Genomic DNA, 57,671 nt, shown 5'->3' on the forward strand with positions numbered 1-57,671 from the left:
CTCGCGGAAGTGAGCGACTATCAGGATCTGCCGATCTGGCGGCGCCTTGTGGTGGACACGGCGGCGGCACTGCTGGCCGAGGTGGGCGGGGCGCTGGTCGTCCCCATGACTCTGCTGCGGCAGGAGTACCGCGACGAGATCTTCGGCGGCCTCGCGGCGCGCCGCATCCCGGTCACGCATGTGCTGCTGGCAACAGACGAAACGATACTGCGTGGCCGGATAGCCGCCCGTGAGGATGTCGAGGAGGGGGCGGAGACGAACGTACGCGGCCGGCAGTGGTGTTACGAGCACATCGAACCCTACCGGGCGGCCCTCGGCTGGCTCATGGCGGACGCCCACGTCATCGACAACACCGCCCTCACCGCACGGGAGACGGCGGCCCTGCTCGCGACGGCCGTCCGGTCCGGCGCGGCCCGCGTCAGCGACATCGTCCAGACACCCGAGCCGACCTCCGAGACGCTCGCCGCCGGCGTGCTGCTCTTCGACGAGGAGGACCGGGTGCTGCTGGTCGATCCCACGTACAAGCCCGGCTGGGAGTTCCCGGGCGGGGTGGTGGAGGCCGGGGAAGCACCGGCCCGCGCGGGGATCCGCGAGGTCGCGGAGGAGATCGGCATAGAACTCAGCCAGGTCCCGCGGCTGCTGGTAGTGGACTGGGAAGTGCCGCACCCGCCCGGATACGGCGGCCTGCGCCTGCTCTTCGACGGCGGACGGCTGCCCGCGCGGCTGGTGGAGCAGCTGCTGCTGCCGGGCCAGGAGCTACGGGGCTGGCGCTTCGTCGCCGAGGAGGAGGCCGCGGGGCTGCTGCCGCCCGTACGGTACGAGCGGCTGCGCTGGGCCCTGCGCGCGCGGGAGCGCGGGACGGTCCTCAACCTGGAGGACGGCGTCCCGGTCGGCTGACCAGGACGCGACGGACGGGGCGGGGCGCGACCGCGGAGGTCCCGCGGCCCGCGCCCGAGGTGTCCTGTACGGCGTCCGAGGTGCCGTGTACCGGGTCCGAGGCGCCGTGGATCGCGCCGGGCGCGTCGGTGGGACCGCGGCCGGGCGCCTCAGTCCCGCCCGGCGCCCGCGTAGTTGACCAGGAAGTGGGCCTCGGCCACCGCCAGCCGCCGAAGCTCGTCGGGCGAGACGCTCTCGTTCACGGCGTGGATCCGGGCCTCCGGCTCGCTGAGCCCGATCAGCAGGATCTCCGCCCGCGGGTACAGCGAGGCCAGGGTGTTGCACAGCGGGATGGAACCGCCCTGGCCGGCGACCTGCATCTCCTGTCCGGGGTAGGCCACGCTCATGGCGTCCGCCATCGCGGCGTACGCCGGGCCCGTGGTGTCCGCCCGGAACGGCTGTCCCTCGCCGACCTGTTCGACCCGCACCCGCGCGCCCCACGGCGTGTGCCGCTCGATGTGCGCCGTCAGCAGTTCGGTCGCCGCGCCCGCGTCCTGGCCCGGCGGTACGCGCAGACTGATCAGGGCCCGCGCGCTCGCCTGGACGGACGGGGTGGCACCCACCACCGGCGGGGCGTCGATGCCGAGGACGGTGACGGCGGGCCGGGCCCAGATCCGGTCGGCGACCGAGCCGTGGCCGATGAGGCCGACCCCGTCGAGGACCTCGGCGTCCCGGCGGAAGTCGTCCTCCGCGTAGTCGAGGCCGTCCCACCCGGCGTCCGCGGCCAGTCCGTCCACCGTGGTGGACCCGTCCGCCGCGCGCAGCGAGTCGAGCACCCGGATGAGCGCGGCGAGCGCGTCGGGGGCCGCCCCGCCGAACTGGCCGGAGTGCAGGTTGCCCGCCAGCGTGTCCACCTCGACGCGCACCATGGTCATGCCGCGCAGGGTGGCCGTGACCGTCGGCAGGCCGGTCCGGAAGTTGCCCGCGTCCCCGACGACGACCGCGTCGGCGGCCAGCAGGTCCGGACGCGCCTCCGCGTACCGTTCCAGTCCGCCGGTGCCCTGCTCCTCCGAGCCCTCGGCGATGATTTTGACGCTCACCGGCACGCCGCCGTTCGCCTTGAGGGCGCGCAGGGCGAGCAGGTGCATCACGAGGCCGCCCTTGCAGTCGGCGGCCCCGCGCCCGTACCAGCGGCCGTCCCGCTCGGTCAGTTCGAACGGAGGCGTCAGCCAGGCGCTCTCGTCCAGCGGCGGCTGCACGTCGTAGTGCGCGTAGAGGAGCACCGTCGGCGCGCCCTCGGGGCCCGGAAGCAGACCGTAGACGGACTGGGTGCCGTCCGGGGTGTCGAGGAGCGCGACGTCCTGGAACCCCTCGGCGCGCAGCGCGTCGGCCACCCAGGCCGCGGCGGCCTCGCACTCGCTGCGGGGGAACACCGCGGGATCCGCCACCGACCGGAACGCGACCAGTTCCGTCAGCTCCGCGCGGGCGCGGGGCATCAGGGACGCCACGGTCTCGGCGATCGGATTCGCGGTCATGGGCACGCTCCTCGTGGGTATGACGTCATGTCGGTCAGGCGTACGTCGAAGGCATGGTCGATCCTCCCACAGTGGGTTCGCCGGTCCCGCGCCGTAGGATGCCGTTCGACAGCAGGGGCCACCGTCGGGATCAGGAGCAGAAGCACATCGTGAGCAGCGAGAACGCAGACGCCACAAGCGGGCACGACGAGTCGGTGTGGGATGTCGTCGTGGTCGGGGCGGGACCGGCGGGAGCCTCCGCGGCATACGCGGCGGCGGTCACGGGGCGAAAGGTACTGCTGCTGGAGAAAGCCGAGTTGCCCCGGTACAAGACCTGTGGGGGCGGGATCATCGGCCCCTCGCGCGACGCGCTGCCTCCGGGCTTCGAGCTGCCGTTCAGGGACCGGGTGCACGCGGTGACGTTCTCCATGAACGGCAGGCTGGCCCGGACGCGCAGGTCCAAGCGCATGCTCTTCGGGCTCGTCAACCGCCCGGAGTTCGACGCGAGTCTCGTGGAGCACGCGCGGAAGGCGGGCGCCGTGCTCCGTACGGGCGTGACCGTCTCGCGCGTGGAACAGCACGGCCCGGCCGTGCCCGACCGCCGTACGGTCGCCGTCCTCCTCGCGGACGGCGGGACGGTCCTCGCCCGGGCCGTCGTCGGCGCGGACGGCAGCGCGAGCCGCATAGGCGCGCACGTCGGCGTGAAGACGGACCAGGTCGACCTGGGGCTGGAGGCGGAGATCCCGGTGCCGCCGACGGTGGCGGAGGACTGGGCGGGCCGGGTGCTCATAGACTGGGGTCCGCTGCCCGGGAGTTACGGCTGGGTGTTCCCGAAGGGGGACACACTCACCGTCGGGGTGATCTCGGCACGCGGCGAGGGCGCGGCGACGAAGCGGTATCTGGAGGACTTCATCGCGCGGCTCGGGCTCGCCGGATTCGAACCGGCGGTCTCGTCGGGGCATCTGACGCGCTGCCGCAGTGACGACTCGCCGCTGTCCCGCGGCCGGGTGCTGGTCTGCGGCGACGCGGCGGGGCTGCTGGAGCCGTGGACGCGGGAGGGAATCTCCTTCGCCCTGCGGTCCGGGCGGCTCGCGGGGGAGTGGGCCGTACGGATCGCGGAGTCGCACGACGCCGTGGACGCCCGCCGCCAGGCGCTGAACTACGCCTTCGCCATCAAGGCCGGCCTCGGCGTGGAGATGGGCGTCGGCCGCCGGATGCTCGCGATCTTCGAGCGCCGGCCCGGCGTCATACACGCGGCGATCACGGGCCTGCGGCCCGCGTGGAACGCGTTCGCGGACATCACGCGCGGCTCGACCTCGCTGGCCGGCCTGGTCCGCACCCACCCGCTGGCCCGGCGCGCTCTGGACCTCCTGGACCGCAAACAGGCGGGGCGGACCGACGCCGACGGCGCCTCGGACACGGACCCGGACGCGGCACCCCGCGAACCGGGCGTGCGGGAGGACGGCGTGCCGTCCTGACGACGGCCTGCCCGGACCCCGCGGGCGGGTCAAGACGCGGCTCGACGCCCGGGCCCGCCTGTCAGGAGCCCGGCGGCCGGGAGGACCGGCCCCGGGGCACGGGGCCGGTCGGGTGACACGGGCCGGGCCCCGGTCCGGGGGCGCCGGCGCGGGCGGTGCCGGTCCGGCGGGCCTCCGCCGGGCCGTCGTCCGTCCGTGCCCCGGCGCGCTCGCCGTCCCCCGCGCCTACGAGCCGGAGCCGGTACGACCGGGCCGTTCCGACCGGCCCGACGGCCGCGGAAAGCGCCACAGCACCCGAACGACGCGCACCACGAAGGCGACACCTGCCGCGACCGCCGCCACGCGCGTTGCGAGGTCCGGCAGACCGAGGTACCAGGCCGTCACGGCACCCAGCGCGAACACCGCGCCCGCCAGGACGAGTCCTGTGACCAGGGCGAAGACGATCTCGACGGTGACCGCGTCCCGTGTAGCGGCGCTCCGGGTGCTCTGTGGGCGTAAGTCCATGACGGGAGTCTGCCGCGCGGCCCGCACCCCGGGCAAGGAAAGCCCCGGGCAAGGCGCCCGGTCGGGGAAAGCCCCCGGTGGAAGCCGCACGGCGTTCGTCGGTCCCGTTCGGAGAATTCTGACAGCTGGGTGAGGTGGAGCGCGCTCCAGTCGGCCATCGCCCCCTCGCCGTAGGCCGTGCACAGGGCGATCATCGTCACGACGGCGCCCCCGGCGGACCATGGGAGACTCGCCCCCATGAACGGCAGGGAAACCACCACTCGGACGAGGCTGGAGAGGGGCCGTGGCGCGCTGGGCCCGGCACTTGAACTGGTGCACACGGGCCGGGCGCCCACCCGTGCCGTGCTGACGGCGGAGCTCGGGGTCACCCGCGCCACCGCCGGTGCCGTCGCCGCCGAGTTGGAGGCCCTCGGCCTGATCCGGGTCGACCACCGGCCGGCCTCGGCGGCCGGATCCCAGGGCAGGCCCTCGCACCGGCTCTCGGTGGACGACTCCGGGCCGGTCGCGCTGGCCGCCCAGGTCCACGCGGACGGCTTCCGGGCCGCCCTCGTCGGGCTCGGCGGCCGGATCGTCGCCACCGCGCACGGGAGCGGCACGGCCTCCGCCGACCCCGCGCAAGTCCTCGGCGAGGTCGTGGAGACCGGCGCGGGCCTGCTGCGGGAGACCGGGCGGCGCTGTGTCGGCGCCGGCCTCGCCGTCCCCTCGGCGGTCGCCGAACCGGAGGGCACCGCCCTCAACCCGCTCCATGTGGCCTGGCCGGTCGGCGCTCCCGTGCGGGAGGTCTTCGCCCGGCTGGTGCGGGACGCGGGCATCGACGGCCCCGCGTTCACCGCGAACGACGTCAATCTCGCCGCTCTCGCCGAGCACCGGCACGGCGCCGGCCAGGGCGCCCGGCAGCTGCTCTGCGTCGCCACCGGACACCGGGGCGTGGGCGGCGCGCTCGTCCTCGACGGCCGTCTGCACACCGGGAGTTCCGGCCTCGCCCTCGAAGTGGGCCACCTCACCGTCAACCCCGAGGGCAGGCCCTGCCACTGCGGCAGCAAGGGCTGCCTCGACGTCGAGGCCGACCCGTACGCCTTTCTGACCGCGGCGGGCCGCGCCCCGGGACCCGAGGTCTCGCTGCTCCAGCAGGCGCGCGATCTGCTGCGCACCGAACGCTCCGAGGCGGGCGTGCGCAGGGCCACCGAGGAACTGATCGACCGGCTCGGCCTGGGGCTCGCCGGTCTGGTCAACATCCTCAACCCCGACCGCATCATCCTCGGCGGTCTCCACCGGGAACTGCTCGACGCCGATCCGGAGCGGCTGCACGCCGTCGTCGCCGAGCGGAGTCTGTGGGGGCGCAGCGGCAGCGTGCCCGTCCTGCCCTGCACGCTCGATCACAACAGTCTGGTGGGCGCGGCCGAACTCGCCTGGCAGCCGGTCCTGGACGACCCCCTGGGCGCGCTGGCTCCCCTGTGACCACCGCGTGGGCCGGGGGCGGGTTCTCAGACGACCACGGCCGCGCGCACCGCGGGGTGTGCGTGCTCCCCCGCGAGCGCGCCGGAAGCCGCCCCCGGAAAGGGTCCGTCGGTCGTCGCGCCGTAGACCGTGCGCGACGCCAGGGACAGGGCGCCCGGTGGCGCCGGAAGAGTGAACCAAATACTCTTGCCCGTCTCGCCCCGGGCACGTATGCCCCAGCTCTCGCTCACCGCCGCGATCAGCGCGAGGCCCCGGCCGCAGGTGTCGAACAGACGGGCGTCCTTGATGGCGGGGACCCGGGGGTCGCGGTCGCTGACGGAGACCATGAGCCGTTCGAGCAGGAGCTCGATGTCGACCGTGCACGTCTTGTCCGGCTGTGCGTGCCGGTGGACATTGGTGAGCAACTCGGTGACACCGAGTGCCGCTGGGTCGATCAAGGCGTCGAGACGCCAGTAGCGCAACTGCGCGGAGATGATTCTGCGAACCTGGCCGATCCGCGACGGCAGGGCCTGGAGCTCCACCGTGCAGTGCCTGCTGTGCTGGCTGATCACGGCTGCGACTCCCCGGATGAGGTGGGAAGAAGACTTGAGAGGAGGACCCGGCGGCGGACGTGTCCGCCGAATCCCCGCCCGAACGAGGACCGGGCCCGGGCCCGACGGACCGGTCGTAGCGTCACGGTCGATACACCCTGAGTGAGACGGAACCAGCGTGACCCAGCCGCACGGGCGCCGCAACTCGCGCCTGCCGCCGCGGGCCACCACGGCCGTCCCGGCCCGGCACCGGCCGGCCGCGTCACCTGCGGTGTGCCGCCCGGTGCGCGCCGTCCGGTCAGGTGTGCCGTCCGGTCAGGTGTGCCGTGCCCGGCTCACCGTCTCCATGAAACGTCCGGCCAGCGTCGCCGCGTCGGACAGTCGCCCCTTCTCGCTCATCGTCAGCCGGTAACGCCTCCCGTTGACGGTGGCGACCGTGCTGCCGCGCCCCGCGAACCACGGTTTCGCGGCTCGGACGGCCCGCAGCGGAGCGCTGTCGATGACCCTCCCGTAGCTGGTCAGCAGGGCCAGCCTGCCGTCCTGGATCAGTACCTGGCCCGCTTTGGTCAGCGAGCGTGGCCACCGCTCTATCCGAACACCGCGCGCGCTGAACTCCGGTTCCGCCATGGCTGTTCCGCCCCCTGTCGTCCAGGCCCCTGATGGCAGTGTGCACAAGTATCCGCCCCCGCACCAGAGTGCCCTCACGGCGGGGGCGGGAAGGCATCCCTATGGAAACCCAAAGCAGTCGTTTGCGCAGGTGGTACGGATAGCGTGGCCTGTGGCCGACGGTAGTGGCGTGGCGACGACAAGGGTGATGACACGACGCTTCGTCGACCGGGCACGGCTGAGGTGTTGACGAGGGAGGGTGGGTGTGACGGGTATGACACGACCGGAGAGACACGAAGGGTCCGCGCACAACAGGGAATCCGTACACGGCGAACACAACGGCTCCGCACCGGACGGAGTCCCACGGGCGGGATCCGTGGCGGAGACCGTCGACGTCGACCGCAGCGACCCCGCGTACCGCGCCTGGCTCAAGGAAGCCGTCCGCAAGGTGCAGGCCGACGCCAACCGCTCGGCGGACACCCACATGCTGCTCTTCCCCCTGCCCGAGGAGTGGGGCATCGACCTGTACCTCAAGGACGAGTCGACACATCCCACCGGCAGCCTCAAACACCGGCTCGCGCGCTCGCTCTTCCTCTACGGCCTGTGCAACGGCTGGATCCGGCCCGGCAAGCCGGTCATCGAGGCGTCCAGTGGATCCACCGCCGTCTCCGAGGCGTACTTCGCGCAGCTGATCGGGGTACCGTTCATCGCGGTCATGCCCCGGAGCACCAGCGCCGAGAAGTGCCGGCTGATCCAGTTCCACGGCGCCCGATGTCACTTCGTGGACGACGCCCGACAGCTGTACGAGGAATCGGCGCGGCTCGCGGAGCGGACCGGCGGTCACTACATGGACCAGTTCACCTACGCCGAGCGCGCCACCGACTGGCGGGGGAACAACAACATCGCCGAGTCCATCTACCAGCAGCTGCGTCTGGAGCGCTATCCGGAACCCGCGTGGATCGTCGCCACCGCCGGTACGGGAGGCACCTCCGCGACCATCGCGCGCTACGTCCATTACATGCAGTACGACACCCGGGTCTGTGTCCCGGACCCGGAGAACTCCTGTTTCTTCGACGGCTGGACCCGGCACGACCCACTGGCCCACAGCGAGCGCGGGTCCCGGATCGAGGGAATCGGCCGTCCCAGGATGGAGCCCAGCTTCGTCCCCGGCGCCATCGACCGGATGATGAAGGTGCCCGACGCGGCGAGCGTCGCCGCCGTACGCGCCCTGGAGCGGGCCATCGGCCGCAAGGCGGGCGGGTCCACCGGAACGGGCCTGTGGAGCGCCCTGCGCATCGTGGCGGAGATGGTCGCGGCCGGCCGTACCGGCAGTGTGGTCACACTGATCTGCGACCCGGGCGACCGCTATCTCGACAAGTACTACTCGGACGAGTGGCTCGCCTCCCAGGGGCTGGACATCGCTCCGTACACGGCGACGCTGGAGCGGTTCCTGACGCGCGGTGTCTGGCCCGACTGACCGGGCGGACGGTGTCCGTCGCCGACCGCGCGCAACGTGCCGCCTCCGGCGAGGCGCGCCGTCGGTGTCACCGTGCACACATGTCGCCCGGGAGGGGCGTCAGTCGCGCAGCAGCCCGTCCACCGCCCGGCCGAACACGAGCCGTCCCGCCCGCGCCGTCAGTGTGTCGAGCGCCCCGGGCAACGGGCGGACCCGTAGTTCCTCCTCCCAGCGCACCCGGGTGACGCCGTGTTCCTCGTCGCGCCGTACGCGGATCTCGGCCCAGCCGAGCACGGTCCGGCCGCGCTTCTCCAGCCGGCAGCGGCCGGGGGTGCCCGGGGCCGGCGGGTGCCAGTGGACGACCTCCATCGGGTCGTCGACCGCGACCGGGCCGAGCCCGCTGCGGGCGACGAGGAACGTGCCCACGCGCGTGGGGCCCGGGGGCGTGACGGAGATACGCGTCAGCGGCACCCGGTCTCCCTGGGCCCGCCAGTCGGTGAGCCGCCGCCACGCCTCGGCGGCGGACAACCGGGTGGTGCGGTCGATACGGAACACGGTCACCCCGCGATCGTAGGCCGGGCCTCCGCCCCTTCGCCCACCGGGCACGGGACGGTCCGCCGGATACGGTCCGGCACCCGCGCCCCGGCCGGCGGACCCGCCCCGGCACACTGTGCCGCGCACCGTCCGCCGCCCCGGCCCGCCGCTCAGTCCCGCTCGGCCGACGGGTCACCCGGCTCGCCCGCCACCACCAGGCGCGGCAGGTGTTCCGCGATCACCTCGCGGTCCTCCCGGGCCAGTCCCGCGTCCGTCACCAGCGTGTCGACCTGGTCCAGCCTCGCGAAGGAACTCAGCCCCACCGTCCCCCACTTGGTGTGATCGGCCACCACCACCAGGCGGCGGGCGGACGACACGAACCCGCGGTTGGTCTCCGCCTCCGCGAGGTTCGGGGTGGACAGACCCGCCTCGACCGAGATGCCGTGCACCCCGAGGAAGACCACGTCGAAGTGGAGCGACCGGATCGCCTGGTCGGCCACCGGCCCCACCAGTGAGTCCGAAGGGGTGCGCACCCCGCCCGTCAGCACCACCATCGCGGCGCCCGGATGCCGGGCCCCCGCGCCGCCGCTCTGCTGCGCCAGGTGGAACACGTCGGCGACGCGCGTCGAGTTCGTCACCACCGTCAGATCCGGTACGTCCAGCAGATGGTGTGCCAACGCGTAGGTCGTCGTGCCGCCGGACAGCGCGATGGCGCTGCCCGGCACGGCCATCGCCGCCGCCGCCCGCGCGATGTCCTCCTTGGCGCTCAGCTCCAGCCCCGACTTCGCCTCGAACCCGGGTTCGTGCGTGCTCGCCTCGGCCACCGGCACCGCGCCGCCGTGCACCTTCTCGATGACGCCCTGCCGGGCCAGCGCGTCCAGGTCCCTGCGCACCGTCATGTCGGAGACGTTGAGCTTGCGCGTCAGGTCGTTGACCCGGGCCCCGCCGTGCCGGCGCACCTCGTCGAGGATCAGGGAGCGGCGCTGCTCCGCGAGCAGGTTGTGGTTGTCGCTCACCGCCGCCCCCGTCCCACCGTGTTGTCGTCCACCCGTTGTCCACCCGTCGTCCGTGCCCGGCCCGTACGGCGCGCGTGACGCCGCGCCGTACGGCCACCCGGCAACCCCGTGCACCGTGCCCGTACCGTCGCACGCCCGCCGCCGCCCGTCGTGCCCGGCGGGCGGCGGATGTCCGATCGTCACGGGTTCCCCATCCTCCCACGGGCTTTGATCACATGCCGCGGGGTTGGCGGACCCGGCCGACGGGGAGATGGTGTCTGGGACAGCGGCGCGGCCCTCCCGCGCCGGCGGATCCGGCCAGCGTGAGAGCGAGTCACCGACGTGCCCCCTGAGACCCAGCGGCCGCGCAGCGGCGGAGCCGCACTCGAACTGCTCGTGCACGGCGTCGGCGGCGCCACCCCGCAGGAGATGCTCGACGATCCGCGGACGGTACGGGTCACCGGCGACAGGACGGCCGCGGTGTACCGGCGGGCCGACGACGCCGACGCGGAGCGCCACCCCGAGCGGTACGGCGAGCGGCCGATCCCCGAGGCGTACTGCTGGTCCAATCTGACCTCCGGCAACGGCTCACGCGCCCTGTGGCTGCTCCTGCTGCCCTTCATGGTGGTCAACCTCGCCCACTGGATGCGGCCCGCCACCACGGGCCTCGGCAGGTCCCAGCGGCTGTACGGCGTACTGGTCCGGCTGGTGGCGCTGACCCTGACCGTGACTCTGACCGCCGCGGCCTGCGAGGTGGCGCTGGACCTGACGGCGTGGCAGTGCGCTGGTTCGCCGCGCTGTGTCGAGGGCCGGTCCTGGCTCGGTTTCCTCGCCCCGGAGGGGCACGGCTGGTGGTCGCAGCCCGGGCGGCGCCTCGCGCTCGCCGCGGTGGTGCCCGTCGCGCTGGTGACCCTGCTGTGGTACCTGTCCAACCGCACCTGGAGCGCGTACGAGGCCCAGCGCCCGCTCACGGACGACACCCCGGGAACCGGCACGAACGCCGGCACGAACGCCGGGACGGACACGGCGGGGAACGCCGGTGCGAACGCCGTCACCGCCACCGGCGCGGGAGACGACGACAGCGGTCCCGGCGAGGACGCGGAGGGAGCCGACGGGGCCAGGCACCGGGAGCCGGGACCCGGGACCACCGGGGCCGGACGCCGTGTCACCGTCCGTCCCGCGCTCGGCCGTCCCGGCTTCTGGTACGGACGCCGGCTGGTCGCCAGGCTGCGTGCCGCGCACACCGCCGCCGGCTTCCTCACCGTCGCCGGGGCCCTCACCGCCGCGGCAGTCGACCACGACCGGCGTCTCGGGGGCGCCACGGCGCAGTCCGCGGGCGGGCTGCTCCAGGCGGCGATCGCGGTCTGCGCGGGCGTGGTGGTCTGGGTGGTGTGCAGCAGGGGGCGCAGCGAGCGCAGACGCGACGCCGGTCTCGACCGGGTCCTGGTCACCTGGCTGCCGGCCGGCTCGCTCGTCCTGTTCGGCCTGGCCGCGTGCTACGCCGCCTGGTCCCGCCCCGGCTGGGTCTCCGCCGGCGCGCTGCCCGGCAATCTGACCTTCCGGTGGATAACGCTGGCCCAGCTCGCCCTGGTCGTCTCGCTCGCCGTCACCGCCCACGCGCTGCACCGCCGCTCCCGGCACCCGAGGGTGGCGATGCGCGGCCTCGGCGGGCCCGCCGTCGCGATGCTCGCCTGCGGCTTGGGCGGGGTGATGACCGGCGGGGTCGCCCAGCGCGTCGCCGACTGGCTCGACAAGGACGCCACGCCCGGTACGGGCGACGGCGCGATCGTGGGCCCGCCGGTGCTGCTGAGCTGGCAGGCGGCCGTGATCCCGGTACTCCTGGTGCTGCTGCTCGTTCCGGTCGTGCTGCTCCTCGCGCGGACCCGGCGGGTCACCCGTCTGCTGGCCCCGGTGGTCGAGGCGGAGTACCGGCCCGTCGAACCCGGCGAGGGGGCGAGCGCCCCCGGGGGCCCGAGGGGCCGGCGCGCGGCGTCCGACGGCCTGCGGACCCGGCAGATCGCCGGTGCCAGGGCCAGGGCGGGACTCACCGACTTCGCCCCCCGCCTCGTCGCCGTGCTCTCCGGGACCGCCCTGCTGCTCGGCGCCGCCGCCGTCCTCGGTTCCTGGGCGAGCGGGGAGGTGCCGGGAGAGGCCGCGGACAGCACCGACTCCTCCCTCGTGCAGTCCGTCGCAGACACCGCCCAGGCGCTGGGCTCCTGGCTGGTCGGCCTCGGTTTCATACTGTTCGTCACCTGGGGCCGCCGCGCCTACCGGGACGCTTCGGCCCGCCGCACCATCGGCATTCTCTGGGACGTCGGTACGTTCTGGCCGCGTGCGGCCCACCCTTTCGCGCCCCCGTGTTACGCCGAACGAGCCGTCCCCGACCTCACCTGGCGGATCGCCTCCTGGACCCGCCGCACCGGCGGTCGGCTCGTTCTCTCCGGCCACTCCCAGGGCAGCGTGCTGGCCGCCGCCGCCGTGTGGCAGCTGCCGGACGCGACCCGCCACCGGGTGGCGCTGCTGACGTACGGTTCGCCGTTGGAGCGGCTGTACGGCCGCTGGTTCCCCGCCTACTTCGGAGCCGCGCACCTGTCCGCCCTCAGCCGCGAACTGCACTGCTGGCGCAATCTGTGGCGCGACACCGACCCGATCGGCGGGCCGGTCCTGGTCCCCGCCGAGGGGGAGCGCCCCGAGGTGGACCGCGGACCACTGCTGGATCCGCTCGCCTACGGGCGCACGGCCGACCACCCGTTGCCCGAACCGATCCTCGGGCACTCCGACTACCAGGCGGACCCGGTCTTCGCCGAGGAGCGGACCGAGCTGCTGGACCAGCTGCCGCCGCCCCTGCTGCCCCAGCAGCGCCACGAGGGTTCCCGGCCGGGACCCGAGGCGGCCGGGCCGGTGGCGCCAGGACGTGCGGAGCCCGCGGAGCCGCACGGGGACTCCCAGGGCCCCGGCCCCCGGCGCACGCCGGGCAATCAGGACACGCCGGGGAAGACTCAGGGCAGCTCGGGCAGGTCGTCCGCGTAGAGCAGCGTCAGATCGTCCGTGCTGGTGAGCGGCAGCTGGGCCACCCGCCCGGCGTGCCGCTCCACCATCGACTCGAACGTCTGGCGCGCGGTGCGGCCGTTGCCGAAGGCCGGGCCCTTGGGCAGGGCCGTGAAGTACTTCAACAGCGCCTCGCCCGTGCCCTCCGCCAGCCGGTACTCATGCTCCTCGGACTGCTGCTCCACGATCCGCAGCAGTTCCTCGGGCACGTAGTCGCTGAAGGTGATCGTCCGTGAGAACCGGGAGGCCACACCCGGGTTGACGGTGAGGAAGCGCTCCATCTCGGCGGTGTAGCCCGCGACGATCACCACCACCGCGTCCCGGTGGTCCTCCATCAGTTTCACCAGCGTGTCGATGGCCTCCTTGCCGAAGTCGCGCCCGGAGTCCTCGGGGGACAGCGCGTACGCCTCGTCGATGAAGAGCACCCCGCCACGCGCCCGGTCGAACGCCTCCTGGGTGCGGATCGCGGTCGAGCCGATGTGCTCGCCGACCAGATCCACCCGGGACACCTCGACGAGGTGCCCGCGCTCCAGCACCCCGAGGGAGTGCAGGATCTCGCCGTACAGCCGCGCGACCGTCGTCTTTCCGGTCCCGGGGTTGCCCGTGAACACCAGGTGGCGACGGACGGACGCGGCCTTGAGCCCCGCCTCCTTGCGCCGGCGGCCCACCTCGATCATGTCGGTGAGCGCCCGGACCTCCCGCTTCACGCTCTCCAGCCCCACCAGCGCGTCCAGTTCGGAAAGGACCTCGTCCGAGGCGCGCGCGGGCCGGTCTGGGACGCTCTCGGGCGCCGGGGCCGCCGTGGCGGCGGACCGGGCCGGAACACCGCCGAGCAGCCCCGGCGACGACTGGGTCGCCGTCAGCACGGACGGCGGTTCGGGGACCGGCGGGGTCAGCACACCGCTCTCGTCGCTGGTGCAGTCCTCGGCGGTCGGGCCGTCCTCGGGGAACTCGTACCCGCCGCGCGCACAGCGCTCCGTGCGGCAGCGGGTGAGCGTCGTACGGCAGCCGTCCATCACATGGAAGCCGTAGCCGCCGCTGCCCGTCACCCGGCAGTGGTGGAAGGATCCCCGGCCCTCGGCGGAGACGTAGAAGCCGGCCTCGGCGGGCGAGGTGACCGTGCACCGCTCGATGGTCGGGTCGGCGCCCTTGGTGACGATGACGCCGGTCTGGACGGTGTCGATCGTGCAGGAGTTGAGCGTGCCGCCACTGCCGTGGTCACGGAACCAGGCCCCCGTGGACACCTCCTTGATCCGGCAGTCGTCCAGCTGCGCGGTGGCGCCGTCGCTCACCGACACCGCCGTGTTGCGCACCGACGACAGATCGCTGTCGACCACGTCCACCCGGGACCCGCGGTCGAGCACGAACAGCGCGTCCGGCACGTCCCGCACCCGGCAGGAGTCGAGCACGGCGGTGGCGCCGTCACTGACCCAGACGGCCGGATAGTCGCCCGTGCTGTCGTGGATCTCGCACTGGTTGGCGTCCACGCGGGTCCCCGGGTCCCAGACGGAGAGCCCGTTGCGGCCGAAGTGCCGGACCGTGGAGCGGGTCAGGGTGAGGACCGAACGCGAGCGCAGGTCGACCGCGTTCTCCGGGATGTCGTGGATGTCGCAGTCGGAGAGCGTGAGCACCGCGTCGGTGTCCAGGGTTATCCCGTCGGCCGAGGTGCGGTGCACGGAGGAGTCCGTGAGGTGGGCCGAGCCCCGCGAGGCGATCTGCACGCCGGTGCCCTTGATCTCGTACACCTCGCAGCCGATCGCCTCCAGGCCGCTGCCCTCGCCGGTCACCGACAGGCCCGCGCCCGAGGCGTGGTGGACCCGGCAGCGCTCCAGGCGCGGATGCGCGCCGCCGCGCACCGAGACACCGGCCTGTCCCGCCGCGAGCACCTCGCACTCCTCGAACACCCCGCCCGACCCGTCGAGCACGCCGATGCCCACGCCCGCCGGATTGTCGACGGAGCAGCGCCGGACGGTCGGGCGGGCGGCCCCCCGCACCTCCAGGCCGGCCGCCGAACGGGTCACGATCCGCAGGTTGGACAGCTCGGGCGCGCCGTCCTCGACGAGCAGCGCGGGGGCCGCCGTGTCCTGGCCCTCCACATGGAGGTCCTGGACCGTGGCGGAGGCCCGCACGGTCAGCGGGACCCCGTCCAGGGGCGCCAGGCGGACCGAGCCCGCCGCCCCGTCCGGGCCGCGCAGCGTGACCGCGCGCGTGACCACCAGATTCTCCCGGTAGGTGCCCGGGGCGATGGTCAGGATGTCACCGTCACCGGCCGCCTCCAGCGCCGCGGCGAGGGAGGCGTACTCGCCCGTGCGGCGCCGCCAACGCGATGTACCGGTGTGTGTCACCTGGACCGTGCCCTGTGCCATGGCGCTGTTGTGCCCCCACCTCGTGCGTGTGCGCGACCGCGGATACGTCCGCGCGTGCCCTGCCGTCCCGGGTGCCGGCCCCGGCCCCCGGCCGCAAGAGCGAGACCGGTCGGCACCACCGTAGCGCGCGCCACACCGCGAAGTTGACGCGAGAGGGAGGACTGCTCGGATACGTCCCGGACTGATCTGTGCAGATGGCGGGAGTGGCGGCGGCCGGCGCCCGGCGGAACCCGGCCCGGACCGCCCGCGCGGCGTCAACTGCCGGTGCCCGTACGCCCCCAGTCGGGCCCGACCTGGGCCCACGCCTGGTCGAGCCGCCTGTACCGCCGCTGGACGAGCCGCCATACGACCAGCCGTCGGCCGCCCTCGATCGCTCCCGAGGCCAGGAGCACGGTTCCGATTCCGGCCATGACGGCGTGGAAACGGGCCGACGAGACGTTCATCGGCGCGCGCACCGGCCGGCCCTGCGGGTCGGTCCAGAGCGTGAACCTGTCACCGGCGCGCGGTGTGTACAGCGGAGCGGAGACCTGGCCGGTGCGCGCGCCGCCGTCGGGCGCGCGCCAGGAGGCGTGCACGCGGACGCCGGAGCCGGGCTCCGCGGGCGACTCCGTGTCGTACGCGGTGAAGCGCGGCTTCGCGTCGCGGTCGACGACCACGGCGGTCGTACGGTGGCGCTGCTCGTGCTGCTCCCGCACGGTCTTGCGTAGCGTGGCGTCCGCCAGGTTCCCGGAGACCAGGCCGGCGGCCGGGGCGCCGAGCACGAGCAGCAGGAGCGCCGTCAGGGCGGCCCACGCCTCCGCGAGATCGGTTCCTCTGTACAGAGGGTTGTGCCGCCAACGCCAGAGTCCCACGATGGTCCGCAACGTTCCGAACCCCCTTCCGTGTCCCCGTGTCCCCATGTCTGTGGTGGCCCGGAGTGGCGCCGCGCACACACCGGGGCAAGGACCCCTCACTGCTGCTTCGTGTTTCCCGTAAGGGGCGTGATAACACAGGGCGGACGGGGGCGCACGGAGCACGCCTCGGTGCACGCTCAGTCCAGGACAGTCACCGGATCGCCGGTCCGCAGCGTGCCCGTGGTCTCGGGGACGAGGTTCTGCCCGAAGAGCAACTTGCCGCCGAACCGGCGGTAGCGGCCGAGCGTGCGCAACGGTTCCTTGCCGCGCTCCGCCGTGGCCTGGTCGGTGGTGGTGACGACACACCGGCCGCAGGGTTTGGTGACCCGGAAGGTGATGTCCCCGACGGCGATCCGCTGCCAGTCGTCCTCCGCCCAGGGGGCCGTGCCCGTCACCACGAGATTCGGCCGGAACCGGTCCATGGGCAGGGGGCCCTCGTCAGGGTGGTCACCCTGTGCGACGAGGGAGTTGAGGGCGTCGAGCGAGGCCGTGGTGGTGACCAGGAGGGGGAAGCCGTCCGCGAAGCTCACCGTTTCGCCGGGGCGCGCGTAGAGCGGGTTCACGGGGCGGCGCCGGGCCGGGTCGTCGAGGTGGACGAGCCGGACGTCCAGGCCGAGGAACGCGCTGAGCCGCCGGTCGACGCCGCCCTCTTCCTCCGCACCGCCGAAGCCGTCCGTGCCGTTCGCGGCGCCGCCGGTGCCGTCCGTGCCGTGGCCGCCGTCCGCACCGCGCGTACGCTCCGTACCGTCCGTGCCGGTGACACACATGCCGTCCGGGCCCGACGGGCGCGCGGTGACGGGTACCGCCTCCACCTTGGTGCCGAAGATGTCCACCACGACCGTGCCGCCGTCGACACCGGCTCCGGACGGGCTCGCGTCCACGGGGGACGGAACGGCGACCGTGAGCGGGGCGAGGCCGGGCACGTGCAGCCGGATCCCGCCGTCCGGCAGCGTGTGCGCGACGATCAGCGCCAGCCGTGGCTGCTGGCGCTGTGTGACCACCCTCCCCGTGTCGTCCACCAGTGTCCAACGCCGGTCCCCGGCCAGGCCCCACGGTTCCACCACGGCGCTGTCCCGCGTGACGCCGGCCATCGACTTGACCGGATAGAGCCGCAAGGAGTGCAGAGAGGAACGGGGTGGCTTCGGCATGCGGCCATCATCTCAGCCGGAACCGGCCACCCGCAGGTCAGTACCCCCGGCTCTGGTACGGCCGGTTGTACGGATCGTCGTACTGAGCGGGCGCCGGCGGGCGGGGAGCCGCGGGCCGCATCGCCTCGTACCCCGTCCCCGGCGGCACCGGGCGCTGCGGCTGCGGGTGCGGCTGCGCCTGTATCGGGCCCGGCGCCTGCGGCTGAGCGGGGCCTGGGTAGCCGTACCCGCGCGGCGCGGGCTGCTGCGGGATGTACGGCGCGGGCGCCTGCTGGAGCGGCATCGGCGCGGGCGTCGGCGCCGACTGCGGCTGATATCCGCTGTAGGCGCCGGAAGGCTGTGAAGGAGCCGCCGGCAGCGCGGGCAGCGCCGCCGGCAGAGCCGGCAGGTAGCTGTTGCCCGAGTCATAGGCGGAAGGCACTCGGATCGGCGCGATCTGAGGCGTGCCCCGCTCCGCGACCAGGGAGTCGTAGATGGGGGTGTCCGGGAACGACGGCGCGGTGTAGTAACCGCCGCCGTAGGGGGCGCGGGGGGAGGTCATAGGACATAAGTTAAGCCCTCCCGTGGTTGGTTGGGGAGTCCGAACAGGGGGTTGTTTCGGGTCTTGTGGGTTACTTCGGATCCCCAATGCGAGCGAACATGGGAAAAACGGTCGCCCCGCGGTGTTCTGATCGTGTAAAGGGCAAGGTGGCGTGGGGTTACCGGCGGGTCTCGGCACGGGGCACTAGCGTGTCGGGACGGAGAACATCGGGCATCCCGACGTGATGAGGGGGGCGAGCATGTCCATGCTTAAAGGAGCCAATCTTCCGGTGCCGGCGGCGGCCGTCCGCGTGGAATTGGGATGGCGCACGGGGCCGGGGGTTCCGGACGTCGACGCGTCGGCGCTGCTGCTCGTGTCCGGAAAGGTCCGTGACGACGAGGACTTCGTCTTCTACAACCAGCCCGCCCACCCCTCCGGAGCGGTACGCATCGACGGAAAACGGGTGGTGACCGGCGGCGGAGGCGTGGACGGGGGCGCGCGGGCGGGCACGGGCGTCGTGGTGGACACCCTCCGCGTCGACCTCGCGCGCGTCGAGCCCGCCGTCGACCGGATCGTCCTGGCCGCCTCGGCCGACGGGGGCGACTTCGGCCGGGTGCCCGGGCTCTACGTACGGGTGCTGGACGCGGTGTCCGGTGCGGAGATCGCGCGGTACGACAGCCGGGACGCCACCGTCGAGACCGCCTTCCTCCTCGGTGAGCTCTACCGGCGCCAGGGTGCGTGGAAGTTCCGGGCGGTGGGCCAGGGGTACGACAGCGGACTCGCGGGCCTGGCGACGGACTTCGGGATCGCGGTGGACGAGCCGCGACAGCATCCGACGCCGACGCCGACGCCGACGCCGACGACTCCGGCCCCGGCATCGGCCGCGGCCCCGGAACCGACGATTCCGGCCGCGCCGAGCGCCACGTCCGTACCGCCCGCTCCGCCGGTCCCGTCCGCCCCGTCGGCACCACCCGTTGCCGCTTCCATCTCCGCTCCCGCTTCCGCACCCGTACGTCTCACCAAGGTGACGCTGACGAAGGACACACCGTCCGTCTCCCTGAGCAAACAGGGTGGTACCTCCGGCACCATGCGGGTGAACCTCAACTGGCGGGTCCGTCAGCAGTCCAAGGGCTGGGCGGCCAAACTCGGCCGGTCCGCCGTGGCCCGCAGTGATCTCGATCTCGACCTCTGCGCGCTCTACGAACTCTCCGACGGACGCAAGGGCGTCGTGCAGGCACTCGGCAACGCCTTCGGCGCCGTCGACCGGCCGCCCTACATCCTTCTCGACGGCGACGACCGCAGCGGCGCGTCCAGCGGCGGCGAGAACCTCACCATCAATCTCGACCACAAGGACCGGCTGCGGCGGATCGTCATTTTCGTGACGATCTACGAAGGCGCGCGGAGTTTCGCCGATCTCGACGCGACGGTCACACTCGAACCGCGGCTCGGCGCCCCGATCGAGTTCTCGCTCGGCGAATGCACGGTGCCGTCCACGGTCTGCGCGCTCGCGCTGATCACCCACACCGGCGCGGACCTCGTCGTGCAGCGGGAGGCACGCTTCCTGGTCCCCCGGCGCGGAGTCAGCCCGCAGCGGACCGTCGATCACGCCTACGGCTGGGGCATGAACTGGACGCCCGGCCGGAAGTGACCGGGTGCCGGGCGCCGGACGCCTGTCGCACCGCGCCGGGTGTCAGGTGTCAGCGGTCCGGGGCCGTCTCGGGGCGGGGGTACGTGCGTCCCTTCCAGGCCGCGCCCGCCCCCCGGTAGTGCCGTACCGCCGAATCGACCGTCATCAGCAGATAGAGCAGCGCCGTGAACGGCAGCAGCGGCGCGAGCCACACCGACTGCCGGTAGTACCGCAGCATGGGCAGGTACGTCGCCGTCATGACCGCCCAGGCGGCCAGGCCCAGCCACCCCGCCGCCGCGTCCCCGGTCACCGCGGCCACGCACACGGCGACGGGCGGCACCAGATAGACCAGTGCCAGTGCCAGTACCGCGCCCGCCAACAGCAGCGGATTGTGCCGGAGTTGGGCGTAGGCGCTGCGGGCCACCATCCGCCACAGGTCGGCAAGGCCGGGATAAGGGCGCACGCTGTCCACCCGCTCCGCGAGCCCCAGCCAGATCCGGCCCCCGGACCGCCGTACCGCCCGGGCCAGCGCGACGTCGTCGATCACGGCGTGGCGGATCGACTCGGGCACCCGGGCCCGCTCGGCGGCCCTGTCGCGCAGCAGGACACAGCCGCCCGCGGCCGCCGCCGTCCGCGCGCCCGGACGGTTGATCCGGCGGAAGGGGTAGAGCTGGGCGAAGAAGTACACGAACGCCGGTACGACGAGCTTCTCCCACATGCTCCGCACGCGCAGCCGCGCCATCTGCGAGACGAGGTCGAGCCCGTGCGACTCGGCGGCCGCCACCAACACCCGCAGACTGTCCGGCTCATGGGCGATGTCGGCGTCGGTCAGCAGGAGGTACGCGGGGTCGTCGGCGCGTGCCAGCTCGATGCCGTGGCGCAGCGCCCACAGTTTGCCGGTCCAGCCGTGTCCGGGCTCGCCGGGGGAGGTCACCGTCAGCGGCAGCCCGCCGTACCGCGCGGCCAGTTCTCGGGCCAGCGCGCCCGTGCCGTCCGTGCTGCCGTCGTCCACCAGGAAGATCTCGGCCCTGCCGGGATACACCTGCGCGAGGAGGGAGGGCAGGCTCTTGGCCAGCACCGCCGCCTCGTCCCGCGCGGGGACGACGACGGCGACGGAGGGCCACCGTTCCGGGTCGCCGGCGTCGTGTGCGGGGGCGTGGCCGTGATCATCGGCATACTCGATGTCGCGGGGCAGACCCTCGCGGGTATACCCACCGCCGGGGCCCGGGCGGCCTCCCGCGGCGTCCGGGCCGCTCGCGTCGGTGTACGGGCCGGTGACCCTCGGCGTACGGCCGAAGCCGGGACCCGGGCGCGGCCCCGGTCCCGGGGAACGGTTCTCGGCCTCGTCGGACGGCGGAAGCCGCTGGTCCGTACGCCAGAAGAAGCCCTGGCCCAGCGAAAGCCAGCCCCACGCGGCCAGTGAACCTACGGCGATCCAGGCAATGGCGCTCATTCGTCGCAGTCTGCCCCACATCGTGGGGGCCGCACACGCTGTCGACTATGGTGACCGAGTGAAGATCGCGCTCATGGACTCCGGCATCGGCCTGCTCCCGGCGGCACGCGCGGTGCGCCGGCTTCGGCCCGACGCCGATCTCGTCCTCTCCTCGGACCCCGACGGAATGCCCTGGGGGCCGCGTACCCCGGCCGACCTCACGGAGCGCGCGCTCGTGGTCGCCCGGGCCGCGGCCGAGCACCGGCCGGACGCCCTGATCGTCGCGTGCAACACCGCGTCCGTGCACGCGCTGCCCACGCTCCGGGCCGAACTGGAGCCGGACCTGCCGGTCATCGGGACGGTCCCGGCCATCAAACCGGCGGCGGCCGGGGGCGGCCCGTTCGCGATCTGGGCGACCCCGGGCACCACCGGCAGCCCCTACCAGCGCGACCTGATCCGCCGCTTCGCCTCCTCCGTGGCCGTCACCGAGGTGCCCTGTCCCGGCCTGGCGGACGCGGTGCAGCACGTCGACGAGGAGGCGATCGACCGCGCGGTGGCCACGGCCGCCGCGCTGACCCCCCGTGATGTCAGGGCCGTCGTGCTGGGCTGCACCCACTACGAGCTGGTCGCCGAGCGCGTCCGGGCCGCCGTCCAGCGGCCGGGCGGGCCCACGGTGGTCCTGTACGGATCGGCGGGCGCGGTCGCCGCGCAGGCGATGCGCCGGACGGGGGACCGGTCGGCACCCGGCGCCGCGGGCGTCCCGGGCACGCCGGTCGCGCCGGTGGCCCCGGCCGTCCCGGGCGTCGCCGCCGTTCCACGGGTCCCGGACGGTGCACCGGACGGGCTCCCGGGCGTCCCCGGGACGGCGGGGCTGCTGGACGACCCGGACGTCCCCGAGGCGCCGGCGGGGATCCTGGGCGTCCCCGGCGGGCGGCTCACCGTCCTGCTCAGCGGGCGCGAGTCCACGCTTCCGGAAGAGGCGCTGGCGTACGTGGAAGGGCGGCAGCTCGCCGCCGTCAGCCGGGTGCGCTGACCGCCGTCCGCACCGGGCCCACGGGCCGGCGGGGTGGTCCGGCCGCCCTCCGAGCGGCCTGTCGTCGGCGCGGAATCTGAGTACGCTGCATGGCATGAGGGAGCACCCCCGGAACGAGGGCCACCCCACAGAGGCCCTGCCCGAGACCTGGACCGGCCGCGCGAGCAACCGAGTGCAGTGGCTGCTGGCGGCCGTGGGCGCGGCGTGTGTCGCGCTCGGGGTCGAGCTGGCCGTCGATTCCAACTGGACCTCCGGTTCGGCCGCCCTGCTGATGTCCGTCGTCGGCTGTGTGGCGGCGGGGCTGCTGATCCTCTTCGGGACCCTGGCGTTCGTCCACGTGGCGGTCAGACTCGACGGCGACTGCGTGGAGGTGCGCTGCGGCCACATGGGCGTGCCACGCCGCCGCATCCAGCTCGCCCACGTGGTGGACGCCGTCTTCGTGCCCCGGGTCACCCCGCGCCAGTGGGGTGGCTGGGGCTACCGCTGGCGCCCGGAGAAGGGCACGGCCGTGGTGGTGCGCCGGGGCGAGGCGCTGGTCCTCAAACTGGGCGACGGCATGGATTTCACGGTGACCGTGGACGACGCGGAGTCGGCGGTACGGATCATCCGCAACCGTCTGAATCCGCTGCCCGACGCGGACACGGCGAACGCCTGACCGCGCGCCCGCGCCGCCGCACGACGACCGTCCGCCGCCCCTCGTCCGCGACCGTCCAGCCGACCGCCTCCCCTTCCGACGAGGGCCCGCTCCCGTCGGACTCGGCCGGTCGGCTCACCCGACCGGCCCACTGCCCCCGAACGGCGCCCGCCCGGGGCGATGCCGGGGCGGGCCGGGGACGTACGCCCGGCTCCCGCGCTCCCGCGCCTCCCGGGAGCAGCCGTAGACTCCCCGGGTGAGCGCCACGATCAGCACCGTCGAGACCCCTCCGCCCGCCCGGTCCCCCGGCGGCGGCCGGACGCCGCCGCGGTGGCTCGCCAGGCCCGGCGCGGCGGTGCTGTCGGGACTCCTGCTCTACGTGAGCTTCCCGCCCCGCACCCTGTGGTGGCTGGCTCTGCCGGGCTTCGCCCTGCTCGCCTGGTGCCTGTACGGCCGCCGGCTGCGCGCCGGGCTGGGCCTCGGCTACCTCGCGGGGCTGGGGTTCCTGCTCCCGCTCCTGGTCTGGACCGGCGTGGAGGTCGGCTCCGGCCCCTGGCTCGCGCTGGCCGCGGTCGAGGCGCTGTTCGTCGGCGTCGCCGGCCTCGGGATCGCCGCCGTGAGCCGACTGCCCGCCTGGCCCGTCTGGGCCGCGGCGGTCTGGGTCCTCGGTGAGGCGGTCCGGGCCCGGGTGCCGTTCGGCGGCTTCCCCTGGGGAAAGATCGCCTTCGGTCAGGCCGACGGCGTCTTCCTGCCGCTCGCCGCGCTCGGCGGTACCCCGGTGCTCGGCTTCGGTGTCGTCCTGTGCGGCTTCGGGCTCTACGAGGCGGTGCGCCGGGCCCTCGCGTACCGCGCGACCCGCCGGCTGCCGCGCCGGGCCGCGACCGTCACCGCGGTCACCGTCCTCGCCCCCGTCGTCGCGGCCGTCGCGGCCCTCCCGCTCGTGAGCGACTCCGCCGAGAACGGCACCGCGACCGTGGCCGCCGTACAGGGCAACGTGCCCAGGGCCGGCCTGGAGTTCAACGCGCAGCGGCGCGCCGTCCTCGACAACCACGTACGCAGGACGCTCCAGCTCGCCGCCGATGTGAAGGCCGGCAAGGAGCCACGGCCCGACTTCGTGCTGTGGCCCGAGAACTCCTCCGACATCGACCCGTACCGCAATGCCGACGCCCGGCTGGTGATCGAGCAGGCGGTCGGGGCGATCGGCGTCCCCGTCTCCGTCGGTGCCGTCGTCACCCCCGAGAACGGGCCGATGTTCAACCGGCAGATCCTGTGGGACCCGAAGCTCGGCCCGACCGCCACGTACGACAAGCGGCAGATCCAGCCCTTCGGGGAGTTCCTGCCGCTGCGCTCGGTCGTGCGGAAGATCAGCCCGGGCTACGCGGAGATGGTGCGGCGCGACTTCAGCCGGGGGACCACGACCGGCGTCTTCGACATCAAGGGCACGAGGGTCGGGATCGCCACCTGCTACGAGGCCGCCTTCGACGGGGCCGTGCGGGACACCGTGGCCGACGGCGCCCAGCTGCTGTCCGTACCCAGCAACAACGCGACCTTCGACCGCAGCGAGATGACCTACCAGCAGCTGGCGATGTCGCGGGTACGGGCCGTCGAACACAGCAGGACCGTGGTCGTCCCCGTCACCAGCGGGGTGAGCGCGATCATCCAGCCGGACGGCAGGATCACCGAGAAGACCGGCATGTTCACGCCCGGGGCGCTCGTTGACGCCGTGCCGCTGCGTTCCTCCCTGACCCCGGCCACCCGGCTCGGTGTGCTGCCCGAGGCGGCGCTGGTCGCGGTCGCCCTCGGCGGGCTCGGCCGGGTGGCGTTCCGTTCCGTACGGGAGCGGCGGCGGTCGCGGCCGGCGGCGGTCTGACCGAGCTGTTCGGCCGCGGTCGGCGCAGGCCGCCGGGTCCGGCCGTACGGTCCGCTCCCGTCGGGCCTGGCGCCGCCGGCTGACGGCCGTCTCCCGCGAACGGGGCGGTGGCGGGCAGTCTCCGCGACAGTCGGCCCGCGGGCCGGTGCCGGAGGACCGGTGCCGGAGGTCGGCGGTCCCGGTCAGGAGGGCGCGGCCGTGGAGTCCGTGCTCTCGCGGACGATCAGCTCGGGTGTCAGCAGCACATGTTCCGGTGTGCCCCGCGGATCCTTGATCCGGGCCAGCAGCAGCCGGGTGCAGACCTGGCCGACCTCCGTGAGCGGCTGGCGGAGGCTGGTCAGGCTCGGCGTGAGCAGCGCGGCCGCGGAGGAGTCGTCGAACCCGACGACCGCGACGTCCCGGCCGGGGGTGCGTCCGGTGTCCCGCAGCGCCCGGTAGCAGCCGAGGGCGAGGGTGTCGCTGGCCGCCACCACGGCCGTCACCCCCGCGGTGAGGAGCGGGCCCACGGCCTCCCGCGCGGCCTCGACGTCGTCCCGCGAGGACGCTCGCAGGCCGCGTGCGGACAGCCCGTGCCGGCGCATCGCCTCGCGCCAGCCCCGCGCCCGGTCGTCGCCGACACCGGAGCCGCGGGGCCAGCCCAGGAACGCGATCTTCCGGTGCCCGAGGGCGACGAGATGGCCGACGGCGGCGGCCGTTCCGTGCGCGCCGTCGACATCCACCCAGTCCCCGGCCTCCCGGTTCGACCACGGCCGGCCGAAGGCGACGAAGGGTATGCCGCGCTTGCGCAGCCAGTCGGGGCGGCGATCGCCCCGGTGGGTGTTGCTCAGCACGAACGCGTCCACGGACCGTTCGCGTAACAGCTCGGCGTACGTGTCGGTCTCGTCGTCCGCGTCGCCGGGCGCGGCGAACAGCAGGATCCGGTAACCCGCCCGGTGCGCGGAGTCGGAGAAGGCGTGCAGGAAGTGTTCCATCACCGGACCGGAGATCCCGTCGGGCGTCGGCTGGACGCCGTAGCCGATGAGCCGGCTGGACCGGGAACGCAGCGAGCGCGCGGCCTGGTGCGGCCGGTAGTCCAACTCCTCGATCGCCCTGCGCACGCGCTCCAGGGTCCGGGGCGCGAGCAACTCCGGCGAGTTGAGCGCGTTGGACACCGTCTGCGGGGACACGCCGGCCCGCTGGGCGACCACCGCGAGCGTGGCCGGCCCGTCCTGGCGCGCCCTGCCGCGCCCGCCGCCCGGCGTGGTGTCACGCGGCATCAGCTCGCCCCCGCTCCTGGCCGGCCGTCCGCCACCGGCTCACCGTGCGAGGTGTGAGCCGGGTGCGATGCGTGTGACACGTGCGCGGTCCGCGCGTCGGGTGCCCGGGGGCCGTCGGCCGGCCCGCCGTGGCCGTCCGCGCCCGGGTCGAACCAGGTCGGCCCGTCGCCCATGGCCTGTTTGATGCGGAACAGCGAGAACTCGCTGAGCGGGGGAAGGGCGTCCAGCGGGAACCAGCCGACGTCCGTCGATTCCTCGTCGTTGACCCGGGCCTCGCCGCCGGTGGCCCGGCAGCGGAAACACACGTCCACGAACTGGCAACGGTCCTCGTTGGGGTACTGGACCGGTTCCAGTGTCTGGACGAGCACGACGCGCTCCACCACGCAGTGGACGGCCGTCTCCTCGTACACCTCCCGTACGGCGGTGACCCCGGGCTGCTCGCCCGGTTCGGTGATGCCGCCGATCAGGGACCACTCGCCGGTGTCGGCGCGGCGTGCCAGGAGGACCCGGTGGTCGTCGTCGAGCACGACGGCGCTCACCCCGGGCAGGAAGAGCAGCTGGTGGCCCGCGGAGGCCCGGATGGCACGGATGAAGTCGGGCGTTGACATGCTCCGACCCTATCGGGCGGGTGGATCGGCCTCGCACCCGTTATGTTCCCGGGCGGCGGGCGCGCGGCGGCCCGGCCGGAAGCGCCGACCGTGCCGGCGGTGTTGGCGGTGTTGGCGTTGTTTCAGCATGATCTAGTGCCGCGACCGGCAAGGTTTGCCCGTCAAGGAGCGGCGTCCGGTGCGTGTGATCGCAAGGCGGCCAGAAGTCCATGTAGCGGAGCTACCTGGGCTTGTGGCCAACGCGGCGAGCGCGCGTGCCGGGCGTCGCGACGGGGCAAACGTTGCCGGGAGGGGCACTAGCGCGGAACCCTGGGTGTTCACGCCCGGGAGGAAGCGCTTCTTAACGCTGCTCTGACCCGCGCGGGTGCACGGGTCTGCGCTGTTGACCTCAGCCGGGTCGTTTCTGGTTCTCGATGTACTCCTTGATGACGGCGAGCGGGGCGCCGCCGCACGAGGCGGCGAAGTAGGACGGCGACCAGAAGTGTTCGCCCCACAGGTACTTGCGGATGTGGCCGGGGAACTCCTGCCGCAGGCGCCGGGCGGAGACGCCCTTGAGGGAGCCGACGAGGCGGGAGATGGCGACCTTGGGCGGGTAGTGCACGAGCAGGTGGACGTGATCGCGTTCGCCGTTGAACTCCCGCAGTTCCGCGCCGAAGTCGGTGCACACGTCGCGCATGATCTCTTCGCAGCGTCGAAGGATCTCGTCGGTGAACGGTCCGCGCCGGTACTTGGGGGTGAAGACCAAGTGGGCATGCAGGGTGTAGACAACGCTACGACCCCTGCGAATATCGGGGTTTGGCTCCCAGCGTGGTGACATAGATCAATGCTACGATCGCGCCCGTGAAGATCGTGACACAGGTCAAACTCATGCCGGATGCCGCGCAGGCATCTGCACTTGAGCGCACCCTGCGCATGGTCAATGACGCCGCGAACTGGGTGTCGGAGGTGACGTTCGAGCACGGCGTGCCGCGTGAGTACGAGCTGCGCAAGTACACCTACGCCGAACTCAAAGCGCGAGGGCTGGGAGCGCAGGCCGCGCAACACGTCATCAAGAAGGTGTGCGACTCGTACACCACGCTCAAGGCCAACATCCGGGCCGGCAACCTCGGCAGAGAAGGCTCCAGGCGTCGCCGCAAGGCCGAGTCCAAGCCGGTCACCTTTCGTCCCGAGGCCGCCCAGCCGTATGACGACCGGTGCCTGAGCTGGCAGTACGACCAGCGGACCGTGTCCATCTGGACCATGGACGGCCGGGTCAAGAACGTGCCGTTCGTGTGCTCCGCCGACGCACTCAAGACGCTCCAGGCGCACCGGCAGGGCGAATCCGACCTGATCGAGCGCGACGGCATGTTCTACCTCGTCGCCACCTGTGACGTGCCCGAGGCCGAGCAGTACGAGCCGGACGGCTTCATCGGCGTGGACCTCGGCATCGTCAACATCGCTACCACGTCCGACGGCTACCTCGCGGCCGGGCGGGGGCTCAACCGGTACCGCAGGCGACAGCTTGCCCTGCGTGCCAAGCTCCAGAAGAAGCGCACCAAGAGCGCCAAGCGGCGGCTCAAGGCCCGTGCCCGCAAGGAAGCACGGCACGCCGCCAACCAGAACCACATCATCTCCAAGTCGATCGTGACCGAGGCTGAACGCACCGGGCGTGGCCTGTCCCTCGAAGAACTCAAGGGCATCCGTAACCGGGTACGGCTCCGCAAGCCCCAACGGGTCGCACTTCACTCCTGGGCCTTCGCCCAGCTCGGAGACTTCATCGTCTACAAGGCCAAGCGGGCCGGTGTGCCCCTGGTCTTCGTTGATCCCGCGTACACGTCGCAGACGTGCGCCGAGTGCGGCCACGTCGACAAGCGCAACCGTGTCGGCCAGGGGCTTTTCATCTGCCGGGGGTGCGGGGTCGTTGCCCACGCCGACCGGAATGCTTCCCACAACCTCGCCACCCGTGGCGAGAGCGTGTGGAACGCGGGGCGTGAGTCACGCGTCCCTGCCACCCCATAGGGGTTGCTGGACGGAGGAGTCCACCCAGCAACCAGCTGGGCACTACCTCCAAGCCCGGCCCTTCAGGGGCCGGGTCGAGTTGACTGCCATTCGGTCTTGATCGGCGTTGGCGGCGGGAACGTCATGGGGACCTGACCCCGCCGGGCAGCCGCCCCGGCGACCTGTGCGATTGAACCGATGACCTGTGCGACCGGGGTCGTCGCCGGCGGCCGTGATCCCGGCACGCAACGGTCGGCTTCACACCAAAGTCAACGGAAAACGTTCATTGCTCCGCCGGTGTCCCGGGGCGGGGCAGAATGCCGTCATGCGGTTCTCCGCGCGGGGCGCGCGGGAACGCTCTCGCCCGTACGCACACCCGGTTCCGCTTCCGGCGGAACGGCGAAGACCCAAGGCGGTTCGCATGTCATCCACCGGCCCGCACGGCGCCGGCGCCCACACCACCCGCTCCGCCGCCACCAGTTGTCCCGGCACCTCCCCGGCCACCCGTCCTTCTGTCACCCGGCCCCGTGTCGCGCTCGTCACCGGGGCCAACAAGGGGATCGGGCGGGCCGTCGCACGACAGCTCGGCGAGCGCGGCATACGGGTCTATCTGGGCGCTCGGGACGAGGAGCGCGGCCGGGCGGCCGAGCGCGAGCTGCGGGAGGGCGGCCTCGACGCGCGGTGCCTACGGCTCGACGTCACCGACGAGTCCACCGTCGGCCTGGCGGCGAAGCGCATCGAGGAGGAGAGCGGGAGGCTCGACGTCCTGGTGAACAACGCCGGGGTCGGCAGCTCGTCGCAGGTGCCCAGCCGTACCTCCGCCGACGAGGTCCGACAGACCTTCGAGACCAACGTCTTCGGCGTCGTCACGGTCATCAACGCGCTGCTGCCGCTCCTGCGCCGCTCGGACGCGGGCCGCATCGTGAACATCAGCAGCACGCTCGGATCGCTCACCGCTCTGGCGGACGACCGCGACCCCACCGGCGCTCTCCCGCCCGGCTCCCTCCCACCGCCGACCGGTTACAGCACCTCGAAGGCGGCGCTGAACGCGCTGACCGTCCTGTACGCGAGGGAGCTGCACGAGGACGGGATCCTGGTCAACGCGGCCTGTCCCGGTTTCGTGGCGACCGACATCAACGGAAGGCAGGGGCACCTGACGCCGGATCAGGGCGCCCGGATCCCGGTGCTGCTGGCCACCCTCCCCGAAGGGGGCCGCACCGCCGCGTTCATCGGCTCGGACGGTAGCCCGACGGGGGTGGAACTGCCCTGGTGACCCGGGCCGCCGGGGCCCGGCCCCGCCCTCGCCGGGCACCGGGCGGGCGGGCCGTGCCGACTGGATCAGCCGCATCAGCCGCATCGGCGGGGCCGGCCGGACCGGCCGGAGCCCTCGGGTCGCTCACGGCAGGAGCGACAGTTTCCTGACGAGCTTGTCCACCCGGTTCCGCGGGCCCACCACACTGACCGCGTAGTAGCCGATCTCCGCAGCCGGTTTGGCGGCGATCCGCGCCAGGTACTCGTCGTAGACCCGGGTCAGCTGGGCGTCCGACGGCATGTCGGCGACGTGCACGCCGGGCGAGGCCGCGGCCTTCTCCCGCAGCTCGGAGAGCTGGGCGGTGCTCGCGCCGAGGATCGTGCAGCCCGCCCAGGGCAGCCCCGGGTGCGCGGCGCCCCGGGCGTCCACGGCGTCCGGGCCCAGCAGTCCCGTGACCGCCGAACCCGTGGCCGTCGCGGCGCAGACCGCCGCGTTCACGGCCCGTCCGGCGGGCAACGACGAGTCGACCGCGATCACCCACTTCAGCCGGGCCGAACGGGTCGGTTCACCGGTTCTGATCTCCTCCGGCAGGAATCCCGTCGTCTCGTCCGCCCTGTCGTCCGCTCCGCCGTCCCCCCGGGACAGGCTCCCGGACGCGATGCTTCCGGACGTGATGGCCGTCATCGTGTGCTCCTCACTTTGTGCGGTGTCGGGCGTGCACGCTAGTCGTCCATCCGATAGCTTTGCAATCAAGCCGTACTTCATACGGAGAAAGGGTGGATCAGGTGGCTCTGGACGAACTTGATACGGCCATCATCAGGGAACTGCAGGCGGACGCACGGCGCACCAACCGGGACATCGCGGCGGCGGTCGGCGTCTCCCCGACGACCGCGCTGGACCGCACCCGCTCGCTGCGCGAGCGAGGTGTGATCAAGGGGGCGCTCCTCGATGTGGACCTGGCCGCGCTGGGCCGGCCGGTCCAGGCGCTGATCGCGGTCCGGGTCCGCCCGCCCACACGGCGGGCCATCGAGGACTTCCGGGAGTGGGTGCGGGCACTGCCCGAGACGCTCGGCGTGTTCGTCACCTCCGGTGCGGAGGACTTCCTCATCCATGTCGCCGTGCCGGACAACAACGCCCTCTACGAGTTCGTGATCGACAGGCTGACCGCACGCGAGGAACTGGCCGACGTGCGCACGTCGGTCATCTACGAACACCTGCGCAACGACCGCATGCCGCCCCACCGGCCCACGTGATCGTCGCCGGTGGGGCGGGGCGGGTGCCGGATCCCGCGCGCGGGCCCGGCGGCGGGGCTTTCCGTCTCGACGCCGGGGCGGCGCCGGCTCCGGATACCGAGGGTGTGCGACGCCCGGCCTGGAACGTTTCAATCCAGCCGGGCGTACGGGGCGCCCGGCCGGGGGCCGATCGGGCGGTCGCGCACCTGGGGTGGTGACGTACGGGCCGAAATGACCACCGTGCGGGGCCTTGGCCCCGGCGCCCTCCTTCGGTACTGTCCCCCGACAGCCGTGAAACGTTTTACTTCCTGTTTGTCCCCGCGTCCGCCCCTCCGCTTGCCCCGTCACCCGCCCCGGCTCCCGCCCCCTCCTCGGCCCCGCTCGCTTCGCCCGGTTCCTCCGACACTGCCCGTGCCGTACCGCGGTCCGGGGCCGTCCGCCCCGGCAGACGTACCCGTATGACACGAAGGATGGTCGTGCCGTGATCTCTCCCGAGCTGCACGCGTTGTTCCGCGATCCGCCCCGTGACTTCGGCCCCACACCGCTGTGGTGGTGGTCGGGCGCGAAGGTCACCCGGGAGCGGCTCGCCTGGCAGATGCGGAAGTTCACCGAGGGCGGTGTCCACAACCTCGTGGTGATCAACCTCGCGCCCGCGGGGCCGAGCTTCGGGGCCCGGGCCGACGACCCCGCCTGGTTCGGTGAGGAGTGGTGGGCGCGGTTCACCGACGCCTGCGAGATCGCCCAGGAACTCGGTACGCGGCTGTGGTTCTACGACCAGCTCGGCTTCTCCGGCGCCAATGTCCAGGGCGGGATCACCCACCGCCATCCCGAGGCGGCCGGGCAGGCGCTGCGTTCGCGCCGCGGTGTCGTCGGCGCGGGACGCGTCGCCCTCCTCGGTACGGAGACCCTGGTCGGCGCCTACCGCGCGAACGGTGAACGCCTCGCCACGACGGCGCCGGACCGGGTCGGGGCGGCGGACGGTACCGAGGTACGGATCGTCACCGCGGTCCCGACGGCCTTCGACTACCTCGACGCACGCGCCGCCGGCCTGCTGCTGCGGTCCGTCCACCACGAGTTCGACCGTCGCGTCCCGCGGTACCTCGGCAATGTGATCGCCGGGAGCTTCCAGGACGAACTGCCGGGCACCAACTCCTGGACGCGCCGCTTCCCCGAGGAGTTCGCCGCCCGGCGCGGCTACGACCTGCTGGACCATCTGCCCGCGCTCTTCGGCGACGACGGCACGCTCCGTACCGACGGCCTGCACCACGCCGCGAAGGTACGGACCGACTACTACGCCGTCCGCACCGAACTCACCGAGGAAGCCCTCTTCCGGCCGCTCGCCGCCTGGCACGACGAGCGCGGCATGCTCCTCGGCGCGGACCAGAGCAACCCGGCGCGGGCCGGGTTCCCGACCCAGGCCACCCAGATCTACAGCGACTACTTCCGCACCCACCGCTGGTACAGCGCCGCCGGCAGCGACCACGAGGGCGATGCGAAGATCCATTCCTCCATGGCCCACCTCTACGGCCATGACCGGGTCTGGATCGAGGCGTTCCACTCCTCCGGCTGGGGCGGCACGCTGGAGGACACCTACGACTGGCTGCTGCCGTTCCTGCGCAGCGGCGCCAACCTCTACAACCCGCACGCCAGTTACTTCGGCACGGCCGGCGGCTGGTTCGAGTGGGCACCGCCGTCCACCGACTGGCGCCAGCCCTACTGGAAGCAGTACCCGGCCTTCTCCCGGGCGGTCGCCCGGATCGCCTCCGTCATGTCGTGGGGCACCTACAGCGCCGAGGTCGCCGTGCTGCACCCGACCACCACCGCCCAGGCCCTGCTCCCGCTGGACGTTCCCGTCGCACACTTCGGGGACGGGCAGCTCGGCGCCGGCCACACCGAACTCGACCTGGCCCAACGGCACTATCTGGAGCTGTGCGGCACCAACAACTGGTTCGCCACCCGGCTCGGAGCCCTGGACCGGGCGCGGGTGTCGTTCGACGTCATCGACGACGCCTCCGTCCAGCGGGCCGAGGCGGTGGGCGGCGCGCTGCGGGTGCGTGACCTCGGCTACTCGGTGGTACTGCTGCCGTCGGCGAGCGTCCTGGAGGAGGACACCGCGCGCCGGCTCCGCGCGCTGCTCGACAGCGGCGGGCGGGTCGTCGTCGTGGGGCGCGCGCCCTCGTACGCGGCCGGCGTGCGCGGTGACGACGCGTCGGTCGCGGCCCTGGTGGCGCACCCGCGCCTGGAGTACGCCGACGACGCGGAGGCGGCGGCGAAGGCGGTGGGCGACGCGGCCGGACACGCGACGGGTGACGTACCGCTGCTGGTACGGCGCAAGGGGGCCGAGGGCGCGGCCTTCGTCACCGGCGCGTTCCCGAACGCCTCCGCGTACCCGCTGCGCGAGGGGGCCTGGCTCTGGGAGGACTACGACTTCGACCCCGCCCGGTACGCGACGGTCTCCTCGGTGCGGGTGAACGCGGTGGTCGCCGAGGCGGAGGTGTGGAACCCGGCCACCGGTGCGCGGGAGGCGGCACCGGTGACCGTCCGCGGCGGGACCTCCACCATCACGGTCCCCCTGCGCGGCGCACCGGCGGCGATCGTCGTGTGGCGGGAGGAACCGCCGGAGGGACCGGGAGAGGAATCGGCTCAGGAGGCGCCGGGCCGGGAAGGGACGGCGGGGGCGCGGCATCAGGAGGACGCGGCGGCGGGCGCGCCGCGTACCCCCGTGGCCCCCCGTGCCCGGGCGGTCCCGCACACCGGGCCGGACGCGTACGCCGAGGCGCGGGACGTCTCGGTCACCGACCTCTCCACGGGCTGGCGCGGGCGCCTGGTGCCCACGATGGACAACACCTGGGGCGACCTGGCGCTTCCCGCCGGCGCCCCGGTCGACGCCGTACCGCTGTGGACCCTGCGGTGGGCGGAGGGCAAGGACGTGGAGGGCGGCGTCGGGGAGCCGGCCGGGACGGTCCGGGCGACGTACGGGAACCGGGTCCGTGTCCTCGGCCCCGTGGCGGCCGAGCGGGCCCCCGCGCCGCTCGACGGCGACGAGGCCGACGCCGTACTCGCCGGTGCGCGTCCGCTGGTGCCCGCCCGGGAGGCATGGGCGACCTCGCTCCACTCCACCTCCCGGGGCATTCTCGATCCGGGGCACGGCGCGCTCGGCAACAAGGGGATGGTGGACGAGGAGTTCGTACGGGTCGCGGCGCCGGGGGAGGGAGCCGTCGTCCGGGTCCGCGCGGTCGTGGAGACCGACCGTCTCGGCCCGGCCGACCTGGTCCTCGGATCGCCCGCGGCGAAGCGGTGGTGGTGGAACGGCCGGGAACTGCTCCCCGGCGGCGATTACCTCGCCACCGCCCGGATCGAGGTGCGCCGGCCGCGCAATGTCCTCGAGTACGAACTGGCCGACCCCGAACTCGCGTCCGCCGCGGCGACCACGCGCCGGAGTGCCACCCTGGGCAGCTTCTTCTGCCTGACCCCGCCCGGCGGCTTCGCGCCGCGCCCGCAGTTCATGCGCCTGCCCGGCACGGAGCGCCCGGACGGCCGGGTCACCTACCGGGGAAGGCTGGCCCTGGACCGGGACGCGATCGAGGCGGTGCTGGTCGTGGGTGCCGCCACCGGCGTCACCGTCACCCTCGACGGCGCGGTGGTGGCACGGCAGGAGAAGGTCGAGTACTACGAGTCCAGTTGGGGCGCGCAGCCGATGTACTTCCGCCACGCCCTGCCTCTCACCGCCGGGGAACACGTCGTGGAGGTCGTCGCCGACAGCGTACGGGCCGACGACGTGGTCTTCGTCGACCTCGTCGCCCGTACGGACGCCCCGCCCGGGAGCGGCACCCCGCCCGGGACCGACGGCGGCGCGACGGCGCTCGTCAGCGGTGCCGGGTGGGAGGTGGAGACGGCCGGCCGACGTGGCCGGACCGTCGAACACCGGGGCCGCTGGGCCGAGACGCAGTCCTCCTACGCCGCCGTGCGGCCGCATCCGCTGTCCGGCACCGAGTGGCTGACCGGCGCGCCCGTCCTCGGCACCCGGGTGGACACCGTACGGACCACCGACGACGTCGTCCCGGCGGCACAGCGCTTCCGGATCACCCTGCCCGTGGGGGCCGTGTCGGTGGACCTGCCGCTCGCGCTGCCCGCCACGGTCCGTCTCGACGGGGTGGCACAGCCGGTCACGGACGGCGTTCTCGACTTCGGCGGGCCTCTGGAGGCACGCGCGGAACTCGATGTCGTCACCGAGCCGACGGCCGTGCTGCGCGGCGGTGCGGCCTGGTCGGGGCCGGTGAGCGTACGTACGGCCGAGACCGGGTTCCCGCTCGGCGACTGGCGCGCGTGCCTGGGCCTGGCCGGCTGGAGCGGCGGCGTGGTCCACTCCCGGACGCTCCGGGTGCCGGCCGGGCCCGACCCGGTGCTCGACCTGGGACGGGTGCGCGGCAGTGTCGAGGTGACCGTCGACGGCGAGCCGGCCGGCGAGGCGTTCTGCGCCCCGTACCGGTTCCTCCTGCGCGGCACGGCCGGCCGGACGGTACGGCTGGAGGTCACCGTCTACAACACACTGGCGCCCTTCCTGCACGAGACCACCCCCACCGCATGGACGTTCCCCTCGCAGCTCGTCTCCGGGCTGCTGGGCCCGGTGACACTGCGCACGCCGCGGGCGGCGGAATGAGCGGGCGCGGCGCGACGCCGTACAGGGCAGGCGGCGCCCCACACACTCACAGCACCCCCCACGTCCGCCACCTCCCACACATACGGCACCACCACAGGAGCACACGCACGACGAACCCACTCAAGGAGTCTGAATGCCGGACAAGTCAACGGCCCTGGCCAGGCTGCTGCCGCCCGCGCGACGGCGCAGGACCCGCGTCGGTCTCGTGGCGGGCGGACTGGGCACCTACTGGCCCCAGTTCCCCGGCCTGCTGCCCCAGTTGAAGGAGTCGACGCGCTATGTCTCGCGCCGCTTCGAGGAGATGGACGCCGATGTCACCGACGTCGGCTTCATCTCGGACGAGCGGGAAGGCGCCGCGGCGGCCGAGACGCTGCGGCGGGCGGACTGCGATCTGATCGTCATGTTCCTGACGACCTATCTGACCTCGTCGATGGTCCTCCCCATCGCCCAGCGCTCGAACACACCGGTCCTCGTGATCGACCTCCAGCCGACGGAGAAGATGAGCCACGCGGACTTCGACACCGGTGCCTGGCTGGCGTACTGCGGCCAGTGCCCCGTGCCCGAGGTCGGCAACGTCTTCCGCCGCGCCGGGATCCCCTTCCGCTCGGTCTCGGGCCATCTGCGCCAGGAGTCGGCCTGGCGGCGCATCGGCCGGTGGATCCGTGCGGCCCACGTACGCGCCGCGCTGCGGCACGCCCGGCACGGACTGATGGGCCACCTCTACCCGGGCATGCTGGACGTCTCCACCGACCTCACGCTGCTGCCCGCCACCTTCGGCTCCCACGTCGAGGTCCTGGAGTTCGACGACCTGCGCCACCGCGTGGAGAAGGTCACGGACGACGAGACGGCGGAACGCGTGAAGGTCGCGCGGGAGATCTTCACCCTGGACGACACGGTCGTGGACGACGACTTCTCCTGGGGCGCCAAGGTCTCCGTGGCGCTCGACCGGCTCGTGGACGACTTCGCGCTGGACTCGCTGGCGTACTACCACCGCGGCCTGGACGGTGAACAGCACGAGCGGCTGGGCGCGGGCATGATCCTGGGCGCCTCGCTGCTCACGGCGCGCGGGGTGCCCGCGGCGGGGGAGTACGAGCTGCGCACCAGCGTCGCCCAGCTGGTCACCCAGGCGGCCGGGGCGGGCGGGTCCTTCACGGAGATCCAGGCGCTCAACTTCGAGGACGGCGTGGTCGAGATGGGCCATGACGGGCCGGCCCACCTCGCGGTGAGCGCGCGGGACCCGCTGCTGCGCGGGCTGGGCGTCTACCACGGCAAGCGGGGCTGGGGCGTCAGTGTCGAGTTCGACGTGCGCCCCGGGCCGGTCACGCTGCTCGGGCTCGGACAGGACCGCGACGGAACCCTCTCCCTCGTCGCCTCCGAGGGCACGGTCGTCCCCGGACCGCTGCTGGAGATCGGCAACACCACCAGCCGGGTCGACTTCGGGCGCGACCCGGGCCTGTGGGTCGACGAGTGGAGCGCGACCGGGGTGGGGCACCACTGGTCGCTCTCGCTCGGCCACGGGGCGGGCGACTACCGGGCCGCCGCGAGCCTGCTCGGCATCGACTACCGGGAAGTGTGACGGGAGCCGACGGAAGCCGACGGGAGTCACCGGAGCACGACCGGGTGCTCCCGCCCCGGCGCCCACCGTGAGCCCTCGCGCACCACCGTCTCGAATAATTGACGAACCATCCGGAAATGGCCGGTCAACCGTCGAGAACATACCCGGCGTCCATTCCGGTGCGATGCGCCCATGGAAATGACACATCGCGTCCGGTCGCCTACGACGGGGCATTCGGCCCGCCCCGGCGGGGCATTCGGCGAATGGCGTCGCGCGGCCTGTGAACAATCTCCACACCGGTTACCTGGGGGCCACATTCCCGCCCGGCCCGCCGCCCCCTCCGCGGGAGCGTCTGTGCAATGGGCGGGAATGTCGCTTTCCCTGTGGAAGCTGGGCCCAGCCAGTCGATATTCACTCTCGCGAACGCGTGAAGATGGTGTCATCACTTCGTGGACGCGGGGGCACTCCACGTCATTTCCGCGTCACGACGCATCGCGACAGGTGCTCTTCCGAGTTGGCGACGTGACGCGTCCGCGTGCTTTGATCCTTCGCATCGCGGCAGTCGCACCGACACGCCCTCGGAATTCCCTGGGGGCGGCCGGTGCGTCGGAACCGCCGTGGTGACCGAGAGATATCCGAGATATCAGCGCGAAGGGAAACACACATGTCCTTCACCCCCCAGGTCGAGACCCAGGAAATCGCCGACAGCGAGCTGGACAACGTCTCCGGCGGCCTCGTCGACGGTGTCGTCGGCAGCGTCGTGAACACCGCTGACGGCATCGTCCCGGTCTCGGGCGTCGTGGGCACCGTCACCAACACCGCCGGTGGCGTCGTGGGTCTGGCCACGGGCACGGTCGCCGCTCTCTGATCCGGCCGTGTGCCGCTGAGCGGTACGCCCACGTGTGGTGACGACGGTGCGGTCCGACGGTTCCCCGACCGACAGGCCGTACCGGGTGCCCCGGTTCCGCTCCGGTTCCGGGGCACACCGCCCCCCACGTCCTCGACGCCCGGAAAGAATGTCGTGCAGTTCCGTCAACAGGCGCTCTCCAAGCTCCAGTCACCCGAGGAGATCGACCTGCCGGTGCGTTTCGCCCGGCCCCAGGGGTGGCTCGTCCTGGCCGTCACACTCGTCGTGATGGCCGCCGCCGGCGTGTGGGCGGTGACCGGCTCCCTCTCCTCCACCGTCGGCGCGGCCGGCGTCCTCACCCACGCGCAGGGCAGCTATGTCCTCCAGAGCCCGGTCGCGGGCCAGGTCACCGACGTCCTCGTCGACGAAGGCCGGTCCGTCTCGGCCGGGACACCGCTGTTGAAGGTCCGTACCGACCGGGGAGCCACCGCCGTGCGCGCCCTCGCCCCGGGCCGGGTGACGACCCTCGCCGTCACGCTCGGCTCCGTGGTCACCCCCGGCGCGGACGTGGCCGCCATCGAGCGCGTCAAAAACCCCGACGACCCCCTGATGGCGATGCTCTACCTGCCCGCCGGCAGCGGGGCCGCCGTCCCTGTCGGCGCCTCCGTCGACCTCACCGTCCAGTCGGTGCCGGCCGAGCGGTACGGCCTGTTGCGCGGCCGGGTGAAGTCCGTCGGCCGGACCGCCAGGACCGACCGGCAGATCGGGGCGTTCCTTGGGGACAGCCGACTCGGTGAGCGGTTCGCCGAGAACGGTCCGCCGGTCCCCGTCCTGGTCACCCTGGACCGCTCCGCCGCCACCCCCTCCGGCCTGGCCTGGTCGTCCTCGCAGGGCCCGCCGTACGAGGTCGCCTCCATGACGCTCGCCTCGGGCTCCGTCCACCTGGCCGAACAGCGTCCGATCGATTGGCTGCTTCCGTGACCCCACCGCACAGATCCACGCCCCGGCGCGAGCGGCCCGGGGCCGCGCCCGGGGCCGCGGGCCACGGCAGGTCCAGGGCCGCCCGGCGGCCCAAGGCCACCCGGCACAAGCGGGTCCGTACCCCCTCCATCCTCCAGATGGAGGCCGTCGAGTGCGGCGCCGCCTCACTGGGCATGGTCCTCGCCCACTACGGGCTGCACGTACCGCTCGAAGAACTGCGCATCACCTGCGGGGTCTCCCGGGACGGATCCCGTGCCAGCAACCTGCTCAAGGCCGCGCGCCGGTACGGGCTGAGCGCCAAGGGCATGCAGATGGAGCCGGCCGCGCTCGCCGAGGTGGCGCCGCCCGCCATCCTGTTCTGGGAGTTCAACCACTACGTCGTCTACGACGGCATGAGCCGTCGGCCGGGCCGCCGGGGCGTGTACGTCAACGACCCTGGCAAGGGCCGCCGTTTCGTTCCGGAGGAGGACTTCGACACCAGCTTCACCGGGGTCGTCCTCGTCCTCGAACCGTCGGAGAACTTCCGCGCGGGCGGCAGCAAACCCGGCGTGCTGGGCACCGTTCCGGCCAGGCTGCGCGGTACGGCGGGCACCTTGCTGGCCGCGTTCCTCGCCAGCGTGCTGCTCGTCGTGGTGGGCGCCGCGGTGCCCGCGCTCAGTCGCACGTACATCGACATGTTCGTGGTCGGCGGGCAGAGCTCCCTGCTGGCACCGCTGTTCGCCGCCATGGCCACCCTGGTGGTGCTGACGGCGACGCTCACCGGCCTCCAGCAGGCGAACCTGCTGCGCGGCCGCATCATCTCGGCCACGCTCACCAGCGCCCGCTTCTTCCGCCATCTGCTGCGGCTGCCCGTCACCTTCTTCGCCCAGCGCAGCCCCGCCGACCTCGTCCAGCGACTCCAGTCCAACGACACGGTCGCCGAGACCCTGGCCCGGGACCTGGCCGCCGCCGGGGTGGACGGCGTGGTGGTGCTCCTCTACGCCGTCCTGCTGTGGACGTACGATCCCCAACTCACGGTCGTGGGCGTGCTGATCGCGCTGCTCAACGTGGTCGCGATGCGGATCGTCATACGGCTGCGGGCCGCCCACACCCAGAAGCTGCGCGCGGACGCCGCCCGGCTGACGAACACCGCCTACACCGGTCTGCAGCTGATCGAGACGATGAAGGCCACCGGCGGCGAGAACGGCTACTTCCGCCGCTGGGCGGGCCAGCACGCGACCACGCTGGAGGACCAGCAGCGGCTCGGCGTGCCGACCGCGGCCCTCGGTGTCGTCGCGCCGGCCCTCGCCACACTCAACAGCGCGCTGATCCTGTGGATCGGCGGACTGCGCGCCGTCGAGGGCCATCTCTCCATCGGTCTCCTCGTCGCCTTCCAGGCCCTCGTCACCCGTTTCACGGCGCCGATCACCCGGCTGAACGGAGTGGTGGGCCGGATCCAGGACTTCGCCGCCGACGTGGCCCGGCTGAAGGACGTGGAGAGCTTCCCGGCCGACGAGCTGTACACCCGGCCCGAGCCGGAGGCCCGTACCCGCCGGCTCGACGGCCGGGTGGAGCTGGTGGACGTCACCTTCGGCTACAGCCCGCTGGACGCGCCGCTGCTCAAGGACTTCTCCCTGACCGTCGCGCCGGGCCGCCAGGTCGCGCTCGTCGGCGGCTCCGGCAGCGGGAAGTCCACCGTCTCCCGGCTGCTCTCCGGCCTGTACCGGCCGTGGGAGGGGACGATCCGGGTCGACGGACAGCGCCTGGAGGACATCCCCCGGGGCGCCCTGGCCGCCTCGGTGTCCTTCGTCGACCAGGATGTCTTCCTCTTCGAGGGAACGGTCCGGGACAACGTCGCGCTGTGGGACCCGTCGGTGCCGGACGAGGCCGTGGTCGCGGCCCTGCGGGACGCCGCCCTCTACGACGAGGTGATCGCGCGCCGGCCCGAGGGCATCCACGGCCGGGTGGAGCAGGACGGCCGCAACTTCTCCGGCGGGCAGCGGCAGCGCCTGGAGATCGCGCGGGCGCTTGTGCGGCGGCCGAGCATCCTGGTGCTCGACGAGGTGACCAGCGCCCTGGACGCGCGCACCGAGCAGCTCGTCATCTCCAACCTGCGCCGGCGGGGCTGCGCGTGCGTCGTGATCGCGCACCGGCTGAGCACCGTACGGGACAGCGACGAGATCGTGGTGCTCGACCACGGCTCGATCGTGGAGCGGGGGACCCACGACGATCTGGTCGCCGCCGGTGGCGCGTACGCCGCACTGGTCAAGGAGACATGAGGTGACCTTCCTCCAGCCCCCGTCCCAGCCGGAGTCCCGACCTCAGCACCGGTCCCGGCCCCGCACCGCCGAGTCCGGGCCACCGTCCCCGGCCGCCGCCGGGCCCGGCGCACCGGCGGCGGGCGACCCGGTGATCCATGCCCTCGGCGGACTCGGTGCCCCCGCCCGGGCCGCGGGCGCGGGCAGCGTGGAGCTGGAGGGCCCCCAGGTGCTGTGGCTCGTCGAGACCGGGGCGCTGGACCTGTTCGCCGTGGACGCCGGCCGGCAGGGCCACTGGCACTTCCTCGGCCGGCTGGAGGCGGGCGCGCTGCTGCTCGGCCCGGTGGCGGGCCCGCTCCACACCCTGGTCGGCAAACCGTCCCCGGAATGCGGGCTGCGCCGGATCCCGCTGCGCGAGCTGCCCCCCACGGCGTACCCGGGGCCGTACGACTACGGCCAGGGCCATGCCCAGGAGGGCCAGGGCGCGTACGGGTACGCGTACGCCGACCCGCGCGGACCCGGTGGCGCCCACGGAACCGACGGATCGCACGGGTCCGGGCAGGCGTACGCCGCCGGTCCGTCCGCGTACGACCCGGTCCACGCGGGCGACCCGTACGCGAGCGGGAGCGAGCCCCCGCCGACCCCCCTGGAGCACGCCTTCGCCCTCGGCACCGCCCGCGGGCTGGGCGTCCTGTTCGAGGCACCCCTCGACGGCCGTCCCGGCGGCGACGAGGGCATGGCCGACGACGACGTCCTGTGGATGCCCGTCCCGCCGGGGGGCGTGCGGTACGGCGCCGAGTACGACGCGGACGCGGCGGGCGACCTGCTGGTCGACGGCGCGATGTGGCAGCGGATGGTCAACCAGCAGTACCGGCTGCTGTCCGCGGTGGACCGCTGGATCGAACAGCTCGAGCGCGCCCACGAGGACCGCACCGCCGCCGGCATCCGGGCGGGCGAGACGGTACGCGCCCGCGCGGACCAGGCGCTGATCGCCTCCATGGGCCGGCCCACCCGCTCGGGCCGCGCCACCGACGGCGCGCCCGGGACCGGCGACGACACCGTGTTCGCCGTCTGCCGGCTGGTCGCCCGAGAGGCCGGGATCACGCTGCGCGAGCCGTCCAGGAACGACCCGGCGGACGAGCGCACCGACCCGGTCGAGCGGGTCGCCGACGCCGCGCGCGTGCGGACCCGCGCCGTACGGCTCGACGGGCGCTGGTGGCGGACGGACACCGGCCCGTTGGTCGGTCACCGGGCCAAGTCCGGGGCGCCGGTGGCCCTGCTGTGGCGGCGCGGCCGGTACGAGGCCGTGAACCCGGTCTCCGGGCTGCGGCTGCGGATCGGCGAGGACAACGCCGGGGAACTCGCGCCCCGGGCCGTGATGTTCTACCGGCCCCTGCCCGACCGGCCCCTGACGCTCGGCCGGCTGATGTGGTTCAGCCTGCGCGGCAGCCGTACGGACCTGCGCAATCTGGTCCTGAGCGGGCTGGTGACGGTCGGCCTCGGCGCGCTGGTGCCCATCGCCACCGGCCGGGTGCTCGGCGTTTTCGTACCGGCCGCGCGGACGGACCTGATCGCGCAGATCTGCCTGGCGGTGATGGCCACCGCCGTCGTGACCGCGGTCTTCACGCTGTTCCAGAACCTCACCCTCCTCCGGCTGGAGGGCCGCGTCGAGAGCGCGCTCCAGCCCGCCGTGTGGGACCGGCTGCTGCGGCTGCCGACATCGTTCTTCACCGAGCGCTCCACCGGGGAACTGGCCAGTGCCGCGATGGGCGTCAGCTCCATCCGGCGGCTGCTCTCCGGGACCGGCCCGGTCGCCGTCCAGGCGGGCACGCTGGGCGCGGTGAACCTCGGTCTGCTGCTGTTCCTCAGCGTGCCGCTGGCGCTGGCGGCGCTCGCCATGCTGACCGTCATCGCGGCCGTGTTCCTCGCCCTCGGGCTGTGGCAGGTGCGGTGGCAGAGACGGCTGGTGGAGCTGGACCACAAGCTCAACAACCAGGCGTTCCAGACGCTGCGCGGACTGCCCAAGCTGCGGGTCGCGGCGGCGGAGAGCTTCGCGTACGCGGCCTGGGCCGGCGAGTTCGCCCGCTCCCGCGAACTGCACCGGCGGGCGGGCCGGATCAGGAACCTGACCACGGTGCTGGACGCCGTCTACCTGCCGCTCTGCTCGCTCATCATGTTCATGCTGCTGGCGGGGCCGGCCCGGGGCAGCATGGCGGCCGGCTCCTTCCTCACCTTCCACACCGCCGTGACGATGCTGCTGACCGCGGTCACCCAGCTGACCGGCGCGTTCGTGTCGGCCGCGGCGGCGCTGCCGATGTTCGAGCAGCTCCGGCCGGTCCTGGACGCGGCCCCGGAGGTCCCCGCGGCCCGGGCCAGGCCCGGCGCCCTGACCGGGGCGATCGAAGCCCGGAAGCTGTCCTTCCGCTACGCTGCCGACGGGCCGCTGGTGCTGGACGACGTCTCGCTTGAGGTACGGCCGGGTGAGTTCGTGGCGGTCGTGGGCCCCAGCGGCTGCGGCAAGTCCACCCTGCTGCGGCTGCTCATCGGCTTCGACGAGCCGGCCTCGGGCAGCGTGCTCTACGACGGCCAGGACCTGGCCGCCCTGGACCAGGCGGCCGTGCGCCGCCAGTGCGGGGTCGTCCTGCAGAACGCCCAGCCGCTCACCGGGTCCGTCCTGGACTGCATCCGCGGCGCCGAGCCCTTCACCCCCGAGGAGGCCATGGCGGCGGCCGAGATGGCCGGACTGGCCGAGGACATCAAGCGCATGCCGATGGGGCTGCACACGATGATCTCCGGCGGGAGCGCGATCTCCGGCGGACAACGGCAGCGTCTGATGATCGCCCAGGCGCTGATCCGCCGCCCGCGCATCCTCTTCTTCGACGAGGCCACCAGCGCGCTGGACAACGCGACCCAACGCGTCGTGACCGAGAGCACACGCGCGCTGAACGCCAGTCGCCTGGTGATCGCCCACCGGCTCTCCACGGTCATGGACGCGGACCGGGTGATCGTCATGGAGCAGGGGCGCGTGGTGGAACAGGGCCCGCCGGCCGCGCTGCTGGCCGAGGAGGGCGGCCACCTGCGGGAGCTGGTACGGCGTCAGATGACCTAGTGCCCCTCCCGGCAACGTTTGCCCCGTCGCGACGCCCGGCACGCGCGCTCGCCGCGTTGGCCACAAGCCCAGGTAGCTCCGCTACATGGACTTCTGGCCGCCTTGCGATCACACGCACCGGACGCCGCTCCTTGACGGGCAAACCTTGCCGGTCGCGGCACTACTAGTGCCCCTCCCGGCAACGCGATCCGTGGCGAACCGGCAACCCTTCGCCCGCCGGCGGCGACTGTCCGATGACAGCCGCCACGCGCACCCGCGCCCCGCTCTCGAGGGAGACACGGCATGGACACCTCATCGCACCACCGGTCAGGAACCGTCGCGCGGTCCCGACGCAGGACCCTGCCGGCGTACGGCGTCGTCCTGACCCTCGCCGTCTGCGCCGGTCCCGTCGGCGGGACCGCCTTCGGCGCCACCGCCCCGGGCGGAGCCGCCGGGCCGACGGGTCCGCGCACCGCGGCGGCCACGACGCTCACCGTGGCCAAGAACGGCACCGGCCAGTACACGACCGTCCAGGCGGCGGTGAACGCCGTCCCCGCGAACAACCCCTCCCGCGTCATCATCTCCATCGCCCCCGGCACCTACCGGGAACTCGTCAAGATCCCGTCGAACAAGCCGCATGTGACGCTCCAGGGCTCGGGAGCGAGCCGCAAGGACACCGTCATCGTCTACAACAACTCCGCCGGCACCCCCAAGCCCGACGGGTCAGGCACCTACGGCACCAGCGGCAGCGCCACGGTCGCGGCCGAGGCGGACGACTTCCAGGCGCGCAACCTCAGCATCACCAACGACTTCGACGAATCGACCGCCACCAGCGGCGCCCAGGCCGTCGCGCTGCGCACCGCGGCCGACAGGGTGTTCCTCGACGGCGTCATCGTCACCGGCGACCAGGACACACTGCTGCTCGACTCCGCGGCCAAGAGCGCCCTCGGCCGGGTCTATGTCACCAACTCCTACGTCATCGGGAACGTCGACTTCATCTTCGGCCGCGCCACCGCCGTCATCGACAAGTCGGTGATCACCCTGAGGAAACGCTGGGACGGCAGCTCGGCCGGCTATGTCCTCGCACCCAGCACGGCCGCCGACCGCAAGGGCTTCCTCGTCATCAACTCCACGGTCAACGGCGACGTCTCCAACGCCAGTCACTACCTCGGCCGCAACTGGCACGCGGGCGGCGACGCCGCGCTCGACCCCCAGGCCACCGTGCGCGACACGAATCTGAGCGCCGCCGTCAAGACCACGCCGTGGACGGACATGGGGGGCTTCTCCTGGAAGGACGACCGGTTCGCCGAGTACCGGAACACGGGTCCGGGCGCGGGCCCGGCGAGCGCCAACCGCCCGCAGCTCACCGACGCCCAGGCCGCGGACCAGGAGATCGGCGACTGGCTGGCGGGCTGGACACCCGGCGCGTCCTGAGGGGCCCGGCTTCGCGCACGAGTACCGGCGCCGCCCGTAGTGACAGGCCCCCTCAGCCGGGGAGGCTGTCGCGGTAGGCGTGCGGGCTCGCGCCGGTGACCCGGCGGAACACCCGGCTGAAGTAGGCCCGGTCCTGGAACCCCACCGAGCGGGCCACGCTGTGGACGCTGTCACCGCTCAGCCGGAGCCGGTCGCCCGCCCGCCGGACGCGCAGCCGGATGAGGTACTCCCACACGGTCACCCCGTAACTCCGGTGGAAGAGCCGGCCCAGGTGGTCGGCGCTGACGCCGGCGGCCTCGGCGACCTGCCAGCGTGAGATCCGGTGCCGGTAGTGCTCGTAGAGGAAGACCAGCGCGGTGTGCACGGGCGCGCGGGAGCGGTCCCGGCCGGCCGGCCGCTCCCGCGCCATCCGGCCCAGCAGCGCTGCCGCCTCCTCGTGGCCGAGCACCGTGTGGTCCAGCAGGAGCAGCGCCCGGTGCGGCTCGGCGCGGCGGGCGTCGGCGGCGCTGAACCCCCGGTCGCCGAGCACGACGACGGGGCAGGGCGGGCGGCCGTTGCCGTGGTCCATGTGATCGACGACGTCGAGCGCGTGCATGTCCGGGAGCGTGCGCTCCAGCAGGATCAGCGCGGGTGTCTCCTCGGCCACCAGGCCCAGCGCCGTCGTGCCGTCGGGCGCGATCCGCAGCGGGTGGTCGGGCAGGGCGGCCGCCGCCAGCCGCACGCAGGCCTCGCGGTACCGCACGGTCGTGGCGGCGGCGATCACGGGCCGGGCCGGCCCGCCGGGGCGCAGCGCCCGCAGTGCCCGTGACAGGTCCGGCCCCTCCGCCCCGAACAGCAGGAACGGAGTGTGCCGCAGTCGGGGGTCGTCGTGCAGCCGCTGTACGCACGGCCACTCGTCGGGCCCGGCCGAGCCCGCGTCCCAGGCGACGGCCGCGGGCCGCGCGTCGGCCACCAGGGCGTCGAGGTCGTCGTCCGCCGTCGGCCGGCACAGCAGCAGCCCGTGCTGGTCTGCGAGGTCACGCAGCGCGGGTGCCGGCGGTCCCGGGGCGACGACCAGGAGGCGGTCTCCGGGCCGCGCCGCCGGGCCGGGCCGGCCGTCGGGAGTGGGCAGCGGCAGATCCAGATCGAGCCTCAGACGGCCGGGGGAGCGGTCCACCGCCAGCGAGCCGCCGTGCAGCATCGCCAGCCGCTGGGCCGTGGCCAGGGCGATCTCCGCCGCGCGGGCGCCGGGGGAGTCGGCGCCACGGCCCTGACCGGGTGGCCGGGGGGCGGGGAGTGCCGCGGACGCGGCGGAGGCGGACCCGCGAGGCCGGGTGTTGGACGCACGCGGCGAACCCTCGGTCGTACGGGACGAGTTCCCGCTCGTACGGGACGACGGGCCCGGCGGGAGGGACGTCATCGGACCGGCCGGGGGAGAGGGCGGGAGCGGCGCGGAGAGCGCTGCCGGGAACGACGTCGCGAGGGGCCCGGCGGCGCCGGGACGTGGCGGGCCGGCCACCGCGCGGGACGAGCCGACCGTGATCCGGACCGACGCCGGGCCCGGCCGCGCCGCGAGCGTGAGGCCGCCGTCGGCCCCGGCCTGAAAGGCGGCGGCGGACAGGAGGTTGCCGACGAGCCGGCCCAGCCGGGCGCCGTCGACCGGGACCGAGGGCAGCCGGTCGGGCAGGTCGAGCGTCCACGCGTCACCGCCGGTGCGGCCGTCCGCCGCCGTACGGAAGGCCCGGGCCAGCAGCGGGGCCGGGTCCTCCAGACGGCGGGTCGGCTCCAGGTCGTCGGCCTCGGACCGCGACAGGTCGAGCAGGTTGTCGATCAGGTGCAGCAGGTGCGCGGCGTCCTGGCCGGCCAGCCCGAACGCCCCGCCGGACGTGGCGCCCGGGTGCCGGAGCAGTGCCTCCACGGGCGTGCGCAGTTCCTGGGTGACGTGGCCGAGCAGGCGGGTCTTGAACCGGCTGGCCTGCTCCGCCGCGTCCCGTGCGCGCCGTACCTCGTCGAAGAGGCGAACGCCCTTCAGCGCGGCGCTGATCTGATCGCCGAGCGCGCGGTAGACGGCGCCCGCGCGTTCGGCCTCCGGGGCGGTTCTCGCGTCGAAGACGGCGAAGCCGAGGTGGTCGTCCCCGATGTGGAGCGGTTCCAGTACGAGGGCAAAACGTTCCGGGTCCGGCAGCAGTCGGTCGGGGAGCAGCAGAGCGGCGGGAAATCCGGCGTTCGGCGTCGCGTCACCGCCGCTCCCGGCGCGCTCGGCGCCGCTGGGCAGCACCCGTGCCAGGCGCTGTACCGGCGGCAGGTCCGGACGGCGCTCCCCCTCCTCGTACAGCACCACCCGGCAGCGCGGCATGCCGGCGGTGTCCGCATGGCGCTCGAGCACATCACCGAGCGTCTCGGTGTCCACGACGGTCGTCAGGGCCGTGCCCAGCTCCAACAGCCGCTGGGAGAGCTGCCCTTGGGACCAGCGCTCGTACTCCAGCAGCCGGTGTGCCTTCTCGGCCACCATCAGCCGCGCCTGTCCCAGCAGCAGGGCGCCGTACCGGCCGCGGTCCGCCGGCAGGGCGGCGAGGACACGCCCGCGCAGCCGCTCCAGCGCCCCGTCCCACGCCGCCACGTCCTTCGGGGTACGGACATCGGCCCCCAACAGCCGCTCCAGCAAGGGCAGGAACGTCCCCACGGACCCGGAACCGGCCCCGGCCGGCCGCACCGGTGCGCCCGGCCCGACCGATCCGCTGGTTCCGGTGTCGTCGGACGCGCCGGTCCCTCCGGGGTCCGCGGCACCGGTGTTCGTGGCCCCGGCGTCGGCGGTGTCGGCGGTGTCGGCGTGGAAGGCGGCGGCGAGCCGGTCGCCGGCGTGCGGCAGCAGCGTGAAGGGGTCCACGTTCCCGGCGGCCCCGGGGCCCGTGGCTTCCACGGCCTCCCGGCCGGCCTGGGCCACCAGTGGTGAGTGGCAGCCGCAGGACCGGCGTACCACCAGGGTCCCCGGCACCGCCGTACGGTCCGGCGGACGGGTCCACCGCAACCGGGCGACAAGCGTGTCCACGGCGAGCGCGCCCAGTTCCGCGAAGGGGAGCGCGACCGAGGTCAGCGGCGGGTCGGACAGCCGGGCCTCGGGCGAGTCGTTGAAGCCGACCACGGAGACGTCCTCCGGGACGCGGATCCCACGGGCGGTCAGAACACGCAGCGCGTCCGCCGCCAGCACATCGCTGCCGGCGACCACGGCGTCGAAGTCGACACCGGGGACCAGCCCCCGCGCCTCGGTCAGCACCCGCATCGCCGCCGCCCCGGCACCCGCGGTGAAGTCGACCGCGGCGCAGGTCAGGGCGCGGTCGTACGGAACGCGCAAGCGTCCCAGCGCCTCGACGCACGCACGGTGGCGCTCCTGGGAGACCGGATTGGCCAGCGGCCCGCGGATGCAGGCCACCCGCCGGCGCCCGTGGTGTTCCACGAGGTGCCCTACCGCGTCCCGCATCCCCGCGTACGAATCGACGGTCAGCGTGTCCTGACCAGCGCTCAGCGGCTGGTTGAGGCTGACGACGGGCAGATGGGCCAGTCGGCGCGTCAGGCGGTCCGCGCGCTCGCTCCCGGCCGGCAGCCCCAGGGTGGAACTCCAGCACACGACACCGTCCAGCCGCGCCGGGCCGACCAGTTCGTACAGCGCGCTGCGGGGCACGTCACCGTGGCGCAGGGGGCCGCCGGGAAAGCAGACCAGGTTCACGTCGGCGCGTTCGGCGGCCCTGAGCGCGCCCGACCAGAGGGTGGCGCCGACTCCCAGGTGGATGTTGGCGGTGACCAGCCCGATCGTCGGACGCCGTGCCCCGTGCCGGCCGCTCTGTTCCCATCCGGCCCGTTCCCATCCGGCCCGTTCCCATCCGGCCCGTTCCCGGCCGGTCTGTCCCCGCCCGGCCTGTTCCCGCCCGGTCCGCCCAGGCGCGGGCAGGTCCGCGGGCGGGAGCCGTCCGGGGTGGCGCGTCGCACGGTACGCCGGGTCGTCCGCCATGCAGGAGCCTCGCTCACCGGGAGGGGCCGTCCGCCGCCGGCGCCGTCGGTGTGGCCGGCGCCGGAAGCGTACTCGCCGGAACCGTAGAGGAGCGAGGAGGCCGGGGCAAGACCGGTGGCGTGGGGGATCCACCGGTCCGGCCCCGGCCGGGTACACGGGTGTGCGGGGACCGGGTCAGATCTTGCCGACGCCCGCGCCCGCCGTGACGGACGCCTTCACACCGGACGCGCTCTCCGCGGTGTAGCCGTACGGGATCGCGGCCACGCTGCCGCCGGTCTGGCCGGCCGTGGAGTTGACGAAGTGGTTGTCGCGCGCCACCAGCGAACCGGGGTCGGAGGACCCCTCTCCGAGGTGGTAGGTGTCGTCCACGTTCTCGAAGTAGTTGCCCTCGACGAGGACGCCCGCCTGTTCCGTGGAGGCGACGCCGTACGCACCGATGTTGCTGAAGTAGTTGTTCAGCACGTGCACCGGGTTGCCGAAGCGCACCCGGGGGTTGCGCTGGGTCGTACCGTCGAACCAGTTGTGGTCGTACGTCACCTTGAGCTTGCCGCTGTCCTCGGACGCGTTGTTGTCCGAGTGGCCGAGCAGCATGTTCTTGTCCTGGTTGTGCATCCGGTTCCAGGAGACCGTGACGTTCGTGGCGCCGTGCTTGATGTCGATGCCGCCGTCCTTGGCGTTGGAGACGTCGTTGTGGTCGACCCAGACCCTGGTGGAGCCGTCCACGTTGACCGCGTCGTCGTTCGAGCCGGTGAACGTCAGGTTCTGAATGATCACATTGCTGACCCTGCGGACGTTGAGCCCGCTGCCCGTGATCCTGCCGGCGGTGCCCGCGCCGACGACGGTCTTGTTCGCGGCCACCCGCACCATCTCGCTCAGCGAGATGGTGCCGTTCACCCGGACCACCAGGGCGCCCTCGCGCTGTACCGCCTCGGTGAACTGGGCCGCGTTCGTCACGGTGACGGTGGAGCCTCCGGCGCCGCCGGTGGTCCCGGCACCGAATCCGATCGGGCCCGCGGCGGCTCGCGGACCGTCCAGTGGCGCGGGGGCGGCGCCGGCGGCCGTGGCCCCGGTGAGCGCCAGGGCGACGGCGGCCGCCGCCGCGACGAGGGAGAAGGTGTACGGTGCGCTCGTCCTGCGCATGGGTGTTCTCCGTCCGTGGGGTTTGGAGAGCGGGTTGCTGGTGTGCACCGATGCCGCGCGGCAGGCATGAGGCGAGGCTAGAACGATCCCCGTGGACGATGACGCCGCCTGTGTGGACTATCCCGCGCGGGCGGCGACGACTGCCGCACCACCGCCGGACGGCACCGCGCCGCGGGTGCGGGGCCCGCGCGGCGCGTGACGCCGGCCGGGGCGACCGGCGTGACGCCGGCCGCCCCGCGTGCCGCCGGACCGGAGGCCCTACGCCGTCGGGGCGGCGGCCTCCGTACGCCGGGTGGCCCCGACACGGCGCAGCCCCGTCGCGAGTGCGGCGACGGCGAGGGCGAACGCCACCAGCAGGGCGCTGACCCACACCGGCGAGCGGTAACCGAACCCGGCCGAGATGGCGAGGCCGCCGAGCCAGGGGCCGGCCGCCGCGCCCACGTTGAGCGCGGCGGTCGCGCAGGCCCCGGCGAATGTCGGCGCCCCGGTCGCCTCGTACAGCGCCCGCGCGATCAGCGTGGACCCGACGGCGAACGAGAGCGTGCCCTGGACGAGCACCAGCACGAGCGCCGTCACGGGGCTCTGGGCGGTCACCGCGAACACGCCCCAGCCGACGAGCAGGGCGGCGCCGCCGCCCACCAGGAGCGGCAGCGGCCGGGTGTCGGCGAACCGGCCGCCGAGGGTGACGCCGAGGAACGACCCGATCCCGAACAGCGCCAGCACGGCGGGGACCCAGGCGTGGCCGATCCCGGAGACCGAGGTGACCAGCGGGGCGAGATACGTGAACGTGCAGAAGGTCGCGCCGTTGACGAGGGCGCCGAGCACCAGGGTCACCACCAGCCGCGTGGATCGCAGGGCCCTCAACTCCTCGCGGGCACCGGTGCCCTCGGCCGACCGGGGTGTCCCGTCCGGCTCAGCGGGCCCGGGTGCCACGGTCGGCCCGGGTGTCCCGGCCGCGCCGGTCGCCGGTCGTGCACCGTCCGCGTGGGCCGCGTCGCCGGGGACCGACCGGACGATGGCCACGACGGCGGGCACGGACACGGCGGCCACGGCCCAGAAGGCGGACCGCCACCCCCACCACTGCCCCAGCAACGCCCCGGCCGGAACCCCCGCCACGCACGCCGCGGTCACCCCGCCGAGCAGGATGGACGTGGCACGCCCCGTGGCGCGCGGTCCGGCCAGCACGCTCGCGGTCGCCAGGGCCACGGCCAGGAACCCCGCGTTGGCCAGCGCGGCCACCACCCGGGTGGCCAGCAGGACGGGGAAGCTGGTGGTGACGGCACCGACGACATGGACGAGCAGGAAGACGACCAGGAAGACGAGCAGCGCCCGCCGCCGCGACCAGCGCAGGCCGACCACCGCCATCAGCGGCGCGCCGACGATCATTCCCACGGCGAACGCCGAGGTCAGCGCGCCCGCCGCCGGAACGGACACCTGGAGGTCGCGCGCGATGTCCGGCACCAGACCGGACAGCATGAATTCGGATGTTCCCTGGGCGAAGACGGCCAGGGCGAGGACGTACAGAACGAGAGGCACAACAAGACTCCGCAACCACATCAGGGCTGGATCGACACGGCGGCGACGAGCCACGGCGGTGCCCCTGCCGGCGCGCGGGAGCGACGGATCCCCGAAGGCACGTGAAGGCTCGACGGGGAGGGTGACCGGGGCCCGTGCGACCGCACGGGGAAGGCCCGCCGGTGTCACGCACGGCGACAGCACGGTCGAGGCCGGACACAGTCCGAAGACGCCGATCCGATGGCAGCGCTCGCGAACGCGGCGCCACCAGGGCCCGGAGAAGGCTGTGGGAGCGCTGCTACGACGCGACGACGAGGTCAGCCACCGGACGGCCGGTGGCTACAGTCTTGATGCCTCGGGACTGGACACGCGCGACAGCGTAGCGGCGCGGGGGCCGGGGCACCAATCCGTACCGCTCACGCCGTACGGGATGCGATCACCGGGGGTTGGGCGTCCGATGGAGTGAGGAGGTGGCCTGTCCATGGCGCGTCCCCTGTGGAACGGAGTGCCGTCCTTCGGGCTGGTCAGCCTGCCCGTGCAGCTCTACTCCGCCACCGAGAGCCATACCGTGCGCGTGAGTGCCCGCCCCGCGCGCTGCCGCCGCCGACCGCCGGACCCGCGGCCACCACGGCCCGGCGGTCAGCGGCGCGCCGACGCCGGGGCTCAGCGGCCCAGCGCCTTGGAGAGCTGTTGCTTGTTCATCGACGAACGGCCTTCGACACCACGCCGCTTCGCCTCCTCGTACAGCTGGTCCTTGGTCGGCCCCTGCGCGCCGCGGTGCGAGCGCTGGCCACCGCGCTCGGAGGCGGACTTGGGGTCCCGCACGGAGGTCTTGCTCGCCGACTTGGACTCCCCGGCCCGTGCCCGCTCCTTGTTCACGGTGCGCGCGGCGATCTCCTTCGCCCGGCCGGTGGACGTGCCGCGCTTCTCGGCACCCTCCTTGATGTGTTCGTACTGTCGCTCCCGCTTCGAACTGGAACCTCGCGGCATGGCGCTACTCCTTCGTCGGGCTCCGCCCGTTCGGGGCCGAGCGCGTGGCGTGGGCAACCGGTGACAACGGTGCGCCTACCCACTGGCCCACCGCTCTCACATCAGCCGCCGGTTCCACTGCACGCCCCACGGCCGCGGTACGCGACACGGCATGCGCCGTACGGGGCAAAACGGGCCGTGACGCCCCGCCGCTCACCCGGTGTCGGCCACGCGCTCCCGGGGCAGGCGCCTCAGTGACGGCCCTCTCGAACCGACTGAACCCGTCACCCTCGTCCGTCCGGCCCGCCCGAGCAGCGGGCCGGGGACGGGAAGGGCAAGGGCAGGAAGGAGCAGTCCCATGAGCGCGCGAGGTATCGACCACGTCGGTGTGACGGTCCCCGACCTGGACGCCGCCACCACCTTCTTCGCCCATGTCCTGGGCGCCGAGCCGCTGTACGACACACTGCCGCGCGGGCAGGGACCGAGGTCCGGCCCCGCTCTGGAGCGCCGCACGGGGGTCCCCGGGGGGACCCGGCAGATCGCGGTCCGCATGCTGCGGCTGCGCGACGGCCCCGGTCTGGAGCTGTTCGAGTTCGACGGTCCGCGCCAGGGGGCCGCGGTGGTGCCGAGCGATCTCGGCTGGCAGCACGTCGCCTGCTACGTGGACGACCTCGACGCGGCCCTGCAGGCCGTGGAGAGCGCCGGCGGCACGATCCTGGACGAGCCGGCGGAGCTGCCGGGGCCCGAATCGGGGCCGAACAACCTGTTCGCGTACTGCCGCACCCCCTGGGGCAGCACCCTGGAACTGCTGACCTACCCCGATCCGCAGCCCTATGAGGACGACACCGAACTGCGCCGCTGGTGTCCCGCCCCGTAGCCTCGAGCCACCTCGGTGGATCGATGATCAGCCACCAACGCGCCCCGGCCCGGCCCGGGCCGGCACCGGCCCGCGAACGTGCGACGGTGCGCGGCGCGGGCCGGGCCCGGGGATCCGCGAGGGGGCAGGACCACATGAAATCCGCACTCATCGTCATCGACATGATCAACACCTATGATCACCCCGACGCGGATCAGCTCATGCGTTCGGTAAGGAAGGCGCTGCCGTCCGTGGTGCGCCTCCTGGCACGCGCCCGTGCCGCGCGAGTGCCCGTCATCTACGTCAACGACAACTTCGGCGAGTGGCGTTCGCACCACGGCGAGATCCTGGACACCGCGCTCTCCGGCCCCCACGCCGACCTGGTCGAGCCCGTCCGGCCGGACGACGACTCGCTGTTCGTCGTGAAGGCCCGGCACTCCATCTTCTACGAGACACCGCTCGCGTACCTGCTGGCGCAGCTGGGCACCGAGCGCGTGATCCTGTGCGGGCAGGTCACCGAGCAGTGTGTGCTCTACTCGGCACTCGACGCGCACGTCAGACACCTGACGGTGACCGTCCCCGAGGACGCCGTCGCCCATATCCACGACGATCTCGCGCGGGCCGCGCTGCGGATGATGCGGCGGAACATGGACGCCGAGATCTGTCCCGCCGGACGCGTCGCGTTCACCTGAGCCCTTGGGGCCCGGCGGACGGTGGCACGCCCGGACGCCGCGCCCACGACGGACACGACCCTCGTCCACGACCCCGCACCACCGCACCGGCGTGCGTCCGGGACCTCGCGGTGACCGCGCCGTAGTGTGACTCACCCGACGGGCCCCTCCGATGCCCGTTACCTGGGCTTGTGGCCAACGCGGCGAGCGCGCGTGCCGGGCGTCGCGACGGGGCAAACGTTGCCGGGAGGGGCACTACGTCACCTGGCTCGCCGTGGGCGTCGCCGTGCTGTTGGTCGCCGTCACCGTCCAGACCTGACCCGCACACCCGGGGTCCCGCGGCTCCGGCGGTGTGCGGGTCAGGAGGGCGTCAGGAGCGGGCCAGCGTGGCGACCTCGGCGGCCGTCAGCGTCCTCCCGTAGACCCGGAAGTCGTCGACCGCGCCCCTCAGATACGGGTCCGGGTACTGCGACCTGCCGATCCAGGAGGACCTCATGGTGTTGCCGAAGTGCCGCGGCTCGACGGTGATCCCGGTCCTGCGGCCCGCCTCCGCGCCGTCCACGTACAGCACCGCCGTACCGCCGCCGTACGCCACGGCGACATGGGTCCACCGGCCGGTCGCCAGGGCGGGGGCGTCGATGCGCGCCTCCGCGCCGCCGCCGCCCGCCGTCACGGCGAACCGCAGGGTGCCCGAGTCGCTGCGCGGGGTCAGGAACAGATTGGCGGTCACCCCCGTTCCGAAGTCGAAGATCCGGCTCCAGGCCGCCGGCTGCCCGTCCAGCCTGACCCAGGTCGCCACCGAGTACGCGGAGGCGCCCGCGAGCACGTTGTCCGCCACGACCACATGCCCGTCGGTGCCGTTCAGCGCCACCGCCCCGGCGGTACGGCCCGCCGTCCAGGAGGCGCCGCCGGCCAGGCGCGCCGTCTTCCCGTTGCCGGTGGCGTCCGCGGCCGCCGTGCCCGTGGACTCGTCGAAGCGGTACCACGCGGCGAAGGCCGGTGGCGGTGGCGGTGGCGTGCCCGTCAGCCAGTAGACGTGGTAGCGCTGGTGGTGCACGCGGGCGATCGGCAGCAGGGAGACCATGGCCCCGCCGGCGCTCGCCGTGAACCGCATCGGCGCGTCGGCGGTCTTGCGCACCGACGCGGCGTCCAGCCGGGGCATCGACGTGCCGGCGCTGTTCCCGTACGCGCCGGCCAGCACGACCGGCCCGTACAGCACGGCCTGGACATCCGGGTCGTCCGGCGTCGGCTCGATCGTCACGCGCATCGGCAGCACCACCTCGACCTGGTCGCCGGTGCGCCAGGTGCGCTCGACGGTGAACCAGCCGCCCGGGGCCGGGGTGCCCGGCGCCGGCGTCCCGTTGACCCGGACCGAGGGACCCGAGGTCCAGGAGGGGATACGGATCTGGAGGCGGTGGGCGGCCCCGCCCGCGACCACGGACAGGGTGGTGCCCGCCCCGTCGGGGAAGGTGGTGGTCTGCCGCCAGGTGATGCCCTTCTCGCGCCAGGCCACCTCGGACGGGATGAAGAGGTTGACCAGCAGCCGGTCAGCGTCGTGCGTGTAGACCGTGTCCGCGAACTTCGCGTGGGTCTCCATGCCGGAGCCGTGGTCGCAGGAGAAGTTGTCGTAGTCGGTGGAGTACATGTTCGGGTCGGTGCCCATGAAGGACGGCTGCTGCTTGAACGACCCGGGCGCGAGTCCGGTGTAGTAGATGTTGAAGCCGTGCGCGGAACCGGGGTCCTGTTCGCCGAGCATCTGGTTGAACAGCGTGCGCTCGTAGTATTCGAGGAGTTCCGTGCGCTCGGGGGCGTGGAAGTGCAGCAGCCGGGTCAGCTTCAGCATGTTGTAGCTGTTGCAGTTCTCGCAGCAGTTGTTGCTGAGCTGCGCCGCGATGGCGTCCGGCTCGTGGAACGCCTCACCGTTGCTGTTCCCGCCGATGACATACGTGTGGTGCTCGGTGACGATGCGCCAGAAATTCTCGGCGATGGTGCGGTAGCGGTCGGGCAGGCCCTCCTCCCACAGCCGCATCGCTCCCACCGCCTTGGGGATCTGGGTGTTGGCGTGCAGCCCGGCCAGCCGGTCCTCCCCGCGGGCCAGTGGGTCGAACACCCGTGCGTGGGTGAAGCGTTCGGCGACCTGGAGCCAGGTCGCGTCACCGGTGACCGCGTGCAGGTCGGCCAGTACGTCGTTCATCCCGCCGAACTCGGTCTCCAGCACCCGCTGCATCTGGGCCGGTGACAGCCGCGCGGTACGCCGGTCCACCCAGGCGGCCTGGGCGAGGACGACGTCGAGTGCCTGACTGTTGCCCGCCAGCCGGTACTGGTCGACGAGGCCGGCCATGATCTTGTGAATCGTGTAGTACGGCGCCCACACCCCCGTCCCGGCCTCCAGCCGGTCGAAGAAGTTCTCGGGGAACGCCGAGAGATAGCCCTGCCCGAACCCCGCCCGCGGCGAGCGCGCCTGGCACTCGGCGAGCGCGGCCACCAGCCGGTTCCCCTTGTCGCGCAGTGCGCTCTCACCGGTGTTGGCGTACGTGAGGGCCAGGCCGGAGAGCAGGTGGCCGGTGCTGTGCCCGCGCAGTTCGGTGGTGGGCGACTCCCAGCCGCCGCAGGGCGCGGCGCCGCTCGCCAGCCCGACGTTCAGCCGGAAGGTGTGCAGCAGCCTGTCGAGGTCGACGAAGCGCAGGTAGGCCGTGTTGCGCGACTGGTTGTCCTTGAACGCGCTCGCCAGCAGGGTCACCGCGCCGAGGGGGAAGGGCTGGACGACGGGGGCCGCGGCCCGCCCCGCCTCGCCGCCCCGTGTGTCCGGTGCGGTGGGCGGTCCGTCGGCCGGTGCCGCGCTCGCGGCGGTGTCGCCCGCCGCCACCAGCGCGGCGGCCGTGGCCC

40 protein-coding genes and 1 pseudogene (2 of these 41 only partly in view) are annotated in these 57,671 nt (G+C 73.4%); 21 read left to right on the forward strand and 20 right to left on the reverse strand.

The window, feature by feature from the left end; translation table 11 throughout:
- Window positions 1-897, forward strand: the 3' portion of a protein-coding gene (locus ACU6P3_RS30080) for an NUDIX hydrolase (protein WP_447194972.1). 141 nt of this gene lie to the left of the window's left edge; the window shows 897 of its 1,038 coding nt (coding positions 142-1,038); its start codon lies off the left edge, out of view; the stop codon is at window positions 895-897.
- A gap of 149 nt (window positions 898-1,046) precedes the next feature.
- Here ACU6P3_RS30080 and ACU6P3_RS30085 read toward each other — a convergent pair whose 3' ends face one another.
- Window positions 1,047-2,411 carry a dipeptidase gene (locus ACU6P3_RS30085; protein WP_447194973.1) on the reverse strand — a complete coding sequence of 455 codons (1,365 nt, stop codon included), beginning with the start codon at window positions 2,409-2,411 and terminating at the stop codon, window positions 1,047-1,049.
- Between the two features lie 149 nt (window positions 2,412-2,560).
- On the opposite strand from ACU6P3_RS30085, the gene ACU6P3_RS30090 reads away from it, so the two are divergent.
- Complete coding sequence (locus ACU6P3_RS30090) at window positions 2,561-3,868, forward strand: geranylgeranyl reductase family protein (RefSeq protein WP_447194974.1); 1,308 nt, start codon at window positions 2,561-2,563, stop codon at window positions 3,866-3,868.
- Window positions 3,869-4,093: 225 nt separating this feature from the next.
- On the opposite strand, the gene ACU6P3_RS30095 is transcribed toward ACU6P3_RS30090, so the two are convergent.
- Complete coding sequence (locus ACU6P3_RS30095) at window positions 4,094-4,372, reverse strand: DUF6332 family protein (RefSeq protein WP_447194975.1); 279 nt, start codon at window positions 4,370-4,372, stop codon at window positions 4,094-4,096.
- 237 nt (window positions 4,373-4,609) lie between these two features.
- On the opposite strand from ACU6P3_RS30095, the gene ACU6P3_RS30100 reads away from it, so the two are divergent.
- On the forward strand, window positions 4,610-5,830 hold the full coding sequence (locus tag ACU6P3_RS30100) for an ROK family protein (RefSeq protein WP_344280704.1): 1,221 nt from the start codon (window positions 4,610-4,612) through the stop codon (window positions 5,828-5,830).
- Window positions 5,831-5,856: 26 nt separating this feature from the next.
- Here the strand turns inward: ACU6P3_RS30100 and ACU6P3_RS30105 are convergent, their stop codons facing one another.
- Together ACU6P3_RS30105 and ACU6P3_RS30110 are read right to left on the reverse strand one after the other, a co-directional pair.
- Window positions 5,857-6,381, reverse strand: a complete 525-nt coding sequence (locus tag ACU6P3_RS30105; RefSeq protein ID WP_447194976.1) for an ATP-binding protein — start codon at window positions 6,379-6,381, stop codon at window positions 5,857-5,859.
- A gap of 294 nt (window positions 6,382-6,675) precedes the next feature.
- On the reverse strand, window positions 6,676-6,987 hold the full coding sequence (locus ACU6P3_RS30110) for a hypothetical protein (RefSeq protein ID WP_030740927.1): 312 nt from the start codon (window positions 6,985-6,987) through the stop codon (window positions 6,676-6,678).
- 355 nt (window positions 6,988-7,342) lie between these two features.
- Here ACU6P3_RS30110 and ACU6P3_RS30115 point away from each other — a divergent pair, with 355 nt between their 5' ends.
- Complete coding sequence (locus ACU6P3_RS30115; RefSeq protein ID WP_344280712.1) at window positions 7,343-8,443, forward strand: PLP-dependent cysteine synthase family protein; 1,101 nt, start codon at window positions 7,343-7,345, stop codon at window positions 8,441-8,443.
- A gap of 99 nt (window positions 8,444-8,542) precedes the next feature.
- On the opposite strand, the gene ACU6P3_RS30120 is transcribed toward ACU6P3_RS30115, so the two are convergent.
- Window positions 8,543-8,983 (reverse strand): SRPBCC family protein, encoded by a 441-nt coding sequence (locus tag ACU6P3_RS30120; protein WP_447194977.1) that lies wholly within the window; start codon window positions 8,981-8,983, stop codon window positions 8,543-8,545.
- Between the two features lie 143 nt (window positions 8,984-9,126).
- A complete protein-coding gene (locus tag ACU6P3_RS30125) occupies window positions 9,127-9,972 on the reverse strand; it encodes a DeoR/GlpR family DNA-binding transcription regulator (protein WP_447194978.1) in 846 nt (281 codons plus the stop codon).
- Window positions 9,973-10,293: 321 nt separating this feature from the next.
- Here ACU6P3_RS30125 and ACU6P3_RS30130 point away from each other — a divergent pair, with 321 nt between their 5' ends.
- Entirely contained in the window at window positions 10,294-12,981 is a 2,688-nt protein-coding gene (locus ACU6P3_RS30130; protein WP_447194979.1) for a hypothetical protein, read from the forward strand.
- Here the strand turns inward: ACU6P3_RS30130 and ACU6P3_RS30135 are convergent.
- The 4 genes from ACU6P3_RS30135 to ACU6P3_RS30150 all read right to left on the reverse strand — a co-directional run bounded on the left by ACU6P3_RS30135 (window position 12,951) and on the right by ACU6P3_RS30150 (window position 17,947).
- Window positions 12,951-15,365 carry a right-handed parallel beta-helix repeat-containing protein gene (locus ACU6P3_RS30135; RefSeq protein ID WP_344280719.1) on the reverse strand — a complete coding sequence of 805 codons (2,415 nt, stop codon included), beginning with the start codon at window positions 15,363-15,365 and terminating at the stop codon, window positions 12,951-12,953. The genes ACU6P3_RS30130 and ACU6P3_RS30135 overlap by 31 nt on opposite strands.
- A 254-nt stretch (window positions 15,366-15,619) precedes the next feature.
- Window positions 15,620-16,228: an Rv1733c family protein gene (locus ACU6P3_RS30140; RefSeq protein ID WP_447194980.1), complete on the reverse strand. Its 609-nt coding sequence runs from the start codon at window positions 16,226-16,228 to the stop codon at window positions 15,620-15,622.
- Window positions 16,229-16,395: 167 nt separating this feature from the next.
- Window positions 16,396-17,406, reverse strand: coding sequence for an MOSC domain-containing protein (locus ACU6P3_RS30145; protein WP_447194981.1), 1,011 nt, complete (start codon window positions 17,404-17,406; stop codon window positions 16,396-16,398).
- 37 nt (window positions 17,407-17,443) lie between these two features.
- The gene (locus ACU6P3_RS30150; RefSeq protein ID WP_447194982.1) at window positions 17,444-17,947 is read right to left on the reverse strand and encodes a DUF6643 family protein; all 504 of its coding nucleotides are present in this window, start codon (window positions 17,945-17,947) and stop codon (window positions 17,444-17,446) included.
- Between the two features lie 244 nt (window positions 17,948-18,191).
- Between ACU6P3_RS30150 and ACU6P3_RS30155 the strand changes: the two genes are divergently transcribed.
- On the forward strand, window positions 18,192-19,574 hold the full coding sequence (locus ACU6P3_RS30155) for a TerD family protein (RefSeq protein WP_447198127.1): 1,383 nt from the start codon (window positions 18,192-18,194) through the stop codon (window positions 19,572-19,574).
- A 49-nt stretch (window positions 19,575-19,623) separates the two neighbouring features.
- Here ACU6P3_RS30155 and ACU6P3_RS30160 read toward each other — a convergent pair whose 3' ends face one another.
- Entirely contained in the window at window positions 19,624-21,006 is a 1,383-nt protein-coding gene (locus ACU6P3_RS30160) for a glycosyltransferase (protein WP_447194983.1), read from the reverse strand.
- Window positions 21,007-21,064: 58 nt separating this feature from the next.
- Between ACU6P3_RS30160 and ACU6P3_RS30165 the strand changes: the two genes are divergently transcribed.
- The 3 genes from ACU6P3_RS30165 to lnt all read left to right on the forward strand — a co-directional run bounded on the left by ACU6P3_RS30165 (window position 21,065) and on the right by lnt (window position 24,522).
- Window positions 21,065-22,018 (forward strand): glutamate racemase, encoded by a 954-nt coding sequence (locus ACU6P3_RS30165; protein WP_447194984.1) that lies wholly within the window; start codon window positions 21,065-21,067, stop codon window positions 22,016-22,018.
- Between the two features lie 94 nt (window positions 22,019-22,112).
- Window positions 22,113-22,673, forward strand: a complete 561-nt coding sequence (locus ACU6P3_RS30170) for a hypothetical protein (protein ID WP_030740893.1) — start codon at window positions 22,113-22,115, stop codon at window positions 22,671-22,673.
- A gap of 235 nt (window positions 22,674-22,908) precedes the next feature.
- A complete protein-coding gene (gene lnt / locus ACU6P3_RS30175) occupies window positions 22,909-24,522 on the forward strand; it encodes an apolipoprotein N-acyltransferase (RefSeq protein ID WP_447194985.1) in 1,614 nt (537 codons plus the stop codon).
- 182 nt (window positions 24,523-24,704) lie between these two features.
- Here the strand turns inward: lnt and ACU6P3_RS30180 are convergent, their stop codons facing one another.
- The 3 genes and pseudogenes from ACU6P3_RS30180 to tnpA form a co-directional block, all read right to left on the reverse strand.
- Window positions 24,705-25,778 carry a LacI family DNA-binding transcriptional regulator gene (locus ACU6P3_RS30180; RefSeq protein WP_447194986.1) on the reverse strand — a complete coding sequence of 358 codons (1,074 nt, stop codon included), beginning with the start codon at window positions 25,776-25,778 and terminating at the stop codon, window positions 24,705-24,707.
- 143 nt (window positions 25,779-25,921) lie between these two features.
- Window positions 25,922-26,386: pseudogene (locus tag ACU6P3_RS30185) on the reverse strand (NUDIX hydrolase); the annotation flags it as partial.
- 388 nt (window positions 26,387-26,774) lie between these two features.
- Window positions 26,775-27,203 carry an IS200/IS605 family transposase gene (tnpA, locus tag ACU6P3_RS30190; RefSeq protein WP_447194987.1) on the reverse strand — a complete coding sequence of 143 codons (429 nt, stop codon included), beginning with the start codon at window positions 27,201-27,203 and terminating at the stop codon, window positions 26,775-26,777.
- Between the two features lie 50 nt (window positions 27,204-27,253).
- Between tnpA and ACU6P3_RS30195 the strand changes: the two genes are divergently transcribed.
- Together ACU6P3_RS30195 and ACU6P3_RS30200 are read left to right on the forward strand one after the other, a co-directional pair.
- A complete protein-coding gene (locus ACU6P3_RS30195; RefSeq protein WP_447198128.1) occupies window positions 27,254-28,384 on the forward strand; it encodes an RNA-guided endonuclease InsQ/TnpB family protein in 1,131 nt (376 codons plus the stop codon).
- A gap of 400 nt (window positions 28,385-28,784) precedes the next feature.
- Window positions 28,785-29,636, forward strand: coding sequence for an SDR family oxidoreductase (locus ACU6P3_RS30200; RefSeq protein ID WP_447194988.1), 852 nt, complete (start codon window positions 28,785-28,787; stop codon window positions 29,634-29,636).
- A 123-nt stretch (window positions 29,637-29,759) separates the two neighbouring features.
- Here the strand turns inward: ACU6P3_RS30200 and ACU6P3_RS30205 are convergent, their stop codons facing one another.
- Window positions 29,760-30,299 (reverse strand): PTH2-like family protein, encoded by a 540-nt coding sequence (locus ACU6P3_RS30205; protein ID WP_447194989.1) that lies wholly within the window; start codon window positions 30,297-30,299, stop codon window positions 29,760-29,762.
- Between the two features lie 92 nt (window positions 30,300-30,391).
- Between ACU6P3_RS30205 and ACU6P3_RS30210 the strand changes: the two genes are divergently transcribed.
- The 8 genes from ACU6P3_RS30210 to ACU6P3_RS30245 all read left to right on the forward strand — a co-directional run bounded on the left by ACU6P3_RS30210 (window position 30,392) and on the right by ACU6P3_RS30245 (window position 45,649).
- Window positions 30,392-30,868, forward strand: a complete 477-nt coding sequence (locus ACU6P3_RS30210) for an Lrp/AsnC family transcriptional regulator (protein ID WP_425574160.1) — start codon at window positions 30,392-30,394, stop codon at window positions 30,866-30,868.
- A gap of 460 nt (window positions 30,869-31,328) precedes the next feature.
- Entirely contained in the window at window positions 31,329-35,507 is a 4,179-nt protein-coding gene (locus tag ACU6P3_RS30215; protein ID WP_447194990.1) for a glycosyl hydrolase, read from the forward strand.
- Window positions 35,508-35,640: 133 nt separating this feature from the next.
- A complete protein-coding gene (locus ACU6P3_RS30220; RefSeq protein ID WP_447194991.1) occupies window positions 35,641-37,083 on the forward strand; it encodes an arabinose isomerase in 1,443 nt (480 codons plus the stop codon).
- Between the two features lie 643 nt (window positions 37,084-37,726).
- The gene (locus ACU6P3_RS30225; RefSeq protein WP_344280756.1) at window positions 37,727-37,930 is read left to right on the forward strand and encodes a type A2 lantipeptide; all 204 of its coding nucleotides are present in this window, start codon (window positions 37,727-37,729) and stop codon (window positions 37,928-37,930) included.
- 153 nt (window positions 37,931-38,083) lie between these two features.
- Window positions 38,084-38,890: a biotin/lipoyl-containing protein gene (locus tag ACU6P3_RS30230; protein ID WP_447194992.1), complete on the forward strand. Its 807-nt coding sequence runs from the start codon at window positions 38,084-38,086 to the stop codon at window positions 38,888-38,890.
- Window positions 38,887-41,148 carry an NHLP family bacteriocin export ABC transporter peptidase/permease/ATPase subunit gene (locus tag ACU6P3_RS30235; protein ID WP_447194993.1) on the forward strand — a complete coding sequence of 754 codons (2,262 nt, stop codon included), beginning with the start codon at window positions 38,887-38,889 and terminating at the stop codon, window positions 41,146-41,148. Before ACU6P3_RS30230 ends, ACU6P3_RS30235 begins: the two co-directional genes overlap by 4 nt.
- A gap of 130 nt (window positions 41,149-41,278) precedes the next feature.
- Window positions 41,279-44,236 (forward strand): NHLP bacteriocin export ABC transporter permease/ATPase subunit, encoded by a 2,958-nt coding sequence (locus ACU6P3_RS30240; protein WP_447198129.1) that lies wholly within the window; start codon window positions 41,279-41,281, stop codon window positions 44,234-44,236.
- Window positions 44,237-44,518: 282 nt separating this feature from the next.
- Window positions 44,519-45,649, forward strand: a complete 1,131-nt coding sequence (locus ACU6P3_RS30245) for a pectinesterase family protein (protein WP_447194994.1) — start codon at window positions 44,519-44,521, stop codon at window positions 45,647-45,649.
- Window positions 45,650-45,701: 52 nt separating this feature from the next.
- On the opposite strand, the gene ACU6P3_RS30250 is transcribed toward ACU6P3_RS30245, so the two are convergent.
- The 4 genes from ACU6P3_RS30250 to ACU6P3_RS30265 all read right to left on the reverse strand — a co-directional run bounded on the left by ACU6P3_RS30250 (window position 45,702) and on the right by ACU6P3_RS30265 (window position 53,279).
- Window positions 45,702-49,634: a substrate-binding domain-containing protein gene (locus ACU6P3_RS30250; protein ID WP_447194995.1), complete on the reverse strand. Its 3,933-nt coding sequence runs from the start codon at window positions 49,632-49,634 to the stop codon at window positions 45,702-45,704.
- A 174-nt stretch (window positions 49,635-49,808) separates the two neighbouring features.
- A complete protein-coding gene (locus tag ACU6P3_RS30255) occupies window positions 49,809-50,774 on the reverse strand; it encodes a pectate lyase family protein (RefSeq protein ID WP_447194996.1) in 966 nt (321 codons plus the stop codon).
- Between the two features lie 258 nt (window positions 50,775-51,032).
- Window positions 51,033-52,310, reverse strand: coding sequence for an MFS transporter (locus ACU6P3_RS30260; protein ID WP_447194997.1), 1,278 nt, complete (start codon window positions 52,308-52,310; stop codon window positions 51,033-51,035).
- A 642-nt stretch (window positions 52,311-52,952) separates the two neighbouring features.
- Window positions 52,953-53,279: a plasmid stabilization protein gene (locus tag ACU6P3_RS30265; protein WP_447194998.1), complete on the reverse strand. Its 327-nt coding sequence runs from the start codon at window positions 53,277-53,279 to the stop codon at window positions 52,953-52,955.
- Between the two features lie 337 nt (window positions 53,280-53,616).
- Between ACU6P3_RS30265 and ACU6P3_RS30270 the strand changes: the two genes are divergently transcribed.
- Complete coding sequence (locus ACU6P3_RS30270) at window positions 53,617-54,135, forward strand: VOC family protein (RefSeq protein WP_030740847.1); 519 nt, start codon at window positions 53,617-53,619, stop codon at window positions 54,133-54,135.
- Window positions 54,136-54,269: 134 nt separating this feature from the next.
- The gene (locus ACU6P3_RS30275; protein WP_447194999.1) at window positions 54,270-54,806 is read left to right on the forward strand and encodes a cysteine hydrolase family protein; all 537 of its coding nucleotides are present in this window, start codon (window positions 54,270-54,272) and stop codon (window positions 54,804-54,806) included.
- A gap of 349 nt (window positions 54,807-55,155) precedes the next feature.
- Here ACU6P3_RS30275 and ACU6P3_RS30280 read toward each other — a convergent pair whose 3' ends face one another.
- Window positions 55,156-57,671 carry the 3' portion of a glycoside hydrolase family 127 protein gene (locus tag ACU6P3_RS30280; RefSeq protein WP_447195000.1) on the reverse strand. The gene runs 49 nt beyond the window's last position, so only the last 2,516 of its 2,565 coding nucleotides appear in the window; its start codon lies beyond the right edge, outside the window — the gene reads right to left on this strand; its stop codon occupies window positions 55,156-55,158.

The sequence above is a fragment of the Streptomyces hebeiensis genome (assembly GCF_052983195.1).

Bases quoted from the DNA above. Each gene is read 5' to 3' on its own strand.
- ACU6P3_RS30110 (WP_030740927.1), bottom strand. From the start codon at position 6,987: ATGGCGGAACCGGAGTTCAGCGCGCGCGGTGTTCGGATAGAGCGGTGG.
- ACU6P3_RS30145 (WP_447194981.1), bottom strand. From the start codon at position 17,406: ATGCCGAAGCCACCCCGTTCCTCTCTGCACTCCTTGCGGCTCTATCCG.
- ACU6P3_RS30250 (WP_447194995.1), bottom strand. From the start codon at position 49,634: ATGGCGGACGACCCGGCGTACCGTGCGACGCGCCACCCCGGACGGCTC.
- ACU6P3_RS30150 (WP_447194982.1), bottom strand. From the start codon at position 17,947: ATGACCTCCCCCCGCGCCCCCTACGGCGGCGGTTACTACACCGCGCCG.
- ACU6P3_RS30225 (WP_344280756.1), top strand. From the start codon at position 37,727: ATGTCCTTCACCCCCCAGGTCGAGACCCAGGAAATCGCCGACAGCGAG.
- ACU6P3_RS30275 (WP_447194999.1), top strand. From the start codon at position 54,270: ATGAAATCCGCACTCATCGTCATCGACATGATCAACACCTATGATCAC.
- ACU6P3_RS30100 (WP_344280704.1), top strand. From the start codon at position 4,610: ATGAACGGCAGGGAAACCACCACTCGGACGAGGCTGGAGAGGGGCCGT.
- ACU6P3_RS30220 (WP_447194991.1), top strand. From the start codon at position 35,641: ATGCCGGACAAGTCAACGGCCCTGGCCAGGCTGCTGCCGCCCGCGCGA.
- ACU6P3_RS30255 (WP_447194996.1), bottom strand. From the start codon at position 50,774: ATGCGCAGGACGAGCGCACCGTACACCTTCTCCCTCGTCGCGGCGGCG.
- ACU6P3_RS30265 (WP_447194998.1), bottom strand. From the start codon at position 53,279: ATGCCGCGAGGTTCCAGTTCGAAGCGGGAGCGACAGTACGAACACATC.
- ACU6P3_RS30205 (WP_447194989.1), bottom strand. From the start codon at position 30,299: ATGACGGCCATCACGTCCGGAAGCATCGCGTCCGGGAGCCTGTCCCGG.
- ACU6P3_RS30160 (WP_447194983.1), bottom strand. From the start codon at position 21,006: ATGAGCGCCATTGCCTGGATCGCCGTAGGTTCACTGGCCGCGTGGGGC.
- ACU6P3_RS30200 (WP_447194988.1), top strand. From the start codon at position 28,785: ATGTCATCCACCGGCCCGCACGGCGCCGGCGCCCACACCACCCGCTCC.
- ACU6P3_RS30195 (WP_447198128.1), top strand. From the start codon at position 27,254: ATGCCGGATGCCGCGCAGGCATCTGCACTTGAGCGCACCCTGCGCATG.
- ACU6P3_RS30245 (WP_447194994.1), top strand. From the start codon at position 44,519: ATGGACACCTCATCGCACCACCGGTCAGGAACCGTCGCGCGGTCCCGA.
- ACU6P3_RS30170 (WP_030740893.1), top strand. From the start codon at position 22,113: ATGAGGGAGCACCCCCGGAACGAGGGCCACCCCACAGAGGCCCTGCCC.
- ACU6P3_RS30085 (WP_447194973.1), bottom strand. From the start codon at position 2,411: ATGACCGCGAATCCGATCGCCGAGACCGTGGCGTCCCTGATGCCCCGC.
- ACU6P3_RS30180 (WP_447194986.1), bottom strand. From the start codon at position 25,778: ATGCCGCGTGACACCACGCCGGGCGGCGGGCGCGGCAGGGCGCGCCAG.
- ACU6P3_RS30095 (WP_447194975.1), bottom strand. From the start codon at position 4,372: ATGGACTTACGCCCACAGAGCACCCGGAGCGCCGCTACACGGGACGCG.
- ACU6P3_RS30270 (WP_030740847.1), top strand. From the start codon at position 53,617: ATGAGCGCGCGAGGTATCGACCACGTCGGTGTGACGGTCCCCGACCTG.
- ACU6P3_RS30155 (WP_447198127.1), top strand. From the start codon at position 18,192: ATGCTTAAAGGAGCCAATCTTCCGGTGCCGGCGGCGGCCGTCCGCGTG.
- tnpA (WP_447194987.1), bottom strand. From the start codon at position 27,203: ATGTCACCACGCTGGGAGCCAAACCCCGATATTCGCAGGGGTCGTAGC.
- ACU6P3_RS30135 (WP_344280719.1), bottom strand. From the start codon at position 15,365: ATGGCACAGGGCACGGTCCAGGTGACACACACCGGTACATCGCGTTGG.